Origin of the sequence: Rhizobium sp. CG4 (assembly GCF_023701965.1) — a bacterium.
In the GTDB taxonomy this organism is placed as follows: domain Bacteria; phylum Pseudomonadota; class Alphaproteobacteria; order Rhizobiales; family Rhizobiaceae; genus Agrobacterium.
Genome location: NZ_JABAEG010000011.1, coordinates 55,265 through 112,591 on the forward strand (window position 1 = coordinate 55,265; position 57,327 = coordinate 112,591).

General features: G+C 55.0%; 53 protein-coding genes and 3 tRNA genes (2 of these 56 only partly in view). 34 read left to right on the forward strand and 22 right to left on the reverse strand.

Going from position 1 to position 57,327, the window contains the following annotated elements:
• A protein-coding gene (locus HGO37_RS23925) for a UDP-glucuronic acid decarboxylase family protein (RefSeq protein WP_250985555.1) crosses the window boundary here: on the reverse strand, positions 1-79 show its beginning. 944 nt of this gene lie to the left of the window's left edge; the window shows 79 of its 1,023 coding nt (coding positions 1-79); the start codon lies at positions 77-79; its stop codon lies beyond the left edge, outside the window.
• Between the two features lie 505 nt (positions 80-584).
• Between HGO37_RS23925 and HGO37_RS23930 the strand changes: the two genes are divergently transcribed.
• On the forward strand, positions 585-929 hold the full coding sequence (locus HGO37_RS23930) for a hypothetical protein (protein ID WP_250985556.1): 345 nt from the start codon (positions 585-587) through the stop codon (positions 927-929).
• 126 nt (positions 930-1,055) lie between these two features.
• Here the strand turns inward: HGO37_RS23930 and HGO37_RS23935 are convergent, their stop codons facing one another.
• The gene (locus HGO37_RS23935) at positions 1,056-1,826 is read right to left on the reverse strand and encodes a helix-turn-helix transcriptional regulator (protein WP_250985557.1); all 771 of its coding nucleotides are present in this window, start codon (positions 1,824-1,826) and stop codon (positions 1,056-1,058) included.
• A 751-nt stretch (positions 1,827-2,577) separates the two neighbouring features.
• Between HGO37_RS23935 and HGO37_RS23940 the strand changes: the two genes are divergently transcribed.
• A complete protein-coding gene (locus HGO37_RS23940; RefSeq protein WP_250985558.1) occupies positions 2,578-3,633 on the forward strand; it encodes a four-carbon acid sugar kinase family protein in 1,056 nt (351 codons plus the stop codon).
• A complete protein-coding gene (locus HGO37_RS23945; protein ID WP_192491501.1) occupies positions 3,633-4,358 on the forward strand; it encodes a FadR/GntR family transcriptional regulator in 726 nt (241 codons plus the stop codon). The genes HGO37_RS23940 and HGO37_RS23945 overlap by 1 nt, the downstream gene beginning before the upstream one ends.
• A gap of 84 nt (positions 4,359-4,442) precedes the next feature.
• Here HGO37_RS23945 and HGO37_RS23950 read toward each other — a convergent pair whose 3' ends face one another.
• Genes HGO37_RS23950 through HGO37_RS23965 form a run of 4 tightly spaced genes read right to left on the reverse strand, consistent with a single transcriptional unit; the run spans position 4,443 to position 8,606 of the window.
• The gene (locus HGO37_RS23950) at positions 4,443-5,567 is read right to left on the reverse strand and encodes an iron-containing alcohol dehydrogenase (RefSeq protein WP_250985559.1); all 1,125 of its coding nucleotides are present in this window, start codon (positions 5,565-5,567) and stop codon (positions 4,443-4,445) included.
• Between the two features lie 12 nt (positions 5,568-5,579).
• Positions 5,580-6,491 carry a dihydrodipicolinate synthase family protein gene (locus HGO37_RS23955; protein ID WP_250985560.1) on the reverse strand — a complete coding sequence of 304 codons (912 nt, stop codon included), beginning with the start codon at positions 6,489-6,491 and terminating at the stop codon, positions 5,580-5,582.
• Complete coding sequence (pdxA, locus tag HGO37_RS23960) at positions 6,478-7,440, reverse strand: 4-hydroxythreonine-4-phosphate dehydrogenase PdxA (RefSeq protein ID WP_250985561.1); 963 nt, start codon at positions 7,438-7,440, stop codon at positions 6,478-6,480. The genes HGO37_RS23955 and pdxA overlap by 14 nt, the downstream gene beginning before the upstream one ends.
• Positions 7,437-8,606, reverse strand: a complete 1,170-nt coding sequence (locus tag HGO37_RS23965) for a sialidase family protein (RefSeq protein WP_250985562.1) — start codon at positions 8,604-8,606, stop codon at positions 7,437-7,439. The genes pdxA and HGO37_RS23965 overlap by 4 nt, the downstream gene beginning before the upstream one ends.
• A 245-nt stretch (positions 8,607-8,851) precedes the next feature.
• Here HGO37_RS23965 and HGO37_RS23970 point away from each other — a divergent pair, with 245 nt between their 5' ends.
• From HGO37_RS23970 to HGO37_RS23990, 5 genes are all read left to right on the forward strand, one after another.
• Positions 8,852-9,760: a DMT family transporter gene (locus tag HGO37_RS23970; RefSeq protein ID WP_250985563.1), complete on the forward strand. Its 909-nt coding sequence runs from the start codon at positions 8,852-8,854 to the stop codon at positions 9,758-9,760.
• 80 nt (positions 9,761-9,840) lie between these two features.
• Positions 9,841-11,346, forward strand: a complete 1,506-nt coding sequence (locus HGO37_RS23975; protein ID WP_250985564.1) for an ABC transporter substrate-binding protein — start codon at positions 9,841-9,843, stop codon at positions 11,344-11,346.
• Between the two features lie 68 nt (positions 11,347-11,414).
• Positions 11,415-12,329, forward strand: a complete 915-nt coding sequence (locus tag HGO37_RS23980; protein WP_250985565.1) for an ABC transporter permease — start codon at positions 11,415-11,417, stop codon at positions 12,327-12,329.
• Between the two features lie 83 nt (positions 12,330-12,412).
• A complete protein-coding gene (locus HGO37_RS23985; RefSeq protein ID WP_250985628.1) occupies positions 12,413-13,270 on the forward strand; it encodes an ABC transporter permease in 858 nt (285 codons plus the stop codon).
• Positions 13,263-14,879 (forward strand): ABC transporter ATP-binding protein, encoded by a 1,617-nt coding sequence (locus tag HGO37_RS23990; protein ID WP_250985566.1) that lies wholly within the window; start codon positions 13,263-13,265, stop codon positions 14,877-14,879. The genes HGO37_RS23985 and HGO37_RS23990 overlap by 8 nt, the downstream gene beginning before the upstream one ends.
• A gap of 50 nt (positions 14,880-14,929) precedes the next feature.
• Here the strand turns inward: HGO37_RS23990 and HGO37_RS23995 are convergent, their stop codons facing one another.
• From HGO37_RS23995 to HGO37_RS24005, 3 genes are all read right to left on the reverse strand, one after another.
• Complete coding sequence (locus tag HGO37_RS23995) at positions 14,930-16,078, reverse strand: GNAT family N-acetyltransferase (protein ID WP_250985567.1); 1,149 nt, start codon at positions 16,076-16,078, stop codon at positions 14,930-14,932.
• A gap of 159 nt (positions 16,079-16,237) precedes the next feature.
• Positions 16,238-17,392 carry a CobW family GTP-binding protein gene (locus HGO37_RS24000; RefSeq protein WP_250985568.1) on the reverse strand — a complete coding sequence of 385 codons (1,155 nt, stop codon included), beginning with the start codon at positions 17,390-17,392 and terminating at the stop codon, positions 16,238-16,240.
• 27 nt (positions 17,393-17,419) lie between these two features.
• Positions 17,420-18,484 (reverse strand): D-alanyl-D-alanine carboxypeptidase family protein, encoded by a 1,065-nt coding sequence (locus tag HGO37_RS24005; protein ID WP_405049474.1) that lies wholly within the window; start codon positions 18,482-18,484, stop codon positions 17,420-17,422.
• A 201-nt stretch (positions 18,485-18,685) separates the two neighbouring features.
• On the opposite strand from HGO37_RS24005, the gene HGO37_RS24010 reads away from it, so the two are divergent.
• Positions 18,686-19,849, forward strand: a complete 1,164-nt coding sequence (locus HGO37_RS24010; RefSeq protein WP_250985570.1) for a M20 aminoacylase family protein — start codon at positions 18,686-18,688, stop codon at positions 19,847-19,849.
• 596 nt (positions 19,850-20,445) lie between these two features.
• Complete coding sequence (locus HGO37_RS24015; protein ID WP_250985571.1) at positions 20,446-20,745, forward strand: hypothetical protein; 300 nt, start codon at positions 20,446-20,448, stop codon at positions 20,743-20,745.
• A gap of 457 nt (positions 20,746-21,202) precedes the next feature.
• On the opposite strand, the gene HGO37_RS24020 is transcribed toward HGO37_RS24015, so the two are convergent.
• Positions 21,203-21,955: an SDR family oxidoreductase gene (locus HGO37_RS24020; protein ID WP_250985572.1), complete on the reverse strand. Its 753-nt coding sequence runs from the start codon at positions 21,953-21,955 to the stop codon at positions 21,203-21,205.
• Positions 21,956-22,019: 64 nt separating this feature from the next.
• Positions 22,020-22,589, reverse strand: coding sequence for a nucleoside 2-deoxyribosyltransferase (locus HGO37_RS24025; RefSeq protein WP_192491486.1), 570 nt, complete (start codon positions 22,587-22,589; stop codon positions 22,020-22,022).
• 176 nt (positions 22,590-22,765) lie between these two features.
• Between HGO37_RS24025 and HGO37_RS24030 the strand changes: the two genes are divergently transcribed.
• The 4 genes from HGO37_RS24030 (at position 22,766) to HGO37_RS24045 (ending at position 27,108) form a co-directional block, all read left to right on the forward strand.
• Positions 22,766-23,392, forward strand: a complete 627-nt coding sequence (locus tag HGO37_RS24030) for a ribonuclease D (protein ID WP_192491485.1) — start codon at positions 22,766-22,768, stop codon at positions 23,390-23,392.
• 160 nt (positions 23,393-23,552) lie between these two features.
• A complete protein-coding gene (locus tag HGO37_RS24035; RefSeq protein ID WP_250985573.1) occupies positions 23,553-24,821 on the forward strand; it encodes a hypothetical protein in 1,269 nt (422 codons plus the stop codon).
• 48 nt (positions 24,822-24,869) lie between these two features.
• Positions 24,870-25,181, forward strand: coding sequence for a hypothetical protein (locus HGO37_RS24040; RefSeq protein ID WP_250985574.1), 312 nt, complete (start codon positions 24,870-24,872; stop codon positions 25,179-25,181).
• A 319-nt stretch (positions 25,182-25,500) separates the two neighbouring features.
• The gene (locus HGO37_RS24045; protein ID WP_250985575.1) at positions 25,501-27,108 is read left to right on the forward strand and encodes a hypothetical protein; all 1,608 of its coding nucleotides are present in this window, start codon (positions 25,501-25,503) and stop codon (positions 27,106-27,108) included.
• Between the two features lie 110 nt (positions 27,109-27,218).
• Here the strand turns inward: HGO37_RS24045 and rpsA are convergent, their stop codons facing one another.
• Together rpsA and cmk are read right to left on the reverse strand one after the other, a co-directional pair.
• The gene (gene rpsA, locus HGO37_RS24050) at positions 27,219-28,919 is read right to left on the reverse strand and encodes a 30S ribosomal protein S1 (RefSeq protein WP_192491482.1); all 1,701 of its coding nucleotides are present in this window, start codon (positions 28,917-28,919) and stop codon (positions 27,219-27,221) included.
• 163 nt (positions 28,920-29,082) lie between these two features.
• Positions 29,083-29,718: a (d)CMP kinase gene (gene cmk / locus HGO37_RS24055; RefSeq protein ID WP_250985576.1), complete on the reverse strand. Its 636-nt coding sequence runs from the start codon at positions 29,716-29,718 to the stop codon at positions 29,083-29,085.
• A gap of 227 nt (positions 29,719-29,945) precedes the next feature.
• Between cmk and HGO37_RS24060 the strand changes: the two genes are divergently transcribed.
• On the forward strand, positions 29,946-30,329 hold the full coding sequence (locus HGO37_RS24060) for a TIGR02300 family protein (RefSeq protein WP_250985577.1): 384 nt from the start codon (positions 29,946-29,948) through the stop codon (positions 30,327-30,329).
• Between the two features lie 151 nt (positions 30,330-30,480).
• Positions 30,481-30,556: transfer RNA gene (locus HGO37_RS24065), tRNA-Ala, on the forward strand.
• 42 nt (positions 30,557-30,598) lie between these two features.
• Here the strand turns inward: HGO37_RS24065 and HGO37_RS26425 are convergent.
• Positions 30,599-30,727 carry a hypothetical protein gene (locus HGO37_RS26425; protein ID WP_275643719.1) on the reverse strand — a complete coding sequence of 43 codons (129 nt, stop codon included), beginning with the start codon at positions 30,725-30,727 and terminating at the stop codon, positions 30,599-30,601.
• Between the two features lie 272 nt (positions 30,728-30,999).
• On the opposite strand from HGO37_RS26425, the gene HGO37_RS24070 reads away from it, so the two are divergent.
• Positions 31,000-31,614: a biliverdin-producing heme oxygenase gene (locus HGO37_RS24070; protein ID WP_250985578.1), complete on the forward strand. Its 615-nt coding sequence runs from the start codon at positions 31,000-31,002 to the stop codon at positions 31,612-31,614.
• A 63-nt stretch (positions 31,615-31,677) separates the two neighbouring features.
• Here HGO37_RS24070 and HGO37_RS24075 read toward each other — a convergent pair whose 3' ends face one another.
• Both HGO37_RS24075 and HGO37_RS24080 read right to left on the reverse strand, forming a co-directional pair.
• Positions 31,678-32,127, reverse strand: a complete 450-nt coding sequence (locus tag HGO37_RS24075; protein WP_250985579.1) for an HIT family protein — start codon at positions 32,125-32,127, stop codon at positions 31,678-31,680.
• Positions 32,124-32,708, reverse strand: coding sequence for a GNAT family N-acetyltransferase (locus tag HGO37_RS24080; protein WP_250985580.1), 585 nt, complete (start codon positions 32,706-32,708; stop codon positions 32,124-32,126). Before HGO37_RS24080 ends, HGO37_RS24075 begins: the two co-directional genes overlap by 4 nt.
• 359 nt (positions 32,709-33,067) lie before the next feature.
• Between HGO37_RS24080 and rutA the strand changes: the two genes are divergently transcribed.
• The 6 genes from rutA (at position 33,068) to HGO37_RS24110 (ending at position 37,365) form a co-directional block, all read left to right on the forward strand.
• A complete protein-coding gene (rutA, locus tag HGO37_RS24085; RefSeq protein ID WP_250985581.1) occupies positions 33,068-34,159 on the forward strand; it encodes a pyrimidine utilization protein A in 1,092 nt (363 codons plus the stop codon).
• Positions 34,156-34,896, forward strand: a complete 741-nt coding sequence (rutB, locus tag HGO37_RS24090) for a pyrimidine utilization protein B (RefSeq protein ID WP_250985582.1) — start codon at positions 34,156-34,158, stop codon at positions 34,894-34,896. The genes rutA and rutB overlap by 4 nt, the downstream gene beginning before the upstream one ends.
• 35 nt (positions 34,897-34,931) lie before the next feature.
• The gene (gene rutC, locus HGO37_RS24095) at positions 34,932-35,321 is read left to right on the forward strand and encodes a pyrimidine utilization protein C (RefSeq protein WP_250985583.1); all 390 of its coding nucleotides are present in this window, start codon (positions 34,932-34,934) and stop codon (positions 35,319-35,321) included.
• 5 nt (positions 35,322-35,326) lie between these two features.
• A complete protein-coding gene (gene rutD / locus HGO37_RS24100; protein WP_250985584.1) occupies positions 35,327-36,148 on the forward strand; it encodes a pyrimidine utilization protein D in 822 nt (273 codons plus the stop codon).
• Positions 36,132-36,722 carry a malonic semialdehyde reductase gene (locus HGO37_RS24105; RefSeq protein WP_250985585.1) on the forward strand — a complete coding sequence of 197 codons (591 nt, stop codon included), beginning with the start codon at positions 36,132-36,134 and terminating at the stop codon, positions 36,720-36,722. Before rutD ends, HGO37_RS24105 begins: the two co-directional genes overlap by 17 nt.
• Before the next feature lie 118 nt (positions 36,723-36,840).
• The gene (locus HGO37_RS24110) at positions 36,841-37,365 is read left to right on the forward strand and encodes a flavin reductase (protein WP_250985586.1); all 525 of its coding nucleotides are present in this window, start codon (positions 36,841-36,843) and stop codon (positions 37,363-37,365) included.
• A gap of 11 nt (positions 37,366-37,376) precedes the next feature.
• Here HGO37_RS24110 and HGO37_RS24115 read toward each other — a convergent pair whose 3' ends face one another.
• Positions 37,377-37,829, reverse strand: coding sequence for an Lrp/AsnC family transcriptional regulator (locus HGO37_RS24115; protein ID WP_250985587.1), 453 nt, complete (start codon positions 37,827-37,829; stop codon positions 37,377-37,379).
• 121 nt (positions 37,830-37,950) lie between these two features.
• On the opposite strand from HGO37_RS24115, the gene HGO37_RS24120 reads away from it, so the two are divergent.
• The gene (locus tag HGO37_RS24120) at positions 37,951-38,946 is read left to right on the forward strand and encodes a nucleoside recognition domain-containing protein (protein ID WP_250985588.1); all 996 of its coding nucleotides are present in this window, start codon (positions 37,951-37,953) and stop codon (positions 38,944-38,946) included.
• Between the two features lie 103 nt (positions 38,947-39,049).
• Here the strand turns inward: HGO37_RS24120 and HGO37_RS24125 are convergent, their stop codons facing one another.
• Complete coding sequence (locus HGO37_RS24125) at positions 39,050-40,936, reverse strand: MFS transporter (protein WP_250985589.1); 1,887 nt, start codon at positions 40,934-40,936, stop codon at positions 39,050-39,052.
• A gap of 499 nt (positions 40,937-41,435) precedes the next feature.
• On the opposite strand from HGO37_RS24125, the gene HGO37_RS24130 reads away from it, so the two are divergent.
• Both HGO37_RS24130 and HGO37_RS24135 read left to right on the forward strand, forming a co-directional pair.
• On the forward strand, positions 41,436-42,470 hold the full coding sequence (locus HGO37_RS24130; protein WP_192491467.1) for an aspartate-semialdehyde dehydrogenase: 1,035 nt from the start codon (positions 41,436-41,438) through the stop codon (positions 42,468-42,470).
• A gap of 196 nt (positions 42,471-42,666) precedes the next feature.
• Positions 42,667-43,482 carry a lytic murein transglycosylase gene (locus HGO37_RS24135; protein WP_192491466.1) on the forward strand — a complete coding sequence of 272 codons (816 nt, stop codon included), beginning with the start codon at positions 42,667-42,669 and terminating at the stop codon, positions 43,480-43,482.
• Between the two features lie 26 nt (positions 43,483-43,508).
• On the opposite strand, the gene HGO37_RS24140 is transcribed toward HGO37_RS24135, so the two are convergent.
• Entirely contained in the window at positions 43,509-44,150 is a 642-nt protein-coding gene (locus HGO37_RS24140; protein ID WP_192491465.1) for a carbonic anhydrase, read from the reverse strand.
• A 161-nt stretch (positions 44,151-44,311) separates the two neighbouring features.
• Complete coding sequence (gene pdxY / locus HGO37_RS24145; RefSeq protein WP_250985590.1) at positions 44,312-45,187, reverse strand: pyridoxal kinase PdxY; 876 nt, start codon at positions 45,185-45,187, stop codon at positions 44,312-44,314.
• 213 nt (positions 45,188-45,400) lie between these two features.
• On the opposite strand from pdxY, the gene HGO37_RS24150 reads away from it, so the two are divergent.
• From HGO37_RS24150 to HGO37_RS24160, 3 genes are all read left to right on the forward strand, one after another.
• Positions 45,401-46,834 (forward strand): M20 family metallopeptidase, encoded by a 1,434-nt coding sequence (locus HGO37_RS24150; protein ID WP_250985591.1) that lies wholly within the window; start codon positions 45,401-45,403, stop codon positions 46,832-46,834.
• A 96-nt stretch (positions 46,835-46,930) separates the two neighbouring features.
• On the forward strand, positions 46,931-48,391 hold the full coding sequence (locus HGO37_RS24155; protein ID WP_250985592.1) for a phospholipase D-like domain-containing protein: 1,461 nt from the start codon (positions 46,931-46,933) through the stop codon (positions 48,389-48,391).
• Between the two features lie 71 nt (positions 48,392-48,462).
• Positions 48,463-49,245 carry an endonuclease/exonuclease/phosphatase family protein gene (locus HGO37_RS24160; RefSeq protein WP_250985629.1) on the forward strand — a complete coding sequence of 261 codons (783 nt, stop codon included), beginning with the start codon at positions 48,463-48,465 and terminating at the stop codon, positions 49,243-49,245.
• Positions 49,246-49,305: 60 nt separating this feature from the next.
• Here HGO37_RS24160 and HGO37_RS24165 read toward each other — a convergent pair.
• Positions 49,306-49,380, reverse strand: a tRNA-Gly gene (locus HGO37_RS24165).
• Positions 49,381-49,625: 245 nt separating this feature from the next.
• Positions 49,626-49,700: transfer RNA gene (locus HGO37_RS24170), tRNA-Gly, on the reverse strand.
• Positions 49,701-49,961: 261 nt separating this feature from the next.
• Here HGO37_RS24170 and HGO37_RS24175 point away from each other — a divergent pair.
• The 5 genes from HGO37_RS24175 to HGO37_RS24195 all read left to right on the forward strand — a co-directional run.
• On the forward strand, positions 49,962-50,471 hold the full coding sequence (locus HGO37_RS24175; protein WP_250985593.1) for a prolyl-tRNA synthetase associated domain-containing protein: 510 nt from the start codon (positions 49,962-49,964) through the stop codon (positions 50,469-50,471).
• A gap of 76 nt (positions 50,472-50,547) precedes the next feature.
• The gene (gene trxA, locus HGO37_RS24180; protein ID WP_250985594.1) at positions 50,548-51,516 is read left to right on the forward strand and encodes a thioredoxin; all 969 of its coding nucleotides are present in this window, start codon (positions 50,548-50,550) and stop codon (positions 51,514-51,516) included.
• 107 nt (positions 51,517-51,623) lie between these two features.
• Complete coding sequence (locus HGO37_RS24185) at positions 51,624-52,298, forward strand: LON peptidase substrate-binding domain-containing protein (RefSeq protein ID WP_250985595.1); 675 nt, start codon at positions 51,624-51,626, stop codon at positions 52,296-52,298.
• 12 nt (positions 52,299-52,310) lie between these two features.
• Entirely contained in the window at positions 52,311-52,499 is a 189-nt protein-coding gene (locus HGO37_RS24190) for a Trm112 family protein (RefSeq protein ID WP_192491458.1), read from the forward strand.
• A gap of 139 nt (positions 52,500-52,638) precedes the next feature.
• Positions 52,639-57,327, forward strand: partial view of an alpha-2-macroglobulin family protein gene (locus HGO37_RS24195; protein WP_250985596.1) — the 5' portion only. It continues 765 nt past the right edge of the window; only the first 4,689 of its 5,454 coding nucleotides appear in the window; the start codon lies at positions 52,639-52,641; its stop codon lies off the right edge, out of view.

Here is a 57,327-nt window from a genome sequence, read left to right on the forward strand (position 1 = left end):
CAAGCGCACGAAGACCCGGCTTCCAGTTTGAATAGATATTGACGTTGGAATCATTGTCATCGGGAACGAACTTACGCATTACACACACTCCTTCCTACCAGGAAACTGCAGTGCCGTTTCCGTGTAGTTGTGTCGCTCGTTTTGATTTTTTGAAATTCCGGCGGTTTTATTACTTGTTGTTGTCGGCCGCCTGTACTTGATTCATGTCCTTTTTTTATTGTTTTAAGAATATAATATTTTATCGTTTGCTTTCGTCAATGCGAAATTTCTAAAATATTACAATTGATTACCGAGGAAATACATTGATTAATCCCATTGTGTGCGTATTTTTAACTATGCCAACATAATGCCTTTCTTATCAAGCAAGAGCGCAAGCCTCACTCAATCGAATGAGGTTAGGGTAGCGTGCGTGCCGAGCCTAAAACGGCGTTCGGTGTACTGGCCACCGGGAGCGATTGTGTGTGGTGTGACATGCTTGCCTTGGTCAGCGGTGCATGAGTCAAATATCAACACGAGTGTGTTTGACGGGCTGTTTGCCGCAAACGCATCGCAGCTGGCCGCGCTTTGCGGCATTGGGGACAAATATGTCTATTATTCATCACCGCGCGGGGGCATTGAACCCTGCGCGCCTTGCCAAAATGGCGTGCTCTATTGCCGTTGTTGCTTTTTCCGTTGCGGCCTGTTCCGCCGTCGAGACTCCGCTTCTGTCCGATAACAGCGCACCGAAAATCCAGAACGAAGTCAGTCATCGCGTTTCCGCACCGAAGAAGTCCTATGCCTATGACAAGGCGTCTGTCACGCTGGTCTCAAGCGTTGAAGCGGAGAGCGAGCCTGCTGTTGCCGTTACCAAGGTCAATGATTTCGGTTCATCGCCTTATACCTGCTCGCCGAGCGGTTTTGGCCAGAAGGCTCGCTGCTACCTGCGCTAATATCTGCTTCTGTCAGGCATAACGTGGTGTCGCGGATCAATGTTGCTTCACAAAAAGCTCATTGAGCCGCGATGAGCTCAGGAGAGTTTCGTACAAAAGCAAACTGCAACTTTTGTACGACGACGCTCAGTTTTTCCATTCGTGATGGGTCATTTCTGCATGGTCGAATGCGAAGAAGCGTGATGCGGCTTCCGTACGGTTACGCACATGCATCTTCTTATAGATGTTTCGCACATGTACTTTGACAGTATTTTCCGACAGATGCAGCCTGTCCGCGATAATCTTGTTCTGGGTTCCCTTACACAGAAGATCCAAAATCTGGACTTCCCGTGTCGTGAGGCCGTTGAAGTCATGGTGGTGCTGCTTTGCAGCCGACGCCAAGCCAATGGGCGTGCCAGCATGCGGCATAGCATTGGTTGGTGACTTGGTCTCAACAAGGCGTCCAAGCAGCGCGGACGGGAAATGTTCTCCGCCCTTGATCAACAGATCGACTGCGGCCATGAATACATCCAGCCTCAGACTGAGTGGCAATACGCCATCAATGATCCGTGTTTCAACCAGCTGTTTGAGATAGGATTCCAGCATGCCGACGGCATCAATAACGAGGCCGATCGATGCTGAGGGATGTTTTTCCCGGATGTTGTTCAGGGCATCTTGCAACTGCTGGCCGGCAATTCTGTACAGCAGGACCAGTTTCACATCGGATGTATACCCGTCTTCGATTGCTTGTGGTTGGTTAATGCTGATGACATTACACATGGGGAACTTTTTGCCGAGTGCCTCAACCAGGCATTCGGAAAACAGATCCGCATCCGCGATTAAAAGTAATGTCTGGTTTGTTACTGACGTGTTGTTTATGCGTTCTGCATGAGTTATTCTAGAAGATACCATGAACATTTACGCCTCCCTGAGCGATACGCATTTTTTACTTTCTTATTGTGTTTGTTATGTCGAATCCGCGAAATGATGCATGTCCATTGTTATTAATCACTTGTTAATTATGCTAATATGAAAACCGCATTAAAGAAATGACCCGAAATGATTAGGTGATTAAAATTTTGTAAACGTGATTAACGTGCCGATATTTCAAGATTTTTCATTTTGTGGCGAGTCATCGGGTAATTTGGAAATTCAAGGTTTGGTATTTTTGATATATAAAATTACGGGTTGTATTTTATATGGGTAATGAGTTTTTTGCGCTAATATGAGCGCTTGAGAATGGTTTTCTCTGCCTGATTTTTATTTTTCGGCTGTCGCGTGAAATTCTTTTACTTGATGAAATTTGCTCTGAAGTCGCGCTTGCGAAGTTTTCTTTAAGTTTAAATAGAATGCCTCTTTTTTCTCCGGCGCTGTCCGATTCCATGAATTCAAGGCGTTTTGAGTTCTACTCTCCGGCTATTTGGTTGGGGATTGCTGGCGCTTGGTCTGTGCCTTACCCGGTGCTGTTGTACGGTGTTTTCTGCCTCAATATTTTGGTGGTTTAGGGAATGTGCATTTAGGTCACATTCAACCACACAAGTTGCGATAATTTGTTTTTGACTTGTAAATTTTTGTTGTTTTCATTTCCCGTTATGCGATGATTTACAAAAGAAATTGCGGCCCTTTGAGAGTCCAATTTATGGAAAATTTGTAAAATCGGTACAGCAGCATGAAGTTTGAAGTCGACAGATTGATGATCGTTGCGGATGATTTGACGGGTGCGCTGGATTCTGCTGCTCCTTTCGCCGCTCATGGTTATTCCGTTACGGTCGTTATCGATCAGGCTGCGCTGGGTGAGGCCGTTGCTGGCGGCGCAGATGTGGTTGCCGTGACCACCCGCAGCCGGGAAATTGCACCGGGTGAAGCCGCCAACCGTGTTGCGCTGGCGCAAAAACAGCTGGTCAGCCGCATGGCGCTGCTGAAAAAGGTCGACTCACGGCTGAAAGGCAATGTCGAGGCCGAGATTTCAGCGCTTGAGTTCGAGCGTGCAGTTGTTTTGCCTGCCATTCCCGAGTTTGGCCGGGTTGTGACCAATGGCATGATCAGCGGTTTTGGTGTTGAAACACCTATCGCCATTGCTGGTCGGCTGGGGGCCGTTGCTGAAAGATCGATCATTCCAGACACCAGCACCGTTGAGGCGATGCAGGCGGCATTGGGTCTTTTGCAGGAAAATGATCTTTTGGTCGGGGCATTGTCGCTGGCAAATGCGCTTGCGGCACAATCGGGTCGCCCGCGACAGGACAGTGTCGGCGTGAAAGGCAACAAGCTGCTGATTGCCATCGGGTCGCGCGATCCGATTACCGTTTCCCAAGTTGGTACCTTGCGCGACGCGGCTTCTCATCTGAATTACATTGCTGCGCCAGGTGGTACTGTTGCGGAAACAGCCGTTGCTGCCGCGCCACTTTCATCGGCGCTCACACTTATTCAGGCGGTTGATGGTGCAACGGAACTGTCGTCCGTTGAAGTCGCGGACAATCTTGCAACATCGGTTGCGGCGCTTGATGCGGGTTATGACACTTTGCTCCTGTCGGGCGGTGCGTCGGCGGAAGCCTATTTCGACAAGCAGGGTATTCGCATTTTGACCTTGCTGGGTGAGATTATGCCAGGCTTGCCCGTTGCCAAATATGGCGATCGTCATTTCATCACTAAGTCGGGCGGTTTCGGCGATGCGGAAACACTGGTGCAGGTGGCGGAGAAAATTCTCGGACATAAAGGCGTGAAATAATGCGGACAGTGGAGCAGATTTCACATCGTAAAAGCCTCAGCGAGGTGGTGTTTGAACGGCTGAAACATGCCATCAAATCCGGCGCCTATCAGAGCGATGAACGATTGCCTACCGAACATGAATTGGCGGCGGAATTTGAGGTTTCCCGCCCTGTTGTGCGTGATGCCCTGAAGAAGTTACGCGATCTAGGGCTTGTGTATTCGCGTCAGGGGGCTGGCAGTTTCGTGCGCATACAAGGGGTCAAGCAACCCCTTGGGTTCGGGCCACTGGAAAATATTGCCGATCTGCAAAACTGTTATGAATTCCGCATCACAGTTGAACCGGAAGCGGCGGCCTGCGCTGCCGAACGGCACAGCGACACGCAGATCCGGGTCATTCGCCTGGCGCTTGAGGCGTTGCAGGATGCAACGAGCCGGCAAAGGCACCGCGAAGATGCCGACTTCATGTTCCACCTGTCGATTGCGCAGGCTTCCGGCAATACATATTTTTCAACGGCCATGGAGGCCTTGAAAGATCATATTGCCATTGGAATGCAGTTCCATGGCCTGTCGCTTAAGAATTCAGCCAGTGGACTGCGACATGTTTTTGATGAACACGCCGCGATTTACGAGGCAATCCGCACGCGCGATTCCGATCTGGCCCGTAACCTGATGCGCCAGCACCTTCGTGGTTCGCGTGACCGCTTGTTTGAGGGGCGCAGGCCTGAACTTGCCCAGGGGGCATAAGGCTTTCTGTTATGCGCATAAAAAAACCCGGCTTTTGACCGGGGTTTTGTTTGTTTTGAATTAGGAGCGCCTGACAGGCGGCTTTCAGAACGCGGCGTTATAGATTGCCAGCACATCCTGCGCTGACATGTCCCTTGGATTGTTATCCATCAACCTGCGGATGGCATGGGCTTCATCTGCCCAGCTCTGTAAGTGCTCCTGCTGCGCACCATGTACCGACAGCTTCATTTCCACACCAAGTGCCTTGCAGAAACCATAGGCTGCGGTGAGCACGGCGGCCGGATCCTTGGAAATAGCAAGGCCAAGTGCATCAAGAACCTCGGCAGTTTTTTCCGCTCGCACCGGCACATTATAGGCCAGCACATGCGGGAAGATGATGGCGTTGGCGAGCCCATGCGGCAGGCCGAGCCGGGTGCCGAGGGGATAGGCAAGGGCGTGGCCTGCCGCAGTATTGACGGGTCCTAGGCAGATGCCGCCGTAATAGGATGCGAGCATCATGCCGGCGCGGGCTTCGGTATCCTTGCCGTTTTCCACCGCGCGCGCCAGATATTTGCCGACCAACTGGATACCCATGCGCGCATAACCATCAATCAGGTCATGGGCGCGAATATTGGTGAAGGCTTCCACACAGTGCGCCATAGCATCAATGCCGGTTGCGGCGGTTACTGCCGGTGGTACCGACCAGGTCAGTTCCGGGTCGAGAATGGCGATGTCGGCCAGCAGGTAGGGGCTTTCGACCGCCTTTTTGGAATGGCTGACATTGTCGGTAATCAGTGCGCGAATACCGGCTTCAGACCCGGTGCCAGCTGTTGTTGCCACCTGAGCCAGCGCTGTTTTGCGGCCAGCCACCTTGTTGGGGCCAACAACGTCATCCAGTGACTGCTGACCATCCCACAATGCTGCGACGAGTTTCGCGACATCGAGAACCGAGCCGCCGCCGAGGCCCACCACCAGATCCGGCTGAACGCTACGTGCCATTTCAATGGCTGCATTAAGCGCCTTGTCATCCGGTTCCGGCGGAATGTCGGAAAACACGGTGATCGTGCCGGTCAGCTTCAGCCGGTCGACAAAACCAAGCGTGTGTTCGGTGGCAATCACCAGAATGCGTGATGCGCCATTGGCCCATTCGCCCAGCTTGGCAGAGGCGCCAGCGCCTATTTCAAGGCGCTTGGGTTGATGCAGGGTGATCGGTCTAGCCATTCCATCCATGGCGGTTCTCCCTCAAGCTCTTTCAAGCGCGTCCATGCGCGACCAGACATCAGCACGTTCTGCGTCCGACAGTTCGATCAGTGGTGGTGTGACGCGCAGCCAGCCATTGTCGCCGCGACGTTTGGCAACCATGGTTTTCACGGTCGGCAGTTGCACATAGGCGTTGGTCAGTTCGCGCCAGGCGACAATCTTGTCCTGTGCTGCTTTGACGGCGGCTTCCTTGCCCGGCACATTCCAGTTGTCGAACACGAAACGAAGTTCAGCGGCGACAAGATTGGAGCTGGCGGTAATGCAGCCTGCACCACCGGCTTGAATCAGCGGCAGAAGCAGCGGGTCGGCACCTGCCAGCACCCCAAAATCCGGGAAAGCGGCAATCATCGCCTTCATGTTTTCCAGATCGCCTGAACTGTCCTTGATGCCAACAACGACGCCGGGATAATCCTTGCGCAGGCGGGCAATAACCTCATGCGGAATGGCGACGCCTGACACCTGTGGAATGTGATAGAGAACCACTTTCAGGCGGTCGTCTTTCACGCCTTCGATAATACGGGCATAGGCACGGTAGATGCCTTCGGCGCTGACACCCTTGTAGTAGAATGGCGGCAGCAAGACCACGCCGTGCACACCGGCCTGAACGGCATGGCGTGTCATTTCAATGGTGTCGGCAAGGGCCGTCTGGGCGGTGCCGGGCAGCAGTTTTTCAGGTGCTACGCCACCGGCAATCGCCTTCTCCAGAATATCCATACGCTGTTTCAGGCCGAAGGAATTTGCCTCGCCTGTGGTGCCAAGCAGAGCCACGCCATCGCAGCCTTCGTCCAGCAGCGCTTTGCAATGGGCGGTAAACAGGTGAAAATCCGGGTTGCCATCCGCAGCAACCGGGGTGGTTGCTGCGCAATAAACGCCGCTGAATTCAAACTTTGCCATGTGCATTCTTCCCGGCTATCAGCTTGCGCGCATAGGCGATGGCTGCGTTCATGTTGACGTGATTGGCCTTGCCGGTTCCGGCAATGTCGAAGGCGGTGCCGTGGTCAACGGAGGTGCGGTCAATCGGCAGGCCGACGGAGACGTTGACGGCCGTATCGAAGGCCACCAGCTTGATCGGGATGTGACCCTGATCGTGATACTGGGCAATCACCAGATCAAACCCGCCCTGATAGGCGCGGTGGAACACGGTATCCGCCGAAATAGGGCCATAAACATCAATGCCTTCAGCGCGTGCCTGAGCAACGGCCGGTGCTATGAATTCATCGTCTTCGGTACCGAACAGACCGTTTTCACCGCAATGCGGGTTGATGCCTGCAACAGCAATCTTCGGCTTGGCATAACCAATACGTTTCAGGTGATCATTTCCAGCCTTGATGGTCGCCAGAATACGCTCTGGTTTGGCGCGATTGATGGCGTCTTTCAACGACACATGGGTCGAAACATGGATCACCTTCAACCGGTCGGATGCCAGCAACATGAAGGCGGACTTCGAGCCGGTCAGTGATGTCAGCATGCCGGTATGGCCATCATAGTGGTGGCCGGCCGAATTCAGTGCTTCCTTGTTGATTGGCGCAGTGACGATGCAGCCAATCTTGCCGGCCATAGAATCTTTAACGGCAGTATCGATGAAGCGAAATGAGGCATCGCCGGAGATGGCGCTGAGTTTACCCCAGGCAACGGGTGCCCCTTCCACTTCCACATCAACGACCAGTCCGGTCAGGTCCAGATCAATGCCGAGCACTGCCTTGGCGGCTTCGAGTTGTTTGAGGTTGCCGTAGACCCGCGTATTGGCGCGGTCCTCAGTGCTCATTTCGGCCAGTGCCTTGATGGTGATTTCCGGGCCAACGCCTGCGGGATCGCCCATGGTTATTCCAACGAGTGTGCTCATGCAGTTTCTCCGTCTATCCAGCCCTTGTTCAGCCGGACATATTTGATGGCCCGGCGATAATAGGTGTAGGCCAGATGTAGATTGCCCTGTCCGTCTTCCACCATGGCCGGGTAGGACATTTCCTTGTTGTGACCGTCAATAGAATTGTTGGAAAGGCAGCTGCCGGGGCCATCTTCGACGATACGACGCGTCGGGAAGGTGTGGCCATCATCCGTTGAAACACAAAGCGTGACGGGCGCACGTGGCACACCCCAGATCGGCACTATGCCACCTTCGGCATTCGGGCGATCGTCCTGTTCTTCCAACTCGTCGTAGAGCGATGCACGACGCTGCGAAAATTCCGCTGATGATACCGGGTTGCACAACAGCGCTACACGTCCGTCCCGCAGTCGAATAGCAGCAATCGATGAATTGTTGTTGGGCACGTCGGTGGCAGTTGGCGCTGACCAGCTTCTGCCGCCATCAAGGCTTTGCGTGCGATAAACAAAATCGGCCTGCCTGCGACGGAAGAAGGCGACCATCTTGCCATTGTCCAATGGCACGATGGTCATATGCACGCAGCCAAAGCTGTCGGGTATATCCGTCACGCTCCAGGACTTGCCGTTGTCGGTGCTGACGGCGACGGCTGCCGTGTCGTGAGTGCCGGTCCAGCGTGCGCCGGGGCGCGGATTGCACAGAAACAGAGGCAGCATCCAAGCGCCATCATCGCGCACCACGATGGTCGCGCGGATGAAGGTGCCATTTGCAAGACCGATATCGCGTGGGCTGCCAGCGGTCATTGTGCCGTTGAATGAGATCGGCCTTGCAATAACGCGGCTTTCATCCTGATTTCCGGAAGGCTGCGCCGTATGGAAAAGGCTGATGGCACCGTTCGGCTCGACAAACAGCATCGGGTTCTGTTCGGAGCGGTTCGGGTCATCGCTCAGCTGACTGGCTTCAGACCATTGATTGCTCTGAGGTGCCAGTGTGGAGACGTGGATGGAAATGTCGGACTTTCCTTCCAGCGTGCCGCCAAACCATGCGCAGGCAAGCGTGCCGTCGGGCAGGAACCGCAAAAAGGCTGCATGGTTCTGGATTTTCGATGAGGGCAAAAATGCCTGCATCAGTCCGCCTTCGGACGCGGCGATGCGCCCATCCATGCTGGCGGCTATTTCTTCCGGTGTCACTTACGCATCCTCCCTATGATGCTTTTTCACGTTCATCATTGCTTAATTTGATATGTTGTCAAGTTATGTCTATTGTTGTTTTTTATCGATTTTGACGTTTGGAGTAAATTTTATTGTTTAATATCATATATTTATTTTCATGAAAAAATTCTTATTCAAACATTAATATCGAACGAATTGACAAATTGTTGATGTTGTAGCAAGCTTGTTGTCAGTGAATGTGGGAGCATGCACAGGGAGAAATCATGGTTACGGCGGATGTCCAGCGAAATGATCGCACCATTATGGTGGCGTCATGCTACGTTGCACTGGCTGCAGCGCTGGCCGCTGCGGACGCTGCGGTGATCCGTCTTCTTGCCGGCGAAGTGCATCCCTTTGTTATCGGCTTTTTCAGAAGTGTTTTCGGATTGGCAGTTATTCTGCCGCTGATCGCGACGCGACCGCACATTCTGAAATCGGGTTACAGGTTCCAGCATGTCAGCCGCGCCGCTTTGAAGCTGGCTGCACTCGTTTGTTATTTCGTGGCGTTTGCCGCAGCGCCGCTCGCTGATGCGATGGCGATTATGTTCATGACGCCAATCTTTCTGATGATTGGTGCATGGCTGTGGCTGGGTGAGGCCTTCACGCTGACGAAGCTGTTTGCCGTGGTGACCGGGTTTCTCGGCGCACTTGTCATTATTCAGCCCGGTGCCGCCGGTGCCGTTGCGCCAGCCCTGCTGTTTGCGCTGGGTGGTTCGGCGCTTCAGGCGCTGGTGCAACTGATGCTCAAGCGCATGTCGGACAAGGACAATACGGAAACGCTGGTGGCCTGGAACCTCATCGTCACCGTGCCGCTGGCGGCCATCCCGGCACTGTTCTTCTGGTCGACGCCCGATCTTCGTCAGTTTTCGCTGCTTGCCCTGCAAGGTGTGATGGGCGCGATCAACATGACACTGATGACCAAGGCCTTCAGCATGGCAGAGGCGTCGCATATTGCGCCTATGGATTTCCTGCGTCTGCCATTTGTTGCTGTCATGGCTTGGGTTCTGTTTGGCGAGGTCGCAGGTTTTTCAACCTGGATCGGCGCCGGAGTGATTTTCCTGTCCACGCTGGCCGTGGCGGGAGGAGGGCGCCTCAAACGGCGTGCGCAGGCTGCGGCCGAGCGCGATATCTAGCTTGAAAATTCGTAACGGCATTTGCAGCGCAGCCGTGGGCGGAAAATCGCAAGGGTGCTGCATCAAAAAGGGAGGAACATATGAAAAGCAAACGGATTTTACTCGGGATGTTGATGGCCACTTCGGTTGTCACGACCGGTTATGCGCAGGCTTCCAAGGATGTGACTGTCGTTCTGGATGAAGAGGTCGATCTGGTTGAGCCGTGCATGGCAACGCGCTCGAACATTGGCCGTATCATTCTGCAGAACGTATCCGAGACGCTGACCGAACTGGATGTGCGCAGCAACAAGGGCCTGATGCCACGTCTGGCGGAAAAGTGGGAAGAAAGCCAGCCTGGTACATGGCGTTTTCATCTGCGCAAGGATGCCAAGTTCTCTGACGGTTCGGCATTTGATGCTGCCGACGTCAAACACTCAATCGAACGTGCGATGAGCGACAAGATCTCGTGCGAAACACCACGTTATTTCGGTGATACCAAAATCGAAGCCAAGGTTGTCGACGACAACACGATCGACATTACCGCAACGCCTGCACAGCCAATTCTACCACTGCTGATGACGCTGGTAACGATCGTTCCTTCTGAAACGCCAATTGAGTTTACCCGTCAGCCAATCGGCACCGGTCCATACAAGCTGACCGAATGGAAGGCTGGCCAGAGCATTACGCTTGAGCGCCGCGACGACTATTGGGGCACAGCGCCTGCCGTAACCAAGGCAACCTATGTCTTCCGCGCTGACCCAGCGGTTCGCGCAGCCATGGTGGCCGCCGGTGAAGCCGATCTGGCAACGAATATTTCGGAACTGGATGCCACCGATCCAAAGATGGACTTCAGCTACCTGAACTCTGAAACCTTCTACATGCGCGTCGATACATCCATCAAACCGCTGGATGACGTTCGTGTTCGCAAGGCTCTGAACATGGCACTGGACCGCGACGCCTTTATCGGCACGCTGCTGCCGAAGGGTGCCGTCAAGGCCGTTGCCATGGTGCCTCCAAGCACACTTGGCTGGAACCAGGATGTAAAGCCACTGCCGTTTGACCCGGAAGGTGCAAAGAAGCTGCTGGAAGAAGCCAAGGCTGACGGTGTTGCCGTTGATACGCCAATCACCATTGTTGGCCGTACCAACAACTTCCCGAACGTCGTTGAAGTTCTGGAAGCTGCCCAGCAGATGTTTGAAGCCGTCGGTTTCAAGGTCAAACTGCAGATGTATGAAGTGGCAGAATTCGAAAAGCAGTATTCCAAGCCATATCCGGAAAACCGTGGGCCACAGCTCGTTGCTGCCCAGCACGACAATTCGCGCGGTGACCCGGTGTTCTCCATGTACTTCAAGTATGACAGCAAGGGCCGTCAGTCCGGTATCTCCGACCCGAAGGTCGACCAGATGATTGCTGACGCGACCGCTGCGACTGGAGACAAGCGCACGGAAGACTGGAAGAACCTCATCGCTTATCTCTACAACGATGTCGTTGCAGATGTGATGATGTTCCACATGGTTGGTTTCGCTCGCGTCAATCCGCGTATCGATTTCACCCCGACCATCGCGACGAACTCGCAGCTTCAACTGTCTGAAATCGGCTTCAAATAAGCCTTTCCACCCTTAAGGAAAGGCGGAGAATTGTCTTCGCCTTTCCGTTTCTTTCGGGAGTAGACGCGATGGGAAAAAAGATATTCACGCGCATCGTGGCGAGCTTTTTTTCGCTGGTCACGCTTATCGTTATCGTGTTCTTCCTGTCACGACTGACAGGTGATCCGGCGGCCTTGTTCCTGCCGATCGATGCCAGTCAGGAAATGCTCGACAAGTTCCGCGAGTTGCATGGTTTGAACGATCCTCTGATCGAGCAGTTTGCGCGTTATGTGCGCGATGTGATGCAACTTGATTTTGGTGAATCCATCCGCAAGGCACGTCCTGCCATCGATGTGGTGCTGGAAGCCTTTACCTGGACGTTGCAGCTTGCACTCATCACCATCACGCTGGTGACTGTTGCGGCAATTGTCATTGGTTCACTGGCGGCCTTCCGTCCCGGCGGCGTATTTGACCGGCTTGTCTCCCTGTTGTCGCTGATCGGCGCTTCCGCTCCTGATTTCTGGATTGCCATCGTTGGCATCGTGTTGTTTTCGGTGACGCTGGGTTGGGTGCCAACCTCTGGCACCGGGACGATCTGGCACTGGATCCTGCCAATTGCCGTGCTGTTCATTCGCCCGTTCGGCCTCATTCTTCAGGTGGTGCGTGGTTCGATGCTGACGGCCTTCGGTTCGGCTTACGTCAAGACCGCCCGCGCCAAGGGCGTTGGTAACCGTTCCATCATCTTCGTTCACACACTGCGCAACGCTATGCTGCCGGTCATCACCGTTATCGGCGATCAGGCCGCTGCCATGTTGAACGGTGCGGTGATTGTTGAAACGATTTTTGGTTTTCCCGGTGTCGGAAAGCTGATGATCGATTCCATCCTGCAGCGCGACTTCAATGTCATCCTTGCCGCGATCATGGTCACGGCACTCGCCATCTTCATCATGAACCTGCTGATCGACATCATCTACAGCTTGCTCGATCCTCGTTTGCGGACCTGAAGGCCATGTCCATGACCAATACTCTTCCAAATGTACAGGCTGTTTCAGCCAAACCTCGCAACCAGGCTTCGGTGCTGCTTAGCATGTTGTGGCGTGACAAGTTCGCGCTCTTTGCTGCCCTGTTCCTGATCCTCGCGACATTCTGCGCTATTTTCGGTCCGATGCTGCTGAGAGATGCGGCAGTGGCGCAGAACCTGCGGGCACGTAACCTGCCACCGTTTTCGCTGGAAAATGGCTGGCTGCTGTTTCTGGGGGCAGACGCGCTTGGCCGCTCGCTTCTGGCACGCATTGTTGTTGCGGCACAGAACACGCTGATGATTGCGGCGGCCGCCGTAATCTGCTCGAGCGTCATTGGCGCACTTCTCGGGCTGGTTGCCGGTTATTCCTCGCCGCGCGTGTCGAATGTCATCATGCGTCTGGCGGATGTCATCATGTCGTTCCCGTCACTGCTGCTGGCCGTGATCGTTCTTTACATGCTGGCGCCTTCGGTCGGCAATATCGTCATCGTTTTGGCCATCACCCGCATCCCGATCTATCTGCGTACGACCCGTGCTGAAGTACTGGAAATTCGCCAGCGCATGTTCGTGCAGGCGGCGCAGGTGATGGGTGCATCCTCGATGCGCATCGTGTTCCGTCACATCCTGCCGATGGTCATTCCGACACTGGTGACCATTGCCACCTTGGATTTTGCCTTTGTGATGTTGGCAGAATCGTCTCTGTCGTTCCTGGGTATTGGCATCCAGCCACCTGAGGTGACCTGGGGCCTGATGGTCGCGCAGGGCAAACAATATCTGACCAATGCCTGGTGGCTGGCCTTCTGGCCGGGTCTGGCAATCATTCTCACCACCCTGTCGCTCAATCTCCTGTCCAACTGGATGCGCATCGTGCTTGATCCTGTGCAGCGCTGGAGACTTGAAGTCGGAGGCAAGAAAAATGGCTGAACATCTGCTTGAAGTTCGCAATCTCTCTGTCCAGTTTCACACGGCGACTGGCATCGTGCAGGCGGTACGCAATATCAGCTGGCATCTGGACCGTGGTGAAACGCTGGCCATTCTCGGTGAAAGCGGATCGGGTAAGTCGGTTTCCGCGTCGACCATCATGAACCTGCTGGATATGCCACCGGCGGAAATTACCAGTGGTGAAATCCTGTTTGCCGGACAGGACTTGCTGAAAATGAGTGACGATGCCCGCAAGCGCATCAATGGCAAACGGATCGCCATGGTGTTTCAGGATCCGCTCAGCCATCTCAATCCGGTTTACACGGTTGGCTGGCAGATCGTCGAAGTCATGCGCATTCATGGTGTGGACGCGGATGCGGCCCGGGCACGGGCGCTGGAATTGTTGAAGCGTGTTGGCTTGCCATCGCCTGAAACCGCGATGGGCAAATATCCGCACCAGTTTTCCGGCGGCCAGCGGCAACGCCTGATGATTGCCATGGCACTGGCGATGAAGCCGGATATTGTCATTGCCGATGAACCAACAACGGCGCTTGACGTAACTGTTCAGGCCGAGGTTCTGGCCCTGCTGGGCGAGTTGCAGAAAGAAACCGGCATGGGCCTGCTGCTGATCACCCACGACCTTGGCGTCGTGGCGGAAATTGCAGACCGTGTGGTTGTCATGAATTCCGGTGAGATCGTGGAAACGGGAACACCGGATGAGGTCTATCACAACCCGCGCCATCCCTACACGAAGAAGCTGATTTCGGCGGCTCCCGGTCAGGGTGAAATGCATGAGCCTGTTGCCACCGGCGAACCGTTGTTGAAGGTCGAAAACCTCTACAAGACCTATGGTGCCTTTCATGCGCTGAAAGGTGTTTCCTTCAACCTCATGCCGGGTGAAACCATGGCTGTGGTTGGCGAAAGCGGCTCTGGCAAGTCGACGCTGGCGCGGGCTTTGCTGCGGTTGGAAGATGCGGATTCCGGCAAGGCCCTATGGAAAGGGCGTGATCTGCTGACTATGCCGAAGAAGGAGCTCTATGGTTTGCGCCGGCAATTGCAGATGGTGTTTCAGGATCCGACGCAGTCGCTGAACCCGCGCATGTCCGTCTATCAACTTATCTCCGAGGCCTGGGTCATCCATCCGGAAATCCTGCCGAAAAACAAATGGCGGGCACGCGTTGACGAGTTACTGCTGCAGGTTGGTCTTTCTGCATCCCATGCCGATCGTTACCCGCACCAGTTTTCTGGAGGCCAACGGCAGCGTATTGCCATTGCCCGCGCACTCGCCTTGGAACCGGAACTCATCGTATGCGATGAAGCCGTGTCGGCGCTTGACGTGTCGATACAGGCGCAGGTTATCGCCCTGCTGGACAAGCTGCGCCGTGAATTGGGCATCGCTTTTATTTTCATCGCGCATGATCTGCCCGTAGTGCGGGACTTTGCCGACCATGTGATGGTGATGAAATCAGGCGAACTGGTGGAAAGCGGAACCGTGCGGCAGATCTTTGAGAGCCCGCGTGAGGACTATACACGTCGTCTTCTGGATGCCGGACTTGATCCTGATCCGCATATTCAGGCGCAGCGTCGGGAAAAACGTTTGCAGCATGCATAAGGGGGAGCCCCTCATGTTTGCCTGTGGTAGTTCGGACGCGTTGGTGGCTGCTAGAAATCAGTCAGCATCCGGCTCCATTGTTCGGATGCCAGACCGCCAATATAGATGTCGCCCAACAGCGCTGCCTGTTTCAGGTCGTCATGACGCGTGCTGATGCAGAAATATCCGCGGTGCCGAAAACTCATCAAACGCTGTCGACCAAGCGCGTTCATCAGGAAGGGTTGCGCCATGCCCTGTGAGGTTGCATAACCGGCGATATTGAGAAACGCGAACATTTCCCGCGTCACGTCCAGTTCCTTGCCCGGTTGGCACAGAATGTTCAAAACCGTGGCGACCCGCTTTTTATTGCCGAAAAACAGAAAGGCGCCGATAACAGTGCCTTGGCGGTCCTCGACGATGCCGCATTGCAGCTTGCCGAGCTTACGGTTCAATTTTGCCTTTTCAATCAGCCAGTCAAATTCGGTCTTCGTCCATTCAGGGCGGATGGCAAAACGGCGGGTCATCCGGGCGATATGTTCAAAAAAGGCCGATGGCTCCTCAAGTTTGCATTGAAAACCGAATTCGCCGACCGGTCTGAAACCGGGCTTCCATTTGGCCAGTGCCGTATCGAACATACGGCAGAGCGGTAACATCAGATCGATACCGGGCAGGTTTATCCGCTTTTGCAGCCGCAGCGCCAGTGCGGCGACCGGCTGGAATACCCGGTGCCAGTCAAGGCTTTGTATTGGCAGGATAATGCCGCCGGCAGCAATGCAGTGGTCCGCACTGGTAGCCGATGACGTGTCGGAAAAACACATGTCCTGCTGGGTGGCGCGCACGTTGCGGGCCAGACGTGCAGCACCCAGTGCGCCTTTGGCACCGCTGGAGACAAAGGCGCATAACAGACGTGCCACCGTGGTGCGGTCCACGGTGTGGAATGTCATGGGCAAGGCAAAGATTGCGCTGTCGATGTTACCGTTGCCATCGTCGTGAACGATGCTGCCATTGTCGGTCGTATAGGGTGGACTGTCAAAAAACAGGCTGGCAATGTAAGCGCGCAGTTCCGAGCCAGCTGGGGGCGTTTTTTTGCGAAAGGCGGCGCTGAACAATGTTTCTGCCGCATCGATATCGCCTTTGCGCATGGCGCGGATACCCGCTGCCGCATCAGCTGCGGTGACTGTCGACTGTGATGAGACGGTCTTCAAGCCCGTTGTCGTCATATGCGCGATTACCGATCGAGTGCATCGTATGCGTTCATCGCATTATCTTCGAATAGGTGATTATTCGAATGTTGAGCATAGGGTCGGAAAGTAAAAAAATACTCACCCGGTTGGGTGAGAATAGCTGCAATTACGACCCTGAATGAGACAGTCGGCGCATCACATGCGCATGCCAGGGATGGCAAGCGGGTTGTCGCTCAAAGCCTGCGCATCCGGTTTGTCGATGCGTGGTTTGCCAACGAAGGCGCCAAAAAGATCCTGCACAAATGCTTCCGGCAGATCCTTGGTGATCATCACCATACGGGTGCGGCGGTCGTTCTGGTCTGGCCATGCGGCAAGCCGCTCCGGTGCATGGAATATGTTCTGCACACCATGCAGGACCAAAGGTCGCTCGGGATTATCCGCCAGCTGGATAATGGCTTTCATGCGCAGCAATCGCTCGGAATGGGCGGAGCGCAAAAGGTCGATGAACATCTCGATAGCCGCAGGCTCTATCGGGCGGTCGTGAATGATCGAAAAAGAGCGGATGCTCTCATCATGGCGATTTACATCGTGATGATGGTGGTGGCCATGATGCTCGTGCTCGTGCTCGTGCTCGTGCTCATGCCGATGACCGTGGCTGTGTTCATGGTGGTGATGGGCGTGATCTTCTTCACCCAGCCAGCGGCTTACATCTGCATGTTTGCTGGTCGTGTCATAAAGGCCATTCTCGAGAATGGCCGATGTCAGATTGGCCTTGTCATCCGCATCCAGAACCGGGGCACGCGGATTAAGCGTCTTCAGACGCTCCATCAGCTGCTTGAGCTTTTCAGGGTCGGCGAGTGTTTTTTTTGAGATGATCAGACGGTCGGCGACAGCCGCCTGTTTTACCGCTTCAATATGATTGTCGAGGGTCTGCGCACCATTGACAGCGTCGACAACAGTGATCATGCCGTTGAGGACAAAGTTCTGGGCAATGACCGGATTGCCCATGACGGACTGCATTACCGGGGCCGGATCGGCCAGCCCAGTTGTTTCAATGACCACGCGCTTGATCGGTTTGATCTTGCCGGTCTGGATACCGTCCATCAGTTCGGCAAGCGTATCCACCAGTTCACCGCGCACGGTGCAGCACAGGCAGCCATCGGCCAGTTCGACAATCGCATCGCTGGAGGATTCAACCAGCATGTGATCGATGCTGACATCACCAAATTCATTGATGATGATGGCGGCATCCTGCATCACAGGATCTTTCAGCAGGTGGTTGAGCAACGTTGATTTACCAGCTCCGAGGAAGCCGGTGATGATCGAAACGGGAATGCGTGTCTGTGCCATGATACGGATTTTGTCTTATGCGCTCAGTCAGAAAGACGGACGCGGGATCGGGATTGGAACATTGACTGCACTGCCCTTGGTATCGTTGGCAGCAACGGTTTCACTGCCCGGAATGAGGCCAGCGAAGGAATATTGCGGTGGGCGTGTCATTTCCTGAATGTAGGGCGAGTGGGTAATCATGCGCCCGGCATCGTCGCGGCCTTCGCTGCGCACCTTCTGGGCTTTGGGATTACAGATTTCCGCGCTGATGTCGGTGACGGCATCCTGTCCCGGGCCGTAGGCAGCGAGCGACGCAATCGAGGTTCCTGCCCCCGATGACGAGGTCAGGCCCATCTGCAGGAGGTCTGCAGATGCGTCGGTACGTCCACCAAGACTGTCTGCGCCAAGCACAACGGAGATCACCGAGCGGCCGTTACGGGTTGCAGACGATACCTGATTGAAGCCGGATGCACAGATGAAACCGGTCTTCATGCCATCAGCGCCATCGAAGCGGCCGACCAGCATGTTGTAGTTGGCATAGTTTTTCTTGCCGGTGGTCACGCCTTCCAGCGAGAAATAACCGGCATATTCAGGGAATTCACGCTTGAGGATCAGCGCCAGCACGGCAAGGTCGCGGGCCGTGGTGTACTGGCCTTTGCCCGGCAGACCATTCGGATTGATGAAATGAGTCGAAGACATGCCAAGCCGTGCGGCCTGCGCATTCATCTGCGCCACGAAGTTTTCGTTTGTGCCACCCAGTCTTTCGGCAATGGCAACTGCCACGTCGTTGGCCGATTTGATCAGCAGCAGCTTGAGCGCGCTGTCCATGGTCAGTTTCTGGCCGGGCTTGAAATACATCTTGCTGGCGGGCTGATCGGCCGCGCGTTTGCTGACGATCACTTCCGTTTCAGGGCTGATCTTGCCCGACTTCATGGCACTGAACGCGATGTAGGCGGTCATCAGCTTGGTCAGTGATGCCGGGTACCATTTGCGGAACGCTTCTTCATGGGCGATAACCTTACCACTTTTGACATCCACCACCATTTTGGGGTTTGCCTGTGCTGTTGTGGCAATTGCCATCAAGCCGGTAGAAGCGGCGACCAGAGCCGTCATCAGACGGCGTGCTGCAGGTGATCTGTGTGCGTGTGGCAAGACGTGTCCTCAAATTCCCGTATTCAATCCGGGATTGGCAATATTCACCATATATGACCAAGGGATGGCAAAGTACATTGATTACGTCAATACTGCGGCGCACTATCTGCAACCGAACTCAACGATTCACACTTTTATATTGAAGGCCCGGGAATTTTCATCATGCCGATTTTGAACAGAGCCGCTGAAATGCAAGCAGAAATTACCGGATGGCGGCATCATCTGCATGAGAACCCTGAAATTCTCTACGACGTATTCAACACCGCAGCCTTCGTTGAAGAAAAATTGAAATCTTTTGGTGTTGACGAGATCGTGACCGGTATTGGCCGCACCGGCGTGGTTGGCATCATCCGTGGCAAGGGTGACAGCGACCGTGTTATCGGCCTGCGGGCAGACATGGATGCGCTGCCAATGGTGGAAGAAACCGGCAAGGCCTGGGCCTCGAAAACATCCGGAAAAATGCATGCCTGCGGACATGACGGGCATATGGCGATGTTGCTAGGGGCTGCAAAATATCTGGCCGAAACACGTAATTTCAGCGGTTCCGTTGCAGTAATTTTCCAGCCGGCCGAAGAAGGTGGCGCAGGTGCGCTTGCCATGGTTGAAGATGGTTTTATCGACCGGTTTGGCATTGATGAAGTTTACGGCATGCACAATATGCCGGGCATTGCACTTGGCGAATTTGCCATTCGCAAGGGTGGCATCATGGCAGCGCCTGACAAGTTTTTCATTACAGTCAAGGGCAGGGGCGGACATGCTGCCCAACCGCACAGCACCATCGATCCGATCGCCATCGCCGCCCAGTTGGTCGGCAGCCTGCAGCTGATAGCGTCGCGCAATACTGACCCTGTGCGCTCCATTGTCGTGTCGGTCACCAAGTTTCAGTCCGGATCCAGCTTCAATATCATTCCCAACGAAGCGGTGCTGGCTGGTACGGTGCGCACATTGGATGAGACGGTTCGGGACCTGGCGGAAAAACGTATCCATCAGGTGGTGGAAGGCCTTGTCGCTGCGCATGGTGCAACGGCGGATTTAGAGTATGAGCGCGCCTGCCCGGTCACTTTCAACCATGCCGCTGAGACGGATTATGCCGCAGCGGTTGCACGCCAGATCGTTGGCGAAACCAATGTGAATGCCGAGGTCGATCCTTCGATGGCAGGGGAGGACTTTTCCTACATGCTGAAGGAACGTCCCGGCGCCTTTATCTTCATTGGTAATGGTGAAACTGCAGGCCTGCATAACCCGGCGTATGACTTCAACGACGAAGTTATTCCTTATGGCGTTTCGTACTGGGTACGGCTGGTTGAGCAGAGGCTGGCAGATTGATCCCATGGTCCTTGGCAGGCATTCCCTGATTTTCAGTGGCGCACGCCAACAAGGCGGTTGATCCAATCATTTTGGCGGGTTAAGAAGCTGGCGTTGAGTGTCCACGTAGCTCAGCAGGATAGAGCACAGGATTCCTAAGTTAAAATTGGGGGTTGTGCCGGGAAACCGCACAATCGATCTGCTCAAAGTCGGGGAACGCTTCGCTGGGCTTCCAGCATGCCAATCCCGAGCCAAGCTCCGGAGAAATCCGGTGAAGGTGTAGAGACTGGATGGGCAGCACCTAACGGCCGTCAAGGTCCATGGTGAAGGGACAGTCCAGACCACGAACGTCTGATGACGGCGGCTAAAGCCGAAGTGGTATGAATCCTGGGGTCGGAGGTTCGAATCCTCTCGTGGACACCAACGAAATTAAGCCGTTTTCAAAGCGCTAAATTGGTTTGCGGGTTGGCGGAGAAATCCGGCTTCCTTGCCACTACACGGCTACGTAATCACAAAGCTGTGATTACGGCTCCTGTGTCATGTTCATCAAGCAGTTGATCTCGCACCTGTTACAAGCAACACCTATCTAAGTCGCCAGACAGACAAGAGGAGACTTGATGAGACACGAATTTGGACCCTACGTACAGATGGGGACGCTCGCCGAACAGATGGCCACCCACTACCAGATGGATGTGAACCTGGAGTTCGAGCCGCATCTGGCCCATTATATGGACGAGGTTGAGGTCAACATCAAAGCTGACCGTTTCGACCATGTGGGGTTTATGAGCAAGATTTGTGACCGGTTGAACGTGACGCTGCAGACAGCCGCCGAACCCCGCCGCCGTGAGTTCCTGTCTGCTGTCGTGACTGCGCTTCAAGGTCGTATCGATCGTTATTCGCTCGACGTCGCTCAATAGCTTCGCGTTGCCTTTTAGGCTCTGCTGTTCGGGCCACCGCCAAGGTGTGCCCGGCTCAAGCTGTTGGGATTTGCCCAAACCAAATTGGGCGGCGGTCATCCCCCGCGTATTTGCCGCATTCATTCAATGAATATTTTCCCTGTCGACCAGACTTGATCGTTCCTTTGCCGGCGTAAGGTATGGTGCGTGTGATTTTTGTTTTAAGGGTCTAGAACGGAAAAAGCCTGCCGCGGGAGGAGGTGCGGCAGGCTTTAAACTTGATCGGCAATTGGGAGGAGGAGTATCGCCGATCCACATCTAGCGACGCTGGGAGGAGGAGTGCGTCGCTTCGATGTTTAGATATATAAACCAATCTCCGCCGATGAACAGCGCAAGTCTCGCAACGCAGCAATGCATTTTTGCATAGGTCGATATTTGCTGCATTGTTTTTGATCACTGCAGGCGTAATAGCCTTGTTTTACTGGGTTTCCCGATAGATCTGGAAACCGGCAAAGGACTGATTGACCGGCATGATCTCGATGCTGTTGATGTTGATGTGCTTTGGCTGGGTGGCAATCCAGTGAATGGTGTTGGCAATATCATCTGCCGTCAGTGGATTGACGCCCTTATACAGGTTGTCAGACGCATCCTGGTTGCCACCGGTACGGACCAGCGTGAACTCTGTTTCGCACATGCCCGGTTCAATCGACGTAACGCGCACACCTTTGCCATGCATGTCGGACCGCAGGCCGAGCGAAAACTGCCGCAGGAAGGCTTTCGTTGCGCCGTAGACATTACCGCCTGTGTAAGGCCAGTTTGCTGCAACCGATGCCAGATTGATGATGATGCCGCGGCGATCAATCAAGGTTGGCAGAATGCTATGCGTGATGTTTACCAGACCGGTCACGTTGGTGTCGATCATGGTGTGCCAGTCTTTTAGCGGAACCTGCGGCGCGGTTCCCGTGCCAAGTGCCAGGCCGGCATTGTTGACCAGGATGTCAATGTCGCGGAAAGCCTCGGGAAGCGCCTCAAGTGCGGTACGCATGGCGGCTTCGTCGGTAATGTCGAAAACTGAGCCGTAAAAATTGTCGCCCAGTTCCTGTTTCAGGGCCTCGAGGCGTTCTGCGCGACGGCCGGTGCCGATGACTTTCCAGCCATTGGCGATGAAAAGCTTTGCCGTTGCGCGGCCGAAACCAGCCGTTGCGCCGGTAATGAGGATTGTTCCGTTCATGCCGTTGTCTCCATTGTCGGACTTTTGCCGTTTCCAACAAAAGTCCAGTTATCCGGTTCCGTTGCTACAGAAGTTTTTCAGCGGCGACCTTCAGGCATTGCTTGAATGCCGTGAGATCGGTGTAGATTTCGTCCGGTTTTGCATCACCGACAATTAGTGATCCGCCACGGCGCAAAATGCCACCGTGCAGCATCAGGTTGTCAGCCATGTCAAAGTTCTCGATCGACAGTCCGTCCGCGCCGCGATAACGGCCTTCGTCGTCCTGTGCAGCGATGCCGTGATAATGGTTCATGATGCGGGTGAAATGATTGTCCGCGACATTGGTGTAAGCGAAAACATGCTTGCCCAGTGCGCACATGAAACCCAGTTCGTAGGTCGTGCCGGTATCGGCTGCGATACCGCGAAACGGAGTGAGGTTGGCAATTACACCGTCGGCTTCAAGCATCATCTGCTCGTCGATGGCGTTGATGTTGCAGCCATGCTCAGTCTTGGTTGCTGCCGGTGGAATGGCAAGATCGCCGGGCGAGAGCGGTATGAAACCGGCTTCACGGGCCAGTGCTGCTTTTCTGTCCAGCATTTCGCGCGCGTTGGAGAGAAATACCTCCGGTCCGGCAAGATATAGCTTTTTTGTCATGGAGTTTTTCGTCGCAATTGAGGGAAGACGGCCAACCTATCGTGCGATGAAGCATGAAGGCAAGCCCAGGCCAGGCGATGAGTGTCGGCAATGGTGAAAATATATAAAAGCGGTATCGTCGCATCGCTGTTTCCGCTATAGCCGGAACGATGAAAAGATCAGGTCTGGAGCAGAAAATGGCGACGACAATCCGCTGTCACGAGGGTGATATCAGTGCAGAGGATGCGGCGCGTTATACCGGGGCAATTGCCATCGATACGGAAACGCTCGGTCTGGTTCCGCGCCGTGACCGACTGTGTGTGGTGCAACTTTCACCCGGTGACGGTTCTGCGGATGTTATCCGCATTGCGGCTGGGCAGACCGAAGCGCCGAACCTTGTGGCGATGCTGGCCGATCCGGCGCGTCAGAAGATCTTTCATTATGGCCGTTTTGATATTGCCGTGCTGTTCCACACCTTCGGGGTCACCTCTGCCCCAGTATTCTGCACCAAGATTGCGTCACGCCTGACCCGCACCTACACCGATCGGCATGGCCTGAAAGACAATCTAAAGGAAATGCTGGAGGTTGATATTTCCAAGGCGCAGCAGTCTTCCGACTGGGCGGCAGCCAAGCTGTCGCAGGCACAGCTTGAATACGCAGCTTCCGACGTTCTTTACCTGCATGCCTTGCGTGACAAGTTGAACGAGCGACTGGTGCGTGACGGACGGGAAGACCATGCAACCGCCTGTTTCGCGTTCCTGCCAACGCGGGCAAAACTCGACCTTCTCGGCTGGGAAGAGACTGATATTTTTGCCCATAGCTAAGGGCTGTGCCGGAGCGTGAAGTCACTGCGTACTAAGGCAATTGATAAGCTCTACGTTGCTTTAAACCGGGTAGTTTTGGGGGCCGGCTTTTAAATCTTGCTTTACGATTGGTGCCTATCTTCGGGTGTATTCTCTACAGGGATGCAGTCGGGATATTCGCATGCTGCCAGCATTACAGACAGGTTCCGGGATCATTGCATCCGATTTGATGCGTTCAATGCTTGAGGAAGCAGAAGAGCGGCGTCAGGAGCGTGAAAACGAGCTCAAGGGCCTGAAGAAGGATGATGCGGCTGAAGAGAAGATCACGCATGATCCGGTCACTGCTGCTGCCAATCAAAAGATCAATGCCTATTTCTTCGGTAATCTGAAGCAGGAAGGCAACCAGATGGCCGCGTTGATTGGCCGGGTTGCGTCTGCGCTTGGCATTACGCAGGGCGTGGATGAAAGCGGTTTTTCCTTTGCACGACGGTTGCAGGACGCCGTCTCCTTTATGGAGATGGTACCAAAGTCAAATTCTTCCGGTGAGGCAACCGTGGTCAGCGCCTCTTCGCTGAACCTTGATGTCTCGACGATCATTTCCGTGATGGATGGCACTGCTCAGGAAAAAGGTTTGAAGCCGGATGCGGCGACGCAACTGATTGCGCGACTGGCAACACAGGGCAATCTTGCCACTGATGATCCCGATGCATTCAATGAGCAGCTGGCAGGGTATCTGACGGCAATGCGGGCAGGCCTGCCCGAAAACACCAGACAGCTTGAGGAAACAACCGGCCTGAAAGCCATGGGTGTTTCCATCAACGAATTGATTTCCGCTGTCGCCAGTCCCTATGGCGAGGCCGCGCTGAAGATAAAGGGCATACTGGACGAGCAGAGCAAGCTCGACCAGGGAATGACGCTTGAAATGCGCAAGGTGATCCAGCGTCTGGAAGACGTGGCTGATCCCAAATCGCTTGAAGAGTTACAACAGGAAAAGACCAAACGCGACCCGACCGAGGTGAATGACACCGAGGTGCAGCTTGAGCGTGAAGCCGATATCGAGCAGCGCCAGCACGCGCAAAAGCTGGATGATGTTATCGACATGCATGAGGCCGTTCGTGAGGGCCTGGAACAGGCGAAGAACGGCAAGGACGGCGACGACACAGGCAATGCCGAGGCTGCCGCTGCCGCCCAGATGATCCAGCTGTTATCGGCCGGACTATCGGTCGAGAAAACAACCACTGCTGATAATGATAATCAGGCGGACGCTGCGGAAGAGGAGTCATCAGGCTCGTCTGACAATAATGATGCTGAAAAGACGGGTCTGGATGAGCAGGCGGCTGATTATGCTGACGCTCTCGATGCCGTGCAGGACGGAAAAAGCGACGCGCCTTTCTGGGTCAGCGTGGATGACAACGGATTATACGAATTGCTCAAGCGCAATGCAGCGTGATTGTGCCATTCGCAGATGCCATGAACGAAACATGATGTGAGTTCTGTAATGCCTGACATTCTGGATATGCTTCACGCTGATAATAGCACGACCAACGGCAACATGATGGATGTCGTGGCACCATCAATGGCCGCTGACCCGTTTTCGGTTGACGAATATTCGATCACCCCGCTCGATGAAATGGAAGACATGCGCCCCAAGGCCCGGGTTCGACTTTACCCCAAGGCCAGTTGGCTCGATGCGCTATTGCCGCAGCAAGCGACTATGGCTGACAGCCTGGAGCCGCCAAAGGCCAGCATTTCCTCCGTAAACTCCGACGATAACGGCCTTTACCGAATGTTTGTCGGCGTCTCGCCTTAAGAGTGGCACCTCTCAAGCCACAGCCAGCGGTTTATGGTTAGCGAATTATTAAGTTTTTCAACGCATCCTTACATCAGTGATTCTTTATATTCACAAAGCGCCTGCTGTGAATTCGCAGGCGTGTCCCATGGTTGGAAACGGTTCGATTTTTTCATCTGAAAAGGGCGACACTGGCCGGGACACCCGCATGAGCGGTCATGAATTTTACCGTCCGTGCGGCTTGTTATTGATGGGCTTACACCATCGATACGCTCATTCAGCAAGCACAGACGCAAGGTCATTTGTTGCGGGTAGTCTTTCAACCTGAATGGAGCGCGTCATGCTTACGCCTGTCCGTGCAGTTGCGAATACGGATATCTCGTTTAACAGCTACACCAGCCAGCAGCAGGGCGGTGCGGTCAGCACAATGACGCCCAATAGCGAGGCTTCCAGCAATGCTGCCCCACAGGAAAACACCAACCTTGGCCGCGCCAGCGTTTTGGCGCTGTCCGGTCAGTTGCAGTTATCGCAAAGTGTGACAGTGCTGGCTGAGGCGCTGGGACGTATGCTCAATATTCCGCGCAAGGACGCCGAGAGTGTCGACGACTACGCCAATCGACTTGTGCAGGCCATTCGCGGTTTGTCTTCCAGCGAGCGTGAAGTGCTGAACCAGCAACTTGCCAATGTCTTGCAGGGACTGACCTTGAAGATCATTGCGGAGGTTTTGAAAAATCCGGCAGGCCCGGATGCTGCGCGGCTTGCTGTTCTCTTGGAAATGACCCGATATAAGGGTGATATGGCGGCCAAGGCCGTCGTATCGTCTTATCGCCAGAATACCGGCAATGATCTTATTGCAGCATTGCCGGTCAAAGATCAGGCTGCAGGTCAATCACAACAGCCTCGTCCTGCCACCATGCAGGGGCCGCCGACACAGGCTGACGCCGCCGGCGCAAAGGCGTCAGAGCAGGCGCAAAAAGCGTCGTTGTCGGCCGTAGTTGTTTCACCTGATGATACCGTTGATGACGCAAAGACGGGAGGACGCCACGGTGTTGCCGCAGCGGCGTCTGCGAGTACTTCTGCTGCACCGACGAAAAAGGATACTGCAGCGTCATCAACTGGTGCCAAACCGGACGTGATCAATGCAGCTGGGCCGGCTTTGCAGCAAGAAGATATCGCGGGCGACAATCCTGCAAAGGTGGCAAACCGCAACATCAATGAAGCTGCGACAACAAAGACAGAGAAATCGTCGTCAGAGCCATTGGTTTCCCGTGACGAACGCGCTCTGCCGCGAGCGCATGTTGATGGCCGCGCGGCTGAAACCGCCAAAAACGCTGAAGCGGGCGGGCGCATGGATCCGAAGGGCACACTGACCAAAACTGATTTGGAAAACCTGCTGCTGACATCGCTTGCGGGGCAGAAGTTGCCGCAGCGGGCGGACGGTTCTTCTACCTATCTCGCCGCTATTTCGCAGATGCTGGAAAGCACGCAGCAGGACACCGGCAAACCGGGTGTTGCGGCCAATGCTGCGGGATTTGCCGCTTCCTCATCATCAGATCCTGAAACGCCATTGCCTGCCGCACGTCATGGTGCTGACGGCGTGCCGCAGGGTCTGGGCTTGGCAGATGCCAAAGCCGCACTTGAACAACCGCTTCTGCAATCAGCTCTTGCTAGTCTCAGCAAGGAAGGTCTGGGCATGCCCTTTGTGGCCAATCCGCAGGCCAAGGACGAGCCGGATTCCTCGTCTCCGCATCGCGGTCGGTGGCCGTCTTCCAGTGATGACGGTGAGGAAGGGCAGCAAGATGCTCACGCGCAAGGCGATGAGGGGCAATCCCCGGATGAACAAGCCGAGGCTGAGCAGAATACCGATGAGACAGTTGATGATGGCACTGTAGCCAGCGATAGCGAGAGTGCTGAAGCCTATTATTTGCGTATGGGCGGATTGGCCTAAAGCATCGGTCACCTTCGACATGATACCGTTATGCGATAGCCAATAAAAAACCCGCCGAATGGTTCGGCGGGTTCTTTGTTTCTAACGCTTTCTGACGAAAGCCGTAACGATTACTCGCTGCGGTTCTTCAGAGCTGCGCCGAGGATGTCGCCGAGCGAAGCGCCGCTGTCGGACGAACCGAACTGTGCAACAGCTTCCTTCTCTTCTGCGATTTCCAGAGCCTTGATCGAAAGCATGACCTTGCGGTCTTTCTTCGAGAAGTTGACGACGCGAGCGTCGACAGTCTGGCCAACCGAGAAACGCTCAGGGCGCTGATCGTCACGGTCGCGAGCAAGGTCAGCACGGCGGATGAATGAAGTCAGGTCTTCGTGGTTGACCAGCTTCACTTCGATGCCACCTTCGTTAACGGCAGTGATTTCAGCCGAAACGACAGCGTTCTTGCGCAGGTCGCCGGACGAAGCAGCTTCGCCAACAGCGTCCTTGCCGAGCTGCTTGATGCCGAGCGAAATACGCTCCTTCTCGACGTCTACATCCAGAACGACAGCCTTTACGACATCGCCCTTGTTGTATTCTTCGATAACCTGTTCGCCTGGACGGTTCCAGTCGAGGTCAGACAGGTGCACCATGCCATCAACGTCGCCTTCGAGGCCGATGAACAGGCCGAATTCGGTCTTGTTCTTGACTTCGCCTTCGACTTCAGTGCCGGCTGGGTGGTTGTAGGCAAATGCCTGCCATGGGTTCTCGAGGGTCTGCTTGAGACCGAGCGAGATACGGCGCTTGGACGGATCAACTTCGAGAACGACAACGTCAACTTCCTGGCTTGTGGACAGGATCTTGCCGGGGTGTACGTTCTTCTTGGTCCAGGACATTTCGGAAATGTGGATCAGGCCTTCGATGCCTGGCTCCAGCTCAACAAATGCACCGTAGTCGGTGATGTTGGTGACGGTACCGGAGATCTTCTTACCAACTGGGTACTTGGCGGAGATGCCATCCCATGGATCCGACTCGAGCTGCTTCATGCCGAGCGAGATACGGTGGGTTTCCTGGTTGATACGGATGATCTGAACCTTGACCTGCTGGCCAATGTTGAGGATTTCCGAAGGATGGTTGACGCGGCGCCATGCCATGTCGGTGACGTGCAGCAGGCCGTCGATGCCGCCGAGGTCAACGAACGCACCGTAATCGGTGATGTTCTTGACGACGCCGTCAACAACCTGGCCTTCTTCGAGGTTCTGAACGATTTCAGAACGCTGCTCAGCGCGGGACTCTTCGAGAACCGTACGACGCGATACAACGATGTTGCCACGGCGCTTGTCCATCTTGAGGATTTCGAACGGCTGTGGGTTGTGCATCAGTGGAGTAACGTCGCGGATCGGACGAATGTCGACCTGCGAACGTGGAAGGAAGGCAACAGCGCCGTCCAGATCGACGGTGAAACCACCCTTGACCTGGTTGAAGATAACGCCTTCGACGCGTTCGCCAGCTTCGAACTTGGCTTCGAGCTTGACCCAGCTCTCTTCGCGGCGAGCCTTCTCGCGCGACAGAACTGCTTCGCCCAGAGCGTTTTCGATGCGCTCAACGTAAACTTCGACTTCGTCGCCGACCTTGAGCGAGCCGTCCTTGGACTTGGCGCCGAATTCCTTCAGCGGTACGCGGCCTTCAACCTTGAGGCCGACGTCAACGATTGCAACGTCCTTTTCGATGGCCGTTACGATACCCTTGGCAACATAGCCTTCGGCGAGATCGTTGGAAGCGAAGGATTCTTCGAGGAGGGCTGCGAAATCCTCCCGCGTGGGGTTTGCTACTGACATGAAATCTCCTGAATGTGCCCCGTTAAGGACACAAGAGCGCCGGTGTTGGTGTTGATCACACCCGAAATCACATCCGCCTTCAAAGAAGGCTATTCGGCGCGGGGACGCGTTTCGGGTCATTACCGTGAAATGAGAAACCGGATGATCTGGTTCCGCCGTCACGTCAATTCTTTTGCAAGGCTGCGTCTATAATGGTTTTCGCGGCCTTAAACGCGGCTTCTATACTCATTTCTGTCGTATCAAGCAAGTGCGCGTCTTCAGCTGGTTTCAAAGGGCTGTCGGCACGGCCCATGTCGCGTTCGTCGCGCTTTTTCACATCGTCAAAAATGGCGTCGTAATCTGCTGCCGTGCCATTGGCCAAAATTTCGTCGTAACGACGTTTTGCCCTAACCTCTGCCGATGCTGTCACATAAATCTTCACCGGAGCGGCGGGGCAGACAACGGTGCCGATGTCGCGACCATCCAGCACGGTTCCCGGCTGCTTTGTCGCAAACTTGCGCTGTGCCTCAACCAGTGCACGGCGCACAGCTGGCATAACGGCAACCTTGGATGCGGCCTCGCCAATTTCATGGCGCGACAATACGGAGCGGTCGAGCCCGCTGAGATCCAGGTTCAAAGCAACCCTCTCGGCAACCGCCTCATCATCCAGCGGCAGGTTGGCATCGAGCAGGGCCTTAGCAGTGGCACGGTAGGTGAGGCCGGTATCGAGATGATGGAACCCGTATGTTTCGGCAATGCGGCGTGAAAGGGTGCCCTTGCCGGCTGCGGCCGGTCCGTCGATGGCAATGGTAAAGGTCATGCTGCAGTTATCCTGATGGCATTTTGTCTGTTGAGGGGGCGATATCATAAAGAAGGCTTGCATTCATCCCGTTCGTGCCGAAAACTTGTCGATGATGCGGTAATTGAAGTTTATCTTTGACAGGCAACACTGCAACGATTATGGGGACCGGCTAGAAATTTTATCGTCTACTGCCGGAACCACGGCGTACAGACCGAACTCATTCAAAAAAAATTGAGGCTTTGACAGTGGCAAAAGCGGAACTTGGAACCAAGCGCGTAGACCCGGATACCGGCAAGAAGTTCTACGACCTCAACCGTGACCCGATCGTTTCTCCTTACACCGGCAAGTCCTGGCCGCTGTCCTACTTCGAGGAAAGCACAGCAGCAGCCAAGCTGGAGCAGGCAGAAGAAGAGGATGTGGCAGAAGTCGATACCGAAAACACGGAAGTCGAACTTGTGTCGCTGGAAGATGCTGACGGCGACAACAGCGGCGATGACATTCCAGATATCGGTGACGATGACGTCGAGCTGGACGACGACGACGACACATTCCTCGAAGCCGACGAAGATGATGACGATGACGATATGTCCGGTATCATTGGCGTGACTGGCGACGACGAAGAAGTCTGATCCTGTTGATAATTCACCCGATGACAGAAAAATGTCATCGGGTGAATTTTTTGGCTTGCCATCTTCCAACAGCGGAAGTAATAAGCCGCCACCGAACGGAAACAAACCGCTTCGGTTTCCCGGAACCGGATGAAAAACCGGAACCCTTGATGGGGCTATAGCTCAGCTGGGAGAGCGCTTGCATGGCATGCAAGAGGTCAGCGGTTCGATCCCGCTTAGCTCCACCAAACATTCCCAGACAAATTTCAAAATTTCCTACCTAAACAGAATCAATGCGCGATCGTGTACAGCATGATGCCAAGCGGCATGGCTGTGATGACGATGGCGGCCAGCATTTTTGTGCAGATTCGAAGTGCAAGATTTTTGCGGGCTTTCCGCGTGTCCCATTCGTACGTCACAAGCGTCCTCCCTTATATTTTATTGGTGTGACGGCATGCTGTCTTCTGCGAGACCCAATCTAGCTTTGGTCCCCCGACCGGGTCTCGCAAGGCCACATAGGCGGTGTGACCGGGCGGGAATGTGCGATTTGCAATGTGAATGCAGGATGAACGCCAAAAACGGGTGAGAAACGTCTCTGCAACCCGATGCGGGTTTGCCTTTTACTCTAAATGGAGTAATAGGCTCATGATTTATTGCGTCGCGGAACACGCTTATTTGAGAGGGGCACCTTATGGACATCACGCAGGCAGCTGCCGCTGGGCAGGAAAAAGAAGCAAGCCGCACCAAGCGCATGAAGGCTGCGACCCGTGAAGCGCATGAGGTCCTCGACAAGTTCATTACCGGTGCAGCACCTTTTGCCAGCCGCGAAAATTTCGGCAAGTTTGTGCAGACGCAGTATCTTTTCCACCGCGATCTGGATGCATTTTTCTACAATGAAAAGCTGGATGGCATGTTGCCGGACCTGATGGGTCGCCGCCGTCTTGACTTTATCAGGCAGGATCTAGCCGATCTTGGGCTTGAAGTTCCTGCGCCATCTGCTGAGCCACGTTTCGTCAAGGGTGGTGCATTTGATCTGCCGGAAGCCATGGGTTGGCTTTATGTGGTCGAGGGCTCGAACCTCGGCGCCGCCTTCCTTCTGAAGGACGCTGCCAAACTTGGCCTGAACGAAGAATTCGGTGCACGTCATCTGGCCGGTGCGCCAGAGGGTCGTGGTCTGCATTGGCGTACATTCACCGCAGCGCTCGATGAGATCGCGCTGACCGAGGAAGAAGAAGAGCGCGCAGTTGCTGCAGCGTCGGATGCATTCCGCGCCGTGCATGCTTATGCTGTTGAAAAGCTCGGCTGATTTGGACTGAAGAATTCTGATGTTTGAAAGGGCGGGATTTCCCGCCCTTTTGCTATCTGGGTCTCAGGCCGGCTGATATTTCTGTTTCAGATAGGCCCGCAGCTTGTCCTTGAGGTCCTTATATTCATCGCTGGATGATTTGGGGGAATCGCTCCAGGAGTATCCCATGCAGGCCGGCCGCTGACGTTTGCCATCGGCTTCTGTCGCATAGCGTGGCATAATATGGGCGTGCAGGGCAGGTTCACTATTGCCCCATATTTCGTAATTGACGCGATCGCAGCCAGTCACCGCGAGTAATGCGTCGCCGACCATAGCCATGTCATGAAGGAATTCCATCCGCTGTCTGGTGTCGAGTGCATTCAGGCTTGGTACGACCGGATCGGCCAGCAGTAGACAATATCCGGGAAGTGGCTGCACATCGCCAATCACCAGCCAGCCGGAAGGCAGGCGGGAAATAACAAACGGGTTTGTACCGGCGCGCGCCATGGCGACCCGTTCTTCGATGAGGTTCATGGGTTACTTCTCATGTCTTGGGCGTTTGAGGCCTGCCATTCGGATTTCAGCATGGCGTAGATGAACTCATCACCCCAGGTGTCGTTGAACCGGTCATTCTGGATGAGGTGCGCTTCCTTGCGCATCTTCAGCCGCTCAACGACGCCAATCGATCCATGATTCAGTGTATCTAGTCGGGCAAAAATGCGGTGATAGCCGAGCTGGTCAAATCCCAGATCAATGATCGCGCGCACAGCCTCCGTTGCATATCCCTTTCCGGCAAAGGCGGGGTTGAAGATGTAGCCGACTTCCGCCTGCAGGGCAGCCTTGCTGGCAATTTTCAAAAGAACTTCACCGATCAGTGCGCCGTCCTGGGACCGTGTCACGGCCAGACGCAGTGTGTCACCATCATTTGCAAAAGGTGCTGACAGCACTGCCTCAAACTGGGCTTTCAGCGCTTCTGCCGCAGGTGGTGCGGTGTAAAGAAAGCGATAGACATCGGCGCGTGTGTGATAGGCGCTGTAGGCGGCCAGATCATCTCTGGCAAATTGTCGCAATGTCAGGCGTTCGGTACGGATGGGCGGATGGGGTGTGTCGTTCATTGATACTCGCATGCAACATAAATGTCAGACGCTATCTGGGTACCGCGAATGAAGCAAACAAGTGCAGGTCCTGCAGGTGCGTTGTTGAGTCTTGCATCACCAGCTTTCAAGCGCCAGATTTCTACGCTCATTGAGTAGCGGCGGACTGATTTCCGATAGGTGCCTAAATAATGATCTCGGGCGTTTTATTGGGCGAAAATATTTTATCAAATGATAAAAATTTTATCTTCTGATAAAAACTCTAAAATTCCAATTGTCCAAATTATTGAAATATATTGATTTTATAATCTGGCACGGAACCTGCTTCTCTTTTGTCAAGAATTCTCGCCCTTGAGGCATTGGCACAGGAGAGTGTTGACATGGAAATCGGCGTTTTCATTCCTATCGGTAACAATGGCTGGCTGCTGTCTGAAAATGCGCCGCAGTACAAACCGACTTTTGAACTGAACAAGGAAATTACGCTCAAGGCCGAAAAATACGGCCTCGATTTCGTGCTGTCGATGATCAAGCTGCGCGGCTTTGGCGGCAAGACGGAATTCTGGGATCACAACCTGGAATCCTTCACGCTGATGTCCGGTCTTGCGGCGGTCACAACCAAGATCAAGCTGTTTGCGACCGCGGCAACGCTGGTCATGCCACCGGCGATCGTGGCACGTATGGCCTCGACCATCGACAGCATTTCCAATGGTCGTTTTGGTCTCAATCTGGTTACGGGCTGGCAGCGTCCGGAATATTCCCAGATGGGCATGTGGCCGGGCGATGAATATTTCTCCAAACGGTATGACTATCTCGGCGAATACGCGACTGTTCTGCGCGAGTTGTGGGAAAACGGCCAGAGCGACTTCAAGGGCGACTACTTCAAGATGGAGGATTGCCGTCTCAGCCCGCGTCCGCAGGCTGACATGAAAGTCATCTGTGCCGGTTCATCCAATGCCGGCATGGAATTTTCCGCCAAATATGCTGATTACAATTTCTGCTTTGGTGTTGGCGTCAACACTCCCACCGCTTTTGCACCTGCCGCTGAACGTTTGATAGAAGCGACCGCCAAGACTGGCCGTGATGTGTCGTCCTTTGTGCTGTTCATGGTGATTGCCGATGAAACGGATGAGGGTGCTCGCGCCAAGTGGGAACATTATAAGGCCGGTGCTGATCAGGAGGCCATTTCCTGGCTCGGTCTGCAGGGGGCTGCCGACACCAAATCCGGCTCCGACACCAATATCCGCCAGATGGCCGACCCGGTCTCTGCCGTGAATATCAACATGGGCACGCTGGTCGGGTCCTATGAGACGGTGGCCAGGATGCTGGATGAGGTTCCAACCGTTCCAGGCACCGGCGGCGTGTTGCTGACCTTCGATGACTTTGTGAAGGGCGTTGAGGATTTTGGCACCAAAATCCAGCCGCTGATGAAATGCCGCCAGCACATCAAGCCTGCACTGGAGGCAGCAGAATGAGCGAGCCCGTTGTTGCAGGATATGTTGCCCCGACAAGCCGCACACAAAGTGTAACGCTGCCAGCGCGACCAGAGCCGATCACACTCAAGCCATCGGAAACCGCTGTCGTGGTGGTGGACATGCAAAATGCCTATTCCACCGAAGGCGGTTATGTCGATCTGGCCGGGTTTGATATTTCCGGTGCCAAATCAACCATCGCCAATATTGGCAAAACGCTGGATGCGGCGCGGGCTGCCGGGGTGCAGGTGATCTATTTCCAGAATGGCTGGGACAAGGACTATGTCGAGGCGGGTGGCCCGGGTTCACCCAACTGGCACAAGTCCAATGCCCTAAAAACCATGCGGGCGCGGCCGGATCTGCAGGGCAAGTTACTGGCCAAAGGCACCTGGGACTACGCCATTGTCGATGAGCTGCAACCCCAGCCGGGCGACATCCTTGTGCCAAAGACCCGTTACAGCGGGTTCTTCAACACCAATATGGACAGCGTGCTGCGGGCAAGGGGCATTCGCAATCTGGTTTTTGTCGGCATCGCTACAAATGTCTGCGTGGAATCGTCACTCAGAGACGCGTTCCACCTCGAATATTTCGGGGTGATGCTGGAAGACGCCACCCATCATCTCGGCCCTGACTTCATTCAGCAGGCCACCGTCTACAACATCGAGAAGTTTTTCGGCTGGGTCGCGACGGTCAATGATTTTTGCGCCGTCATTTCGCAGGCTGCACCGGAAAACGCCTGAACGTCGTCATCACCCGTTCCAAGAGGAGAATTGAAATGCCGAAATCGATTATTGTCCCGGAAGGCACCCAGAAGCCGATTGCTCCCTATTCACCCGGCACCCTTGCTGATGGCGTTGTTTATGTGTCCGGCACCCTGCCTTTCGACAAGAACAACGATGTTGTGCATGTGGGCGATGCCGGCGCGCAGACGCGCCATGTGTTGGAAACCATCAAATCGGTAATTGAGACTGCCGGTGGCACCATGGACGATGTGACGATGAACCATATCTTCATCACCGACTGGGCGAATTATCAGGCCGTCAACAAGGTCTATGCCGAATATTTCCCGGGTGACAAACCGGCCCGCTATTGCATTCAGTGCGGCCTGGTCAAACCGGATGCGCTGGTGGAAATTGCAACCGTTGCCCATATTGGTGGGAAATAGGCCCGATGTATTTCGAGGTTCACGGCCAACAGAGCGCTGATGTCGAAACGATCCTCCTGTCTTCAGGACTGGGGGGATCGGGAAGCTATTGGGCACCACAGATAGCTGATCTTGCCGAACATTTCCGCGTTGTGACCTATGATCATCGTGGTACGGGGCGCACCGGCGGAGAGGTGCCTGAACAGGGCGGTATTTCCGCCATGGTCGACGATGTGCTGCAGATTGCCGATGCATTGAAGCTGACGCGGTTTCATTTTATGGGGCATGCGCTGGGCGGTCTTATTGGACTTGAGCTGGCACTGCGTCAGCCTGACATGCTTGGCAAACTGCTGCTGATCAATGCGTGGAGCAAAGCGGATCCGCATTCGGGCCGGTGTTTCGATACGCGCATTTCGCTTCTGGAAAATTCCGGCGTCGAGGCGTTTGTGAAAGCGCAGCCGCTGTTTCTTTATCCAGCCGTGTGGATGAGTGAACATACGGAGCGAATGGCTGCAGATGAAGCGCACGGCATCGCCCATTTTCAGGGCAAGACCAATGTGTTGCGACGCATTGCGGCACTGCGGGCATTCGATATTGATGACCGTCTCGGTGCGATCGACACTGAGACCTGGGTGACCGCGACAAAAGATGATCTGCTTGTGCCCTACACGCGCTCTATCAGGCTTGCCGATGGCTTGCCCAACGCCAAGCTTTTGCTTACCGACTTCGGTGCCCATGCGGTCAACATCACTGAAGCGACACGCTTCAATAAGGATATGCTGACTTTTCTGTTGCAGGACAAAGCAGCAATCAAAACGGAAACGGAACGTCATGACATTGCCACTTGATAGCAACGCGCTGGCTGCGCTGTTTACAGAAGCACGCACCCATAATGGCTGGAGCGATCAGCCAGTGACCGATGCGGAATTGCAGAAAATTTACGAACTGACCCGCATGGGGCCAACATCGGCCAATTGCTCGCCAGCGCGCTTTGTGTTCGTGCGCTCGGCTGAGGCCAAGGAAAAACTGCGTCCGGCCTTGTCTTCGGGCAATCTGGAAAAGACCATGGCAGCACCGGTCACGGTGATCGCCGCAATCGATGCGCAGTTCTTTGAGAAACTGCCGGAACTCTTCCCACATGCGGATGCCAAGTCCTGGTTTACCTCAAGCCCTGCCGTTGCAGAGGAAACCGCGTTCCGCAATGGAACCTTGCAGGCAGGTTATCTCATCCTGGCAGCGCGTAGTCTGGGACTGGATACGGGGCCGATGTCCGGTTTCGACAAGGCAAAGGTCGATGAGGCATTTTTTGACGGGACAAGCTGGAAATCCAACTTCTTGATCAATCTCGGCCACGGTGATCCTTCGAAGTTGTTCGGCCGATTGCCGCGCCTGTCTTTTGAAGAGGCATGCGTGCTGGCGTGATGTGATTGCGCCATGCGCTCTTCCCCGGTGATGGGCGCATGGCCTGCAGTTTTGAAACGAGAGATCAGGCTTTCGAAACCTTGTTTCGGGCCGGTCATATGAAGGCAGGACTGAACAGATGCAGGCACAAACTGTAACCATGACCGTGCAGGAAACGAAGCCATCTTCGGCTGACCACAGTTTGGCATTTCGCAATGCCATGTCGCATCTGGCGGCTGCGGTGAACATCGTGACAACAGATGGTCCGGGCGGAATGGCCGGCTTTGCCGCAACAGCGGTATGTAGTGTCTCAGACAATCCACCAACCATGCTGGTCTGCATCAACCGGGCCTCGTCCGCCCATCCATCGGTTATCAAAAACCGCGTCGTCTGCATCAACACGCTGACGTCGGAGCACCAGACCCTCAGTGCATTGTTTGGCGGAAAGACACCGATGGCGGAACGTTTCGCAGCCGGAGTCTGGTCACGGCTTGAAACTGGTTCACCGGCGCTTGACGGAGCCATGGTATCGCTGGATTGCTTGGTGCGTGACATTCATGATGGTGGCACCCACGACATATTGATCTGCGATGTGCAATGCATTCGCCATAACGGACAGGGTGAAGCGCTGCTTTATTTCAACCGCAGTTACCGGACGCTGTAACCCAGCGTCCTTTAGAGACGGATGGCGGTTTCTTCTTTTGCCGTGCGAATGACGACCATAGTGAAGAACCTTGCGACATTGGTTTGATCCCGAAACAGCCGCTCACAAAGCGCATCAAACTCTTCCATGTCACGCAGTCGCAACATCAGCACGACATCCGCTTCACCGGTCACGGCATAGGCCTGTGTCACGGCGGCCTCAGCAGATGCAAGATCCAGAAACCGGCGCATATGCTGTTCGCCATGCAGTTTCAGCTCAACCGTCACCCATGCCTTGATGCCACGCCCGGCTTTCGAGGGATTGAGGATCGCCACGATGCGATCGATGATCCCCGATTTGTGGAGCCGCTGCACCCGCCGCAGGCAACTGGACGGCGAAAGACCCACCTCGTCGGCCATTTCGACATTGGTGCGTGATGCATCGCGTTGCATGAGGTTGAGTAGTTTCTGATCGATCTTGTCCATGCTGGCAACATAAGGCTCATGAAATTGGATTTGCAATAAAATTGCACAAAGCTGCAATCTTTGACCAAAAATTCGAATGGGCCTGCGGTAGCAGATCAGGGCACAGTCAAAGGAGCCTCTGATGCAGCCGCTGCTATCAACCTTCATGCTAAAAACGCGCGACACCATCGATATTTATTGGCTGCTTGTCCGGATTACCGTTCCCATCGCCCTTCTGACGGAGCTTCTGTCGCGCATGGGGGTGATTGAGGCGGTCGCGCCGGCCTTTTCCCCTGTGATGAGCCTGGTTGGCCTGCCCAATGAACTTGGTCTGGCATGGCTGACGGCAATGCTGGTCGGGATCTGGGGCGCGGTGCCGCTTATTTTTGCGCTTGTGCTGGCCTCGTCGCTGACTGTTGCGGATATCACTGTCTTTTCGGCACTGATCCTGTTTGCGCACGGTCTACCTATCGAGCAGAAGATTATCCAGAAGGCTGGTCCTGGCATGGTTGTCACCACCGTGCTGCGTGTTGCAGGCGGTCTGCTCTACGCCTTTCTTCTGCATCATGTTTTGCAGGCCATGGACTGGTTGTCGGCGCCGGTTAATCCGGCCTGGATCCCGCTCAGCGTCACGCCGCAGTGGAGCGAATATTTCTGGAGCCTTGGCGAAACCATGGTCTTGATGTTCGTTATCCTTTTTGCGCTGTTCTGGGCGCTTGAACTGCTGAAAGTGACGGGGGTGATGGCATGGATGATGAAAGCCCTTGAGCCGGTGTTGCGGCTTGCCGGTATCCGAGGCGAGGCGGGCCATCTGACGGCTGTCGGACTATTCCTTGGAATTTCCTATGGTGCCGGCCTGCTGATCCGCGAGGCTCGTTCGGGAACGGTATCTCCCCGTCAGATTTTTTTGTCCTGCGTCTTCATGGGATTTGCGCATAGCGTGATCGAGGATACGCTGATCATGATTTCGCTTGGCGCTGACGTCTACGGCATTCTTGTCGGGCGCGTGGTGTTTGCTGTGGTTGTAACGGCGATGATTGCGGCGGTGCTTCGTCGCCTGTCGGATGAACAGTTTTTTGCGCAGATGTTCAGGATGCAAGGCGGTGAGGTGCAAAGCCAATCGCTGCCAACACAATGAATTGCCGCTCAAAGGCTGTGTGCCCGATGGTGTGTTGAACATAAGGGCAGATATAAAAAACCCGGCGTCTTGCGCCGGGTTTTCTTTTGGTCGTGTAAGGTGATCAATCCATTGCGTGGATATCGCGGTCCTTGGTTTCAGGCAGGAACAGCAGGCCGATGACCAGCGTGATCCCTGCAAAGATGATCGGGTACCAGAGGCCATAATAGATATCGCCCTTGGCCGCGCTCATCGCGAAAGCCGTTGCTGGAAGCAGGCCCCCGAACCAACCGTTACCGATATGGTATGGCAGCGACATGCCGGTGTAACGAATGCGGGTCGGGAACAGTTCGACCAGCAAAGCGGCAATCGGGCCGTAGACCATGGTCACATAGATCACCAGAACCGTCAGTACAGCGATAATGACTGTCCAGTTCACCGCGGCCGGATCGGACACCATGGTGAAGCCACCACCACCGGCAATGGTGTAAACCGCCATTTCCGATGCGCCGTTCAGTTCCGCCGTCGTTGCCAGCTTGTCAGCCACCAGCTTGTCGGCCGGGACCACGGCCTTTTCGCCAGCGCGAACCGCTTCTGCATTGAGATTGAGTTCCGGGTTGGCTGCAATGAAGGCATCCAGCTTGGCATCCGCCACCTTTGCAGTGCCGCGGACCAGCGGGTAACCACCATCGTGAAGGGCAATGTTGACCTGCTTCTGGAAGGTGTTGCTCAGTGCGGTTGCCTGATCGCCCGCTGCAACAGCGTCATAGCTGTTGATGGTGGCGCCACCGACGGCAACCGTTGCTGGAGTACCGGCCGGAGCTGTCATCACAACATCATAAGGTACGGAGTTGCGTGTCAGGAACGCCGTTGCGATATCACATGAGGTGGTGAATTTGGCAGTACCGGTTGGGTTGAACTGGAATTTGCAGTCGCCCGGTGCGGCAGTCACCGTTGCACGAACATCCTGCTGCGCCTGTGCCAATGCCGGGTTGCCGGCCCATGTCAGGGTTTTAAACAGCGGGAAATAAGTCAGCATCGCCAGCAGAAGGCCAGCCATGATGATCGGCTTGCGGCCGATCTTGTCGGACAGCCAACCGAACAGTACGAAGAAGCCGGTGCCGAGGATCAGCGCGCAGGCGACCATGATGTTCGCCGATTGCCCATCAACCTTCAAAATGCTCTGAAGGAAGAATAGCGCGTAGAACTGGCCTGTGTACCAGACCACAGCCTGACCGATAACTGCACCGATCAGCGCCAGAATGGCAATCTTGGCGTTCTTCCACTGACCAAAAGCTTCCGTCAACGGTGCCTTGGACTGCTTGCCTTCGTCCTTCATTTTTTTAAAGGCGGGGGATTCGTTCATTTTCATACGAATCCAGACCGAAACACCCAGAAGTGCGACGGACAGAAGGAACGGAATGCGCCAGCCCCAGGCAGCAAAGGCTTCCTTGCCAACGGCAAACTGCACGCCAAGAATGACGACCAACGATAGGAACAGACCAAGCGTCGCTGTTGTCTGGATCCATGAGGTGAAGTAACCGCGACGTCCGTTCGGAGCGTGTTCGGCCACATAGGTGGCAGCACCGCCGTATTCACCGCCCAGTGCCAGGCCCTGCAGCATGCGCAGGATGATCAGGATGATTGGAGCGGCGATACCGATGGTGTCCGCACCCGGCAGAACACCAACGAGGAACGTGGAAACGCCCATGATGAGGATGGTGACGAGGAAGGTGTATTTACGACCGACCAGATCGCCGAGGCGGCCAAACACCAGCGCGCCGAACGGGCGAACGAGGAAGCCAGCGGCAAAGGCAAGAAGCGCGAAGATATTGCGCGTCGTTTCCGGATACTGGCTGAAGAAGGTCGCGCCGATATAGATGGCCAGCGAACCGTAAAGGTAGAAGTCGTACCACTCAAAAACTGTTCCGAGGGAAGAGGCGAAAATCACCTTCTTCTCCTCTCCCGTCATTGGACGGGACGAGCCGCTTACGGCTGCTGCGTTTGCCATTTTCTGTCCTCCACAGATGTAAAATGGTCGCATCGCGTGAACCCAACTCTCCTCCGGGTTGCCTGAAAAGGCACGATGCACCAGTGAATAGATTGACAGAAAATTAACGAGAGGAAGAGCGATGCTTTCGCATTATGACTTTAGTCTAATTTGCTTGTGCAAAAGTGCCGCAGCTTTTGCCTGATGACAGGCGTTTCGCGACCAGTTTTCAGCCGATACAGCCTTGACAGAACCGCTAAACCATCTAATAGCTTGCCTCGAAAGGGAGAGCGACCTTGCATTTGAATGTCTGTGACATTGCTGCATGCAACAGACCGGCTGATGAAGCCGGGGCTTTACCACGCTTTTCTTATTCTATCCGAATTATGGCCAAAACGACGATTAAAACCGTCTAACGTCTCTGGCCACCGCTCTCTCCCCGGTTTGGCTGGGGAACAGGAAATCGCAGCAATGCGGTTCCCCCTCACCAAAAAGAGGAGAGAAGAAAGAGAGCTTGATTATGGGTTTCAAAGTTGCAATCGCAGGCGCCACCGGTAATGTCGGTCGCGAGATGCTCAATATCCTCGCAGAACGCGGGTTTCCAGCAGATGAAGTTGTGGCGCTGGCCTCGGCACGCAGCCAGGGTACCGAAGTTTCCTACGGTGACCGTACGCTGAAGGTTTCCAATCTCGAAAACTACGATTTCTCCGACACCGATATCTGCCTGATGTCGGCGGGTGGCGATATTTCCAAGAAGTGGTCTCCCAAGATCGGCGCACAGGGTTGCGTTGTCATCGATAACTCTTCCGCATGGCGCTATGATCAGGAAGTTCCGTTGATCGTGCCGGAAGTAAACCCGGATGCCATCAATACTTTTGGCAAGAAGAACATCATCGCCAACCCAAATTGCTCGACAGCGCAGCTCGTTGTCGCGCTGAAGCCGCTGCATGACTTTGCCAAGATCAAGCGTGTTGTCGTGTCCACTTATCAGTCCGTTTCTGGCGCTGGTAAGGAAGGCATGGACGAACTGTTCACGCAGACCCGCGCAGTGTTCGTGGCTGACCCGGTCGAGAACAAGAAGTTCACCAAGCGTATCGCCTTCAACGTGATCCCGCACATCGACGTGTTCATGGAAGACGGTTACACGAAGGAAGAGTGGAAGGTTCTTGCTGAAACCAAGAAGATGCTTGATCCAAAGATCAAGGTCACTTGCACGGCTGTTCGCGTTCCTGTGTTCATTGGTCACTCTGAATCCGTCAACATCGAATTCGAAAACGAGATCACAGCCGATCAGGCTCGTGACATCCTGCGCGAAGCGCCAGGTTGCCTCGTCATCGACAAGCATGAAGACGGCGGCTACATCACGCCTGTTGAAAGTGCTGGTGAAGATGCGACCTACATCTCGCGTATCCGTGAAGACGCAACAGTTGAAAACGGCCTGAACATCTGGGTTGTTTCCGACAACCTGCGTAAGGGTGCAGCCCTGAACGCAATCCAGATTGCCGAGCTTCTGGTCAACCGTGGCCTTATCAAGCCACGCAAAGCTGCTGCTTGATACTTTTTCGTAAGAAACGTTGAATATAACCCGCCTGTTCAGTTAAGAAGAGGCGGGTTTTAAATTAGCCGCATCACGGCCAGTTTATTTGCCGCTTCTTCCATGAGCAGGCATTTTACAATTTATACGCGGCAACAAGGCCGTGCGCTGTCAGGGGCGAAGTTCCCCTGAAGTAACAATTGAGGACGAATTTCTGATGCGGGCAATGAAGGTACTTTCCCTTGGTGTGGCGATGTTTGCCGGTTTGGTGGCTGCGCCTGTAATGGCTGCGCAATGTGGCAATACGTCTGCTGGTTTTCCGCAGTGGGTTGATGCCTTCAAGAGTGAAGCCGCTGCCAAGGGTGTCAGCAAGTCGGTTCTTGACCGCGCTTTTGCCAATGTGACCTACAATACCGCTACCATTCGCGCCGACCGTGGCCAACACAGCTTCAAGCTGTCCTTCGACCAGTTCATGCAGAAACGTGGTGGCGCAACGATCATTTCCCGTGGCAAGACCATGAAGCGCAACAATGCCGCGCTATTTGCGCAGCTGGAGAAGACTTATGGCGTTCCTGCTGGCCCGCTGATTGCAATCTGGGGCATGGAAACCGGTTTTGGCAGCTTCATGGGCAACCAGCACACGCTGTCTGCTGTTGCGACCCTGTCTTATGACTGCCGTCGTTCTGAATATTTCACAGAGCAGCTTTATGCGGCTCTGCAGCTCGTCGGCAAGGGCTCACTGTCGACCAGCGCTAAGGGTGCAGCACACGGCGAAATTGGCCAGACGCAGTTCTTGCCGCTGAACGTGGTTCGTTACGGCGTTGATGCTGACCGTGACGGTCGCGTTGATCTGGTTGGTTCGCGCGCCGATGCACTTGCCTCGACGGCAAACTTCCTCAAGGGTCACGGTTGGGTTCGTGGTGCCGGTTATCAGCCCGGTCAGCCGAGCTATGCTGCCATTCAGGGCTGGAATGCTGCAAGCGTTTACCAGCAGGCAATTGCCCATATCGGTCAGGCGATCGACGGCCAGTAAGTCTGGCCGTCACCACTTCAATTCAATCACACATCCGGGCGGCGAAAGTCGCCCGTTTTGCTGTCCATGATCCACAGTTCACCGGTCGAGATGTCGAACCATGCGCCGTGAATTTTCGTTTTGCCAGCTTCGACCTGGGTTTTCAGGAACGGGAAGGTCATGAGGTTGTTGATGGAGTTGCGGATCGAGACGCGCTCAAGTGCGGTCTGGCGCTCGCCAGCCGTCATGATGTCGTTGCTCTGGATTTGCTCGGCAGCGGGTTTCACAAGGCCCATCCAGCGGCCGATGAAGTCGCCGGGCGACAAGGGCGCCAGATTGGGGTCGAGCGCTGCCTGGATGCCGCCGCAGCGGCCGTGTCCCATCACAACAATGTCCTTCACCTTCAAGACCTGAACGGCATATTCGATGGCCGAGGATGTGCCGTGGTACTGGCCGTCGGGCTCAAATGGCGGAACCATGTTAGCGACGTTGCGCATCACGAACAGTTCTCCCGGACCGCAATCGAAAATCGTTTCGGGCGCAGCGCGGGAGTCGCAACAGGCAATAAAGAGTGTTTGAGGTTTTTGACCGGTTTCAGCCAGGGCGCGATAACGTTCGCTTTCGTCCTTGTAGCGACCGCTCATGAAGTTTCTGTAGCCAGACAGAAGAGATGGGGGGAAATTCTGCATGGGTTCGAATTATCCTTCCTTTGACTGAATATCAATCAGTTGGTGAGGTCTGTCCCGAAGCAGCAAGGGACAGGCCCGATTGCGGAAAATGCGCATGGTTTTGTATTTTCGCATTTTCTGAATGAGCTCGATCTACACCTTTTTGGCAGATCGAGTAGCTGTTATTTTTGTTTCACCCGGCCGGGATGCATCAGGTGGCGCATCTGTACCATGGCCATGGGCGTAGAGAGACTTGAGGCGTCGGTTTCCAGCGTCAGCTCATTCATGCCACGTTTCATGGTGCGTGCCAGTATTTCAAAAACGCTGGCCGTTGCCAGTTGCAGCGCCTTCTCATCGCTCATGCCTTGCAGCACCCGCGCCAGAAACAGCGCGCCCAGCAAATCGCCCAGGCCATTTGGCACATTGTCGATCGAACGGTGTTCAGCCAGCAAGGCGGCTTTACCGCTGAGGAACAGATTGCCGATACCGCCTGTCATCATCGGCACTGCCGAAGTAACCAGCATGCGTGCAGGACCAAGCGCAAGAGCCGCATCCATGATGGTGGCATTGGTTTCAAGGTCTGCACCACTCATCCACGCAAGCTCATAACGATTAGGTGTGGCAATCGAGGCAAGTGGAATAAGCTCGTCCAGAATGGCCTGTGCGGTTTCCAATGGCACATAAAGCCCGCCCTTGTCGCCCATGACAGGGTCGCAGGCGTAAATCAGGTCCGGGTTCTTTTCCCGCAGGGTCTTTATCAGGCGTGCAACGGCTCTCACCTGCGCAGCGCTGCCGAAATAGCCCGTTAGTACAGCTTTGACTTCACCGGTCCATGGCGCATTGGCCAGATCGTTCATTGCCTTTTCAAAATCGGCGTCGGGAAACCGCAACCGCGTCGATGGTCCCTGGCCGGGATGCCATGGCATGACAATGGTGGGAACGGACCAGACGGGAAAGCCCAGTGTTTCAAGGGCAAATGCCGCCGCGCGGTTGCCGACGGAACCGCGCATGACCTGGCTGGATATGGCGATGACGCTGCCGTTTACGGTTTCAGACATGACACTCACATTCCAATCGAAGCCCGGGAGCGGCGATGGTGCGCCACTTCTGTCAGGCTTTAGCATTCATTGCCGCCTCTCATGGCATAGCAATTTATTATATTCCACCGTTGTTTACGCATGGCTGGCCTGAAGCGACACTTTTCATTTTACCATGAAAAGCTATGGTCACGGCCAGCACCTATTCCGGGACTGTCACGAAAGTATTTCAGCATGACAAAGCAAGATTCCAACCGTCCACGCATCTGGCAGATTGTGGAGGATAAAAAGCAGGACTTCATAGAGCTTAGCGACACCGTATGGGGAACACCCGAGACCTGTTACATGGAGACGGCATCGGCCGCCGCACACCGCAGCATGCTGGAAAAACAGGGCTTCAACGTCACGGCCGATCTGGCGGGTATTCCAACCGCCCTGATGGGCGAAGCGGGAAAAGGTGGCCCGGTCATTGCGTTTCTGGGTGAATATGATGCGCTGGCCGGTTTGAGCCAGAAGGCGGGCGCCACCAACCACGATCCTGAAACCGAAGGTGCCAATGGCCATGGTTGCGGCCACAATTTGCTTGGATCGGCGTCCTTGCTGGCGGCGACTGCGTTGAAGGACTGGCTGGCGGACACAGGTATTGCCGGCCGCGTGCGTTACTATGGTTGCCCGGCAGAAGAAGGTGGCGCGGCAAAGGCCTTTATGGTTCGGGCCGGTGTGTTTGATGATGTCGATGTTGCCATCTGCTGGCATCCCAGTGATTTCGCGGGAGTTCAGCGCAGCACGACACTGGCGAATTCCCGCGTCGACTTTACCTTTAAGGGGCGTGCTGCACATGCTGGCGCGAACCCACATCTGGGACGCAGCGCGCTTGATGCGGTGGAATTGATGAATGTCGGGGTCAATTACCTGCGCGAACATATGCCGTCTGACTGCCGCATCCATTACGCAGTGCTGGATACGGGCGGCATTTCCCCCAATGTCGTGCAGGCACGCGCGAAGGTGCGCTATGTGGTGCGTGCGCCGGAACTCGACGGTATGCTGTCACTGATCGAGCGTGTCAAAAATGTTGCCAAAGGCGCAACGCTGATGACGGAGACCTCGGTCGAGAGCCGGGTGATCAGTGCCGTTTCCAATCTTTTGCCCAACACGCCACTAATGGATGTCATGCAGGATATCTGGGAGCAGCTGGGCGTGCCTGAGTTTGATGAGCAGGACCGCGCCTTTGCCACGGAAATCCGCAAGGCGCTGTCACCCGACGATATTGCAGCGACCTGGCGCGCATTCAGCTTGCCGGAGCGGGATATTCCGCTGACGGATTTTGTCGTGCCTTCGCATGATCGCGCGACATTGAGCACCGGCTCGACCGATGTAGGCGATGTCAGCTGGGTAGTACCAACCGTGCAAGCGGATGGTCCAACCTGCGCCATCGGCACACAGTTCCACACCTGGCAACTTGTCGCGCAGGGCAAGAGCCCGGCGGCCCACAAGGGCATGGTGGCCGTGGCTAAGGTCATGGCGGCTACAGGACTGGCGGCTCTGGAAAGTGAACAGTTGCGTGAGGCTGCGCGGGCTGATCTGGTCAGGCGCCGTAAAGGCAAGCCCTATATCAGCCCTCTGCCGGAAGGGTCTGAGCCGCCGATTCGCGAAATGTCATCGCGCTAAACTACCCTGAAAGACGGGCGACGGATTTCCGGCGATAGTACAGCCTTTGATTGCGGCACGCATTGCGTGCCGCAACAACCGTATTATATTCAATGAATGCTCGATCTGTTCGTGACCTATTGGCCGCATATTCTTGCCGTTCTTTCCGTGGTCCTGGGAACGATCGCTGCCGTCCACGCCACGATGACCAAAGAAGAGGTTCGCTCCGCCGTCGGCTGGGTCGGTGTGATCGTGCTGTCACCTATCGTTGGTGCGGTCATCTATTTTATTGTCGGCATCAACCGCATAAGGCGCAGCTCCATCATTCAGCACCGCTCCCTGGTGCAGGGCGGTATAATGGACCGCGTTGTGCAATATGACGTCGATGGCGAGACTGTCACCCGGCTGTTTGGACGTCGTTTTGCGGCAATGAAGACGCTGGCCGACCGCGTGACCCGCCATGCGATGACGTCCGGCAACAGCATAACGCCGCTGGAAACTGGTGACGCGGCCTACAAGGCGATGCTGGATGCCATCCATGCCGCGCAACGCAGCGTCATTCTGGAAACCTATATTTTCGACCATGACCGTATTGGCCTGCGGTTTGTCGAGGCGCTCTCACAGGCAAAAAAACGCGGCGTTGAGGTGCGGGTGCTGGTGGATGCCGTGGGTGCCCGTTATTCCGTGCCAAGTATCGTCGGTCATCTGCAGCGAGAAGGTGTTACCACTGACGTGTTCAACGGTCAGGTGGTGATGGGATTGAGGCTGCCCTATGCCAATCTGCGCACGCACCGCAAGATCCTGGTTGTCGATGGGCAGTTCTGTTTTACCGGCGGCATGAACATACGAGAAGGTTTCACCGGAGAATTTGCCGGCAAGGATTTCGCGCTCGACACACATTTCAAGGTAACGGGACCAATCGTCGCCGACCTGTTTACCATTGCTGCCGAGGACTGGCGTTTTACCACTGACGAGCTTCTCGACGGCCCTGTGTGGGATATCGTGCTGCCGGATGCCGAACCGGGCTCTCCGTTGATGGCGCGTATTGCGTCATCGGGTCCGGATAAAAGTATCGAAACCAGCCACAAGATGCTGATGGGGGCGTTCTCAGTCGCACGTTCCTCTATCCTGATCATGTCGCCCTATTTCCTGCCTGACCGTGAATTGATCTCGTCGATCATCACGGCGGCGCGCCGAGGTGTGCAGGTAGATGTTATTGTGCCGGCCAGCAACAATCTCAAGCTGGTGGACCACGCCATGACGGCGCAGTTTGACCAGCTTTTGAGGAACTATTGCCGTATCTGGCGCGCCGAAGGTGCCTTCAACCACTCCAAGCTGATGGTGATTGACGACCGCTGGTCCTATGTCGGCTCTTCGAACCTTGACCCGCGCTCGCTGCGGTTGAATTTTGAGATCGATATCGAAGTGCTGGATGAAGCCTTCGCCCGCCAGATCGCTGAACGCATGGAGACGGCTCGCCAGAACGCAACCGCGGTCAGCCTTGATGCGTTACGTGCACGTCCGTTTCTGGTCCGCTTTACCGAGCGGGTTCTGTGGCTGGCCTCACCTTATCTGTAATTGCGGGAGAATGGCATTTCGTGAATCGTATCAGGGAAAAGACCAAGACGGAGAGCCTGCAAGCCGCACTAATGGCATCCATCAAGAATCGGCGACGCCGTCAGGAGCATGGCGTGTTGATGGACACGTCACAGCCGGTGATCGCCTCTTATAATGTTCATAAATGCGTTGGCCGAGACGGCCGTTTTGACCCTGAGCGAACCAGTCGCGTCATTCAGGAAATCGGAGCCGACATTATTGCCCTGCAAGAAGCCGATACCCGCTTCGGCGAACGACGTGGCCTGCTCGATCTGGCGAGGCTGGAGCGCGAAAATGGCTTGGTCGCCGTGCCCATTGCACCGGCAGGCAAAGCGCATGGCTGGCATGGTAACGTGCTGCTGTTCAAGGAAGGCAAAGTCCGGGATGTGCACACGGTAAAACTGCCCGGTCTTGAGCCACGCGGTGCGCTGGTCACTGAACTTGAATTGAAGCGTGGTGGCGCGCTACGGGTGATTGCTGCGCATTTCGGGCTTTTGCGCCATTCGAGAGCACAACAGGCGAGGGCATTGCTGGAACTTTTGGGCGAACGTGAGGGACTGCCAACCATTTTGATGGGCGATCTTAATGAGTGGCGGCTTGGAAAGGGATCGTCACTCAATACATTTCGTGATGCATTTGGTTTTTTGCCGCCGGCGGTGCCGAGCTTTCCTTCCAACCTGCCGGTCTTGGCACTGGATCGAATCATCGCCAACCGCAAAGAATTAATTGGTTCGGTGACTGTGCATGATTCGGCGCTGGCACGCGTCGCCTCTGACCACCTGCCGCTGAAGGCGCATATTCAGTGGGACGGTGTTAAGGAAACTGACAAACCATAGGCCAGAAATGCAAAAACCGCCTTGCGGCGGTTTTGAGCATTTATCTCCTTTTGGGAGATTTGGAGCGGGCGAAGGGATTTGAACCCTCGACCCCAACCTTGGCAAGGTTGTGCTCTACCCCTGAGCTACACCCGCTCAAAAATCCAAGGCCCGGGGTAGTTCGCTGAGCCGTGGGTCGCTGCGTTGCGGCTGCGACGACGGCTATATCGCTCAATCGATTTTCAAATGCAATACTCAATACATTTCGTGATGCATTTAGTTTTCTGCCGTTGAAGGCGCATATTCTGTGGGAAGGCGTCAAAGAAATTGAAAAACAATAGGCCTGAAATGCAAAAACCGCCTTGCGGCGGTTTTGAGCATTTATCTCTTTTTGGGAGATTTGGAGCGGGCGAAGGGATTTGAACCCTCGACCCCAACCTTGGCAAGGTTGTGCTCTACCCCTGAGCTACACCCGCTCAAAAATCCAAGGCCCGGGGTAGTCGCTGAGCCGTGGGTCGCTGCGTTGCGGCGACGGGGGCTATATCGCTCAATCGATTTTCAAATGCAACAGGGAAATGACAAAAAGAGTGAGAAAAAATGCATTCGCCTTTCAAGTTATTGAAAGTAAATGGAAATTTTAGGGGTTTGTTTTGTGGATGCCATTGCGTGACTTGATTTTGCCGCTTAAAACCCTCTGACGGCTATTTCAGATCGAGTGACAGCAGAGAAGCGATGACATGACAAATCCGGCCCCTAAAACGCCTGAAGCCCTGTTCGAATTCTTCGATAATCTGGGCATTTCCCATAAGACAACGAGCCATGAACCGGTGTTTACCGTGGCCGAATCGCAGTCTTTGCGTGACCTCATTCCTGGTGGCCACACCAAAAATCTGTTCGTGAAGGACAAGAAGGACCAGTATTTTGTGCTGACCGTCGAAGAAAATGCGGTGGTTGATTTGAAGACCGTGCACAAGGTGATCGGTGCGGCGAGCAAGGTCTCTTTTGGCAAGCCGGAAAAGATGCTGGAGTATCTGGGTGTGGTGCCGGGTTCGGTCACGGTGTTTGGTGCGATCAACGATATCGGCAATGCAGTGACCTTTGTGCTGGATGAAGCACTGATGGAAAACGAGCTGATCAACGGCCATCCGCTTTCCAATGATGCAACCACAACTTTGACCTCCAAAGACGTGTTGCGTTTTCTCGAGGCGACCGGTCACACACCGCTTGTCTTGAAAGTGAGCGAGTGACATACGATCTTTGCCACGATAATGCTTTGGCGCACGACAGTGCGGCCTGTGCTGGCTTCAAGAACTGGAGACGACGATGAGCGGAATGGACAACCCCTATGGCGGTTCTTTTGGTGCGCAAATGAGCGCATCGGCCCAATATGGTGCCGCTAACGGTGCTGGTGAGGGCGGTTTCATCAAGGACACCACCACGGCAGGTTTTACCAAGGATGTGCTTGAAGAGTCACGTCGTCAGCCTGTTCTGGTGGATTTCTGGGCGCCGTGGTGCGGACCGTGCAAACAGCTGACACCTGTTCTGGAAAAGGTCATCAACGAATCGGCTGGCCGCGTGAAGCTCGTCAAGCTGAACATCGATGATCATCCGTCCATTCCCGGACAGCTTGGCATTCAGTCCATCCCGGCAATCGTCGCCTTTGCGGACGGTCGCCCGGTAGATGGCTTCATGGGTGCTGTGCCTGAGAGCCAGATCCGCGAGTTCATCGACAAGATTGCTGGACCGGCAGGCAATGACGCTGCAGCCGAGATTGAAGCTGCATTGGCTGAAGCACGCCAGTTGTTGGCGGATGGTCAGTACGATCAGGCGGCCCAGCTTTTTGGCGGTGTAATGCAAGCTGCACCTGACAATGCCGGTGCGATCGCCGGTATCGCCGACTGCATGATTGCGGTTGGCCAACAGGACCGCGCCAGCCAGTTGCTGTCGTCGCTGCCGCCGGAAATTGCCGAAGATGCAGGTATTCAGGCTGTTCAGAAAAAACTGGCGCAGTATGAAGAAGCCCGCAAGCTGGGCGATCCGACAGCGCTGGAACATGAGCTTGCACTGAACGTCGACAACCACGAAGCACGGGTGAAACTGGCAAAGATCCTCAATGTGCAGGGCAAGCGTGACGAGGCGGCAGATCACCTGCTGCTGGTGATGCGCAAGGACCGCACTTTTGATGATGATGGCGCGCGCCGTCTGCTGCTCGAGTTTTTCGATGCATGGGGCTTCAAGGACCCAGCAACGGTTGCAGCACGGCGTAAACTTTCTGCCGTTCTATTCTCCTGAACCGGGTCTGATCGCTGACAAAGGCTTGCGTTTTTGCGCAAAAACACCACATTTGGTGCTTTAGTGTATCTGGCCTGTTGTGGCTTTCACGCTGAGGGATGATCCTGATGCAAGTGGGAAATGCGAGATATGTGAAGGGCAGTGATCTGCCCGCCACCGTTCCGGTTTTTCCGTTGTCCGGCGCACTTTTGCTGCCCGGTGGCAATCTTCCGCTGAACATTTTCGAACCGCGTTATCTGACGATGTTTGATGCGGCGATGGCGGCGGAACGGTTGATCGGCATGGTGCAACCATCGCTGACAGAGGCGAATAATTACGATGTCAATACGCCCGTTTTAAGCCAGATCGGCTGCCTTGGCCGTATCACGTCGTTTACCGAAAGCGGTGACGGTCGTTATCTGGTGACCCTGACGGGCGTGTGCCGTTTCCGGCTGATAGACGAAGTGGCCTGCTCCAAACCCTACCGGGTTTTCAAACACGCGCCTTTGCTGACGGACCTCACCGGAGACGATGACGAGAGCGCCGTTGACCGGGATAGTTTGTTGCGAGTGTTTCGTGATTTTCTGGATGCCAACCAGTTGGAAGCCGACTGGGAAAGTGTCGAGCGGGCCGGAAACCGTATTTTGGTCAACTCCCTGTCGATGATGTCACCTTTCGGGCCTGCGGAAAAGCAGGCACTGCTTGAGGCGCCGGATCTTCGTTCACGCGCGGAAACGCTGATTGCTATTACCGAAATCGTACTGGCGCAGGGGCGCAGCGATGGCGGTAATGTTTTGCAATGAAGGTGATGTTGCATGCATGAAAAAATGAGCCGGGTTGACCCGAAGATGCTTGAGCTTCTGGTCTGCCCGCTGACCAAGGGCACGCTGTCCTATAGCCGCGAGAAAAACGAGCTGGTTTCCGAGAGCGGGCGCCTTGCCTATCCCATTCGCGACGGAATTCCGATCATGCTGGTTTCTGAAGCCCGCAAGCTGGAAGATTAGCCTTCCAACTGCCGCATAACATCGTCATGTCGGCGTTATGGATTTCAGCCATAAATTCTGAGGCTTGTTTTGGCTGCGTTGACAAGCCAAAAGGAATTTGAACACAATCGAATATAAAAATCTGTCGGGGAGAGAACAGATGTCCTTGCGCGCCTTGCTTCGCGGTTCCTTCGTGGTTGCTGCAACGGTTTTTGCAACGCTGCCCTCCAATGCTCAACAGGCAGACCGTAAAATAGTCACCACGCAAAATGGCGATTATTTCGGTTTTGACCTGCGTACCGAGCAAAATGTTTCACTAGATGAGTGCAAGACGACGTGCCTTGATGACGCGTCCTGCAAGGCCTTCACCTATAATCCCAAGGTGCAATGGTGCTTCCTCAAATCGGACTTCAACCAGTTGAACGCTTTCCCGGGCGCTGTGGCTGGCAAAGTCGTGGAAGTGTCCAATGAACCGGATATCGGTGCGCCCAAGCGATTGTCCTTCATTTCCGACGATCTGGTTCAGGAGGCACGCCGCCTCAAGTCCAGCCTGACGGCGACGGACGAACAGGAGGCAATGGGTTTTGATGCCCTGCTTGGCAATGCCAATATGCAAAGCGGCGCGGGAAATATTCCGCAAGCGGTTGATTTCTTTAAGGCTGCCCTGTCACTGGAACCTGACAACGGCACGGTGTGGGCGCAATTTTCTGCGACCGCTGCCCGCGTCGATAACAATTATTCGATTGCCGGGCAGGCTGCGTCTGCTGCGCTCAATGCCTATGAGCTGAGCCGTACCTCAAGTGCCAGAACCGACGCGCTGGATGCGTTAGCGCGAGCGTTTGAAAAAACGCAGAATTACCGTGCTGCCCTCAACACCTACAAGGCGCGTCTTGCACTCGTCGATGATGGAGCTATTCGCGCTGCCTATGCCGACCTGCGCTCCCGTCAGGGCTTCCGGGTTATCGGCAACACGGTTGATACTGACAGTGCATCGCCGCGTGCCTGCGTGCAGTTCTCCGAACCGCTGGTGAAAGCCGGTGTCGATTATGCGCCTTTTGTGACGCTGGATGGTACGTCGCCAAAGGCTATGGAAGCCAAGGGCAGCGAAATTTGCGTGGAAGGTCTGACCCATGGCCAGCGCTACAAACTTGCTTTGCGTGCCGGTTTGCCATCGTCCGTCGAAGAACCGTTGGAAAAGCAGGTCGATCTCGACATTTACGTCCGTGACCGTTCGGCCTCCGTGCGTTTTACCGGTGACAGTTTCGTATTGCCGGGCACTGCACGCCGTGGTGTGCCGCTGGTGTCCGTCAACATCGAAAGCGCATCTCTGAAACTCTACCGCGTCGGTGATCGCAACATTGCGCCATTGCTGGCCAATTCGCAGTTTCTCACCCAGATGGATGGCTATAGTTCAGACCGTATCGAAAACGAAATTGGTGAACTGGTGTGGCAGGGCGATATCGTCATTCAGCCTGAGTTGAACAAGGATGTGGTTACCAGCTTCCCGGTGGATGAAGCGCTGCTTGAGCGTAAACCTGGCATCTATGTTCTGACAGCTGTACCGCCTGGCACTGCGCCGGAAAACTGGGATTCACGCGCAACCCAATGGTTCCTGGTGTCGGATACCGGCGTAACGACCTATGCCGGAACGGATGGCCTGAATGTCTTCGTGCGTGCACTCAGCACCGCCAAGCCATTGGAAGGCGTGGAACTGCAATTGCTGGCCAAGAACAACGAAGTTCTGGCGACCGCAACGAGTGATGCAGAAGGTCGCGCGACCTTTGCCGCCGGTCTGATCCGCGGAACGGCAGCACAGGCACCGGCAGTCATTACCGCCCGCAATGGCGACGGTGATTACGTTTTCCTTGATATGACGCGCGCCGGTTTTGATCTTTCTGATCGCGGTGTGACAGGACGTGCAGCCCCCGGTGCTATCGATCTGATGAGCTGGACGGAGCGCGGAATTTACCGTGCTGGTGAAACCGTCAATGCTGTTGCGCTTGCCCGTGACATTGAAGGTAACGCCATTGAAAATCTGCCGCTAACCTTCGTGTTCTCGCGCCCTGACGGCGTTGAGGATCGTCGCGTGGTCAGTGATGGCCGGGCGCTTGGTGGACACGCGCTGCAGTTTGAAACGCAGGCCACCGCAATGCGTGGCACCTGGACAATGAGGGTCTATACCGATCCAAAGGCGTCATCGCTCAGCGAAACATCGTTCTTGGTGGACGATTTTGTGCCTGATCGGACCGAGTTCGAGCTTTCCAGCTCGGTGAAGGAAATCGTGCCCGGTGCGGAAGCTGATGTTACTGTCGATGGTCGTTATCTTTACGGTGCGCCAGCCGCCGGTCTTGAGCTTGAAGGCGAAGTTGCCCTCAAACCGACCCGCAACAGCGATGCTTTCCCCGGTTATTTCTTTGGTCTCGCTGACGAGGAAAGCCAGGAAGAAAGCCGCATGCCGCTGGAAGAACTTCCCGTGCTGGATGATGATGGCAAGGCGACCTTCCCGGTGACGTTGAGTGAAATTCCGTCGACCACGCAGCTTCTCAATGCCAATGTCATTGTGCGGATGCGTGAGGCTGGTGGCCGTGCTGTCGAGCGCAGCCTGACGTTGCCGGTCAAGTCTGAAGGTTCGATGATTGGTATCAAGCCAGAATTTTCCGGTGATCTTGCTGAGAATTCGGTTGGTCGTTTCCACATCATTGGCGTTTCGGCAGACGGCGCCAAACAGGCAATGAGCGGCCTGACATGGAAGCTGATCAAGGTTGAACGGAATTACCAGTGGTATCGTCAGGGTAATTCCTGGCGTTATGAGCCGGTCGTGTTTACCCGTCAGATGGAAACCGGAACGGTGTCCGTTGACACTAATGGCGGGCAGATTTCCGTGCCTGTCAATTGGGGTCGTTACCGTCTGGAAGTGGAAACTGCCCAGAATGATGGCCCGACTTCCAGCGTTGAGTTTGATGCTGGCTGGTTCGTGGAGGCAAGCTCAACGGAAACGCCTGATGGCCTGGAAATAGCACTGGACAAGGAACGCTACACGGTTGGCGAAACTGCCAAGCTGCAGATTTCTTCGAAATTTGCCGGTGAGCTAATGGTCACTGCTGGTTCGGAAGCGTTGATTGCCGTCCAGAATGTCTCGATTGGAGAAAACGGCGGTGAAGTGGACATTCCTGTTACCAAGGACTGGGGTGCGGGTGCCTATGTGACCGCCACACTGTTCCGCCCTGGTGATGCGCAGGAAAGCCGCATGCCGATGCGTGCCATCGGTATCAAATGGCTGGCCGTTGACCCGGCTGAGCGCAAGCTGAATGTCTCGCTGACCCTGCCGGAAAAGACGCTACCCCGTCAGCCGCTGGAAATCCCCGTACAGGTGACGGGAGCCGGTGCTGATGAAGACGCCTATGTGATGGTTGCTGCTGTCGATGTCGGGATATTGAACCTGACACGTTACCAGCCGCCAAAGCCGGATGACTGGTATTTTGGCCAGCGCAGTCTGGGACTTGAAATCCGCGATATTTATGGACGATTGATTGACGGTTCGCTGGGTGCGACCGGCCGGTTGCGCACCGGTGGTGATGGCGGGCAGGTTGCCCTACAGGGTAGCCCTCCGACCGAAAAGCTGGTGGCGTTTTTTGCCGGTCCGGTAAAACTGGATGGTGAAGGCAAGGCCGTTATCACCTTCGATATTCCGCAGTTTAACGGCACTGCTCGGGTTATGGCTGTTGCCTATTCCAAGACCGGGGTTGGACATGCGGTGTCTGATGTCGTCATTCGTGATCCGGTGGTGATTACCGCCAGTGCGCCTAAATTCCTGAGCCCCGGTGACGAGGCCCAGTTGCGGCTGGACATTGCCAATACTGATGGTCGCGCTGGCGATTACACACTGACGGTCTCCAGCAACACTGCTGCGACAGTGGGTGAAGGACTGGTGCAGCAGACCCTGACTTTGGCGACAGGTGGCAAAGCGGATCTGACCTTGCCGTTAACAGGCGAAATGCCCGGCAATGCCGAAGTGACAATACGGTTGGCGGATGCGACGGGTGCAGCTCTTGAACAGGAGTTGAACATTCCGGTGCGGCCAGCTGCCCTGCCGGTGACCACACGACGCAACATTCGTATTGCTCCCAATAGCAGCCTGACTGTGAACGGTGACCTGCTGGCTGACAGCATGCTGCTTGGTGCATCGGTTGCGGTCAATGTCAGCCGCTCGGCAGCATTCGATGTTCCGGCACTGGTGATGATGCTCGACAAATATCCGTACGGATGTGCCGAGCAAACGACCAGCCGTGCATTGCCGCTGCTCTATCTGTCTGAAATGACAAGCGACACTGCTCTTTCGCAAGACCCTGAGATCAAGAAGCGCGTACAGGATGCGATTTTCCGCGTGCTGTCCTTCCAGTCGAGTTCGGGCAGTTTCGGCCTGTGGTCGCCCGGCTATGGTGACCTTTGGCTGGATGCCTACATCACCGACTTCCTGACCCGTGCACGTGAACAGTCCTATGAGGTTCCGGAGCAGGCGATGGTGCAGGCTTTGACCAACCTGCAAAACGGCCTGGCGATTGACAACAATGTTCGGGATCGTGGCAATGAAATCGCCTATGCACTTTATGTGCTGGCCCGCAACAAGAAGGCCGCGATCAACGACCTGCGCTACTTTGCAGATACGGCGCTTGGCGAATTCCCGACACCTCTGGCCAAGGCACAGATCGGTGCAGCACTTTCGCTTTATGGCGATAATAATCGCTCGCAATCGGTCTTTGCATCCTCACTTGGCATGGCGGCCAACTCCGCCAATGTCAGCCTTGCCCGTGCCGATTACGGTTCGGCACTGCGTGATGGTGCTGCGTCT

Coding starts and splice junctions, on each gene's coding strand:
- HGO37_RS23930 (WP_250985556.1), top strand. CDS start 585: ATGTCTATTATTCATCACCGCGCGGGGGCATTGAACCCTGCGCGCCTT.
- HGO37_RS23935 (WP_250985557.1), bottom strand. CDS start 1,826: ATGTTCATGGTATCTTCTAGAATAACTCATGCAGAACGCATAAACAAC.
- HGO37_RS23940 (WP_250985558.1), top strand. CDS start 2,578: ATGAAGTTTGAAGTCGACAGATTGATGATCGTTGCGGATGATTTGACG.
- HGO37_RS23945 (WP_192491501.1), top strand. CDS start 3,633: ATGCGGACAGTGGAGCAGATTTCACATCGTAAAAGCCTCAGCGAGGTG.
- HGO37_RS23950 (WP_250985559.1), bottom strand. CDS start 5,567: ATGGATGGAATGGCTAGACCGATCACCCTGCATCAACCCAAGCGCCTT.
- HGO37_RS23955 (WP_250985560.1), bottom strand. CDS start 6,491: ATGGCAAAGTTTGAATTCAGCGGCGTTTATTGCGCAGCAACCACCCCG.
- pdxA (WP_250985561.1), bottom strand. CDS start 7,440: ATGAGCACACTCGTTGGAATAACCATGGGCGATCCCGCAGGCGTTGGC.
- HGO37_RS23970 (WP_250985563.1), top strand. CDS start 8,852: ATGGTTACGGCGGATGTCCAGCGAAATGATCGCACCATTATGGTGGCG.
- HGO37_RS23975 (WP_250985564.1), top strand. CDS start 9,841: ATGAAAAGCAAACGGATTTTACTCGGGATGTTGATGGCCACTTCGGTT.
- HGO37_RS23980 (WP_250985565.1), top strand. CDS start 11,415: ATGGGAAAAAAGATATTCACGCGCATCGTGGCGAGCTTTTTTTCGCTG.
- HGO37_RS23985 (WP_250985628.1), top strand. CDS start 12,413: ATGTTGTGGCGTGACAAGTTCGCGCTCTTTGCTGCCCTGTTCCTGATC.
- HGO37_RS23990 (WP_250985566.1), top strand. CDS start 13,263: ATGGCTGAACATCTGCTTGAAGTTCGCAATCTCTCTGTCCAGTTTCAC.
- HGO37_RS23995 (WP_250985567.1), bottom strand. CDS start 16,078: ATGACGACAACGGGCTTGAAGACCGTCTCATCACAGTCGACAGTCACC.
- HGO37_RS24000 (WP_250985568.1), bottom strand. CDS start 17,392: ATGGCACAGACACGCATTCCCGTTTCGATCATCACCGGCTTCCTCGGA.
- HGO37_RS24005 (WP_405049474.1), bottom strand. CDS start 18,484: ATGACGGCTCTGGTCGCCGCTTCTACCGGCTTGATGGCAATTGCCACA.
- HGO37_RS24010 (WP_250985570.1), top strand. CDS start 18,686: ATGCCGATTTTGAACAGAGCCGCTGAAATGCAAGCAGAAATTACCGGA.
- HGO37_RS24015 (WP_250985571.1), top strand. CDS start 20,446: ATGAGACACGAATTTGGACCCTACGTACAGATGGGGACGCTCGCCGAA.
- HGO37_RS24020 (WP_250985572.1), bottom strand. CDS start 21,955: ATGAACGGAACAATCCTCATTACCGGCGCAACGGCTGGTTTCGGCCGC.
- HGO37_RS24025 (WP_192491486.1), bottom strand. CDS start 22,589: ATGACAAAAAAGCTATATCTTGCCGGACCGGAGGTATTTCTCTCCAAC.
- HGO37_RS24030 (WP_192491485.1), top strand. CDS start 22,766: ATGGCGACGACAATCCGCTGTCACGAGGGTGATATCAGTGCAGAGGAT.
- HGO37_RS24035 (WP_250985573.1), top strand. CDS start 23,553: ATGCTGCCAGCATTACAGACAGGTTCCGGGATCATTGCATCCGATTTG.
- HGO37_RS24040 (WP_250985574.1), top strand. CDS start 24,870: ATGCCTGACATTCTGGATATGCTTCACGCTGATAATAGCACGACCAAC.
- HGO37_RS24045 (WP_250985575.1), top strand. CDS start 25,501: ATGCTTACGCCTGTCCGTGCAGTTGCGAATACGGATATCTCGTTTAAC.
- rpsA (WP_192491482.1), bottom strand. CDS start 28,919: ATGTCAGTAGCAAACCCCACGCGGGAGGATTTCGCAGCCCTCCTCGAA.
- cmk (WP_250985576.1), bottom strand. CDS start 29,718: ATGACCTTTACCATTGCCATCGACGGACCGGCCGCAGCCGGCAAGGGC.
- HGO37_RS24070 (WP_250985578.1), top strand. CDS start 31,000: ATGGACATCACGCAGGCAGCTGCCGCTGGGCAGGAAAAAGAAGCAAGC.
- HGO37_RS24075 (WP_250985579.1), bottom strand. CDS start 32,127: ATGAACCTCATCGAAGAACGGGTCGCCATGGCGCGCGCCGGTACAAAC.
- HGO37_RS24080 (WP_250985580.1), bottom strand. CDS start 32,708: ATGAACGACACACCCCATCCGCCCATCCGTACCGAACGCCTGACATTG.
- rutA (WP_250985581.1), top strand. CDS start 33,068: ATGGAAATCGGCGTTTTCATTCCTATCGGTAACAATGGCTGGCTGCTG.
- rutB (WP_250985582.1), top strand. CDS start 34,156: ATGAGCGAGCCCGTTGTTGCAGGATATGTTGCCCCGACAAGCCGCACA.
- rutC (WP_250985583.1), top strand. CDS start 34,932: ATGCCGAAATCGATTATTGTCCCGGAAGGCACCCAGAAGCCGATTGCT.
- rutD (WP_250985584.1), top strand. CDS start 35,327: ATGTATTTCGAGGTTCACGGCCAACAGAGCGCTGATGTCGAAACGATC.
- HGO37_RS24105 (WP_250985585.1), top strand. CDS start 36,132: ATGACATTGCCACTTGATAGCAACGCGCTGGCTGCGCTGTTTACAGAA.
- HGO37_RS24110 (WP_250985586.1), top strand. CDS start 36,841: ATGCAGGCACAAACTGTAACCATGACCGTGCAGGAAACGAAGCCATCT.
- HGO37_RS24115 (WP_250985587.1), bottom strand. CDS start 37,829: ATGGACAAGATCGATCAGAAACTACTCAACCTCATGCAACGCGATGCA.
- HGO37_RS24120 (WP_250985588.1), top strand. CDS start 37,951: ATGCAGCCGCTGCTATCAACCTTCATGCTAAAAACGCGCGACACCATC.
- HGO37_RS24125 (WP_250985589.1), bottom strand. CDS start 40,936: ATGGCAAACGCAGCAGCCGTAAGCGGCTCGTCCCGTCCAATGACGGGA.
- HGO37_RS24130 (WP_192491467.1), top strand. CDS start 41,436: ATGGGTTTCAAAGTTGCAATCGCAGGCGCCACCGGTAATGTCGGTCGC.
- HGO37_RS24135 (WP_192491466.1), top strand. CDS start 42,667: ATGCGGGCAATGAAGGTACTTTCCCTTGGTGTGGCGATGTTTGCCGGT.
- HGO37_RS24140 (WP_192491465.1), bottom strand. CDS start 44,150: ATGCAGAATTTCCCCCCATCTCTTCTGTCTGGCTACAGAAACTTCATG.
- pdxY (WP_250985590.1), bottom strand. CDS start 45,187: ATGTCTGAAACCGTAAACGGCAGCGTCATCGCCATATCCAGCCAGGTC.
- HGO37_RS24150 (WP_250985591.1), top strand. CDS start 45,401: ATGACAAAGCAAGATTCCAACCGTCCACGCATCTGGCAGATTGTGGAG.
- HGO37_RS24155 (WP_250985592.1), top strand. CDS start 46,931: ATGCTCGATCTGTTCGTGACCTATTGGCCGCATATTCTTGCCGTTCTT.
- HGO37_RS24160 (WP_250985629.1), top strand. CDS start 48,463: ATGGCATCCATCAAGAATCGGCGACGCCGTCAGGAGCATGGCGTGTTG.
- HGO37_RS24175 (WP_250985593.1), top strand. CDS start 49,962: ATGACAAATCCGGCCCCTAAAACGCCTGAAGCCCTGTTCGAATTCTTC.
- trxA (WP_250985594.1), top strand. CDS start 50,548: ATGAGCGGAATGGACAACCCCTATGGCGGTTCTTTTGGTGCGCAAATG.
- HGO37_RS24185 (WP_250985595.1), top strand. CDS start 51,624: ATGCAAGTGGGAAATGCGAGATATGTGAAGGGCAGTGATCTGCCCGCC.
- HGO37_RS24190 (WP_192491458.1), top strand. CDS start 52,311: ATGCATGAAAAAATGAGCCGGGTTGACCCGAAGATGCTTGAGCTTCTG.